Annotated in this window: 39 protein-coding genes (1 of these 39 only partly in view); 3 read left to right on the top strand and 36 right to left on the bottom strand. The window is 48.5% G+C overall.

What is annotated here, in order from left to right:
• Positions 1–515: 515 nt before the first annotated feature.
• Both EDM56_RS25595 and EDM56_RS25590 read right to left on the bottom strand, forming a co-directional pair.
• Complete coding sequence (locus tag EDM56_RS25595; RefSeq protein ID WP_122920776.1) at positions 516–1,487, bottom strand: acetyl-CoA carboxylase carboxyltransferase subunit alpha; 972 nt, start codon at positions 1,485–1,487, stop codon at positions 516–518.
• A 16-nt stretch (positions 1,488–1,503) separates the two neighbouring features.
• The gene (locus EDM56_RS25590) at positions 1,504–1,971 is read right to left on the bottom strand and encodes a MarR family winged helix-turn-helix transcriptional regulator (protein WP_122920775.1); all 468 of its coding nucleotides are present in this window, start codon (positions 1,969–1,971) and stop codon (positions 1,504–1,506) included.
• A 272-nt stretch (positions 1,972–2,243) separates the two neighbouring features.
• Here EDM56_RS25590 and EDM56_RS25585 point away from each other — a divergent pair, with 272 nt between their 5' ends.
• Positions 2,244–2,468 carry a DUF7677 family protein gene (locus EDM56_RS25585; RefSeq protein WP_183192586.1) on the top strand — a complete coding sequence of 75 codons (225 nt, stop codon included), beginning with the start codon at positions 2,244–2,246 and terminating at the stop codon, positions 2,466–2,468.
• Positions 2,469–2,575: 107 nt separating this feature from the next.
• Here the strand turns inward: EDM56_RS25585 and EDM56_RS25580 are convergent, their stop codons facing one another.
• From EDM56_RS25580 to EDM56_RS25525, 12 genes are all read right to left on the bottom strand, one after another.
• Positions 2,576–3,814, bottom strand: coding sequence for an ArgE/DapE family deacylase (locus EDM56_RS25580; protein WP_122920774.1), 1,239 nt, complete (start codon positions 3,812–3,814; stop codon positions 2,576–2,578).
• 19 nt (positions 3,815–3,833) lie between these two features.
• Positions 3,834–5,243 carry an allantoinase AllB gene (gene allB / locus EDM56_RS25575; RefSeq protein WP_122920773.1) on the bottom strand — a complete coding sequence of 470 codons (1,410 nt, stop codon included), beginning with the start codon at positions 5,241–5,243 and terminating at the stop codon, positions 3,834–3,836.
• 73 nt (positions 5,244–5,316) lie between these two features.
• On the bottom strand, positions 5,317–6,297 hold the full coding sequence (locus EDM56_RS25570) for an ABC transporter ATP-binding protein (RefSeq protein ID WP_122920772.1): 981 nt from the start codon (positions 6,295–6,297) through the stop codon (positions 5,317–5,319).
• The gene (locus tag EDM56_RS25565; RefSeq protein WP_122920771.1) at positions 6,287–7,303 is read right to left on the bottom strand and encodes an ABC transporter ATP-binding protein; all 1,017 of its coding nucleotides are present in this window, start codon (positions 7,301–7,303) and stop codon (positions 6,287–6,289) included. The genes EDM56_RS25570 and EDM56_RS25565 overlap by 11 nt, the downstream gene beginning before the upstream one ends.
• 9 nt (positions 7,304–7,312) lie before the next feature.
• A complete protein-coding gene (locus EDM56_RS25560) occupies positions 7,313–8,221 on the bottom strand; it encodes an ABC transporter permease (protein WP_122920770.1) in 909 nt (302 codons plus the stop codon).
• Positions 8,222–8,224: 3 nt separating this feature from the next.
• Positions 8,225–9,163, bottom strand: coding sequence for an ABC transporter permease (locus tag EDM56_RS25555; protein WP_122920769.1), 939 nt, complete (start codon positions 9,161–9,163; stop codon positions 8,225–8,227).
• Between the two features lie 108 nt (positions 9,164–9,271).
• Positions 9,272–10,798: an ABC transporter substrate-binding protein gene (locus tag EDM56_RS25550; RefSeq protein ID WP_122920768.1), complete on the bottom strand. Its 1,527-nt coding sequence runs from the start codon at positions 10,796–10,798 to the stop codon at positions 9,272–9,274.
• A 75-nt stretch (positions 10,799–10,873) separates the two neighbouring features.
• Positions 10,874–11,842: a sugar phosphate isomerase/epimerase family protein gene (locus EDM56_RS25545; protein WP_122920767.1), complete on the bottom strand. Its 969-nt coding sequence runs from the start codon at positions 11,840–11,842 to the stop codon at positions 10,874–10,876.
• The gene (locus EDM56_RS25540) at positions 11,835–12,914 is read right to left on the bottom strand and encodes a sugar phosphate isomerase/epimerase family protein (protein WP_122920766.1); all 1,080 of its coding nucleotides are present in this window, start codon (positions 12,912–12,914) and stop codon (positions 11,835–11,837) included. Before EDM56_RS25540 ends, EDM56_RS25545 begins: the two co-directional genes overlap by 8 nt.
• 231 nt (positions 12,915–13,145) lie before the next feature.
• Positions 13,146–14,384 carry an allantoate amidohydrolase gene (locus EDM56_RS25535; RefSeq protein WP_183192585.1) on the bottom strand — a complete coding sequence of 413 codons (1,239 nt, stop codon included), beginning with the start codon at positions 14,382–14,384 and terminating at the stop codon, positions 13,146–13,148.
• 47 nt (positions 14,385–14,431) lie between these two features.
• Positions 14,432–15,094 (bottom strand): GntR family transcriptional regulator, encoded by a 663-nt coding sequence (locus EDM56_RS25530; protein ID WP_122920765.1) that lies wholly within the window; start codon positions 15,092–15,094, stop codon positions 14,432–14,434.
• 154 nt (positions 15,095–15,248) lie between these two features.
• A complete protein-coding gene (locus EDM56_RS25525; RefSeq protein WP_122920764.1) occupies positions 15,249–16,157 on the bottom strand; it encodes a LysR family transcriptional regulator in 909 nt (302 codons plus the stop codon).
• Positions 16,158–16,323: 166 nt separating this feature from the next.
• Between EDM56_RS25525 and EDM56_RS25520 the strand changes: the two genes are divergently transcribed.
• A complete protein-coding gene (locus EDM56_RS25520; RefSeq protein WP_122920763.1) occupies positions 16,324–18,504 on the top strand; it encodes a malate synthase G in 2,181 nt (726 codons plus the stop codon).
• 103 nt (positions 18,505–18,607) lie between these two features.
• Here EDM56_RS25520 and EDM56_RS25515 read toward each other — a convergent pair whose 3' ends face one another.
• From EDM56_RS25515 to EDM56_RS25415, 20 genes are all read right to left on the bottom strand, one after another.
• Positions 18,608–23,179 (bottom strand): WIAG-tail domain, encoded by a 4,572-nt coding sequence (locus EDM56_RS25515; RefSeq protein ID WP_183192584.1) that lies wholly within the window; start codon positions 23,177–23,179, stop codon positions 18,608–18,610.
• A 233-nt stretch (positions 23,180–23,412) separates the two neighbouring features.
• Positions 23,413–24,915, bottom strand: coding sequence for an AAA family ATPase (locus tag EDM56_RS25505; RefSeq protein WP_122920760.1), 1,503 nt, complete (start codon positions 24,913–24,915; stop codon positions 23,413–23,415).
• Positions 24,908–25,438, bottom strand: coding sequence for a hypothetical protein (locus tag EDM56_RS25500; protein ID WP_148040416.1), 531 nt, complete (start codon positions 25,436–25,438; stop codon positions 24,908–24,910). The genes EDM56_RS25505 and EDM56_RS25500 overlap by 8 nt, the downstream gene beginning before the upstream one ends.
• A 203-nt stretch (positions 25,439–25,641) precedes the next feature.
• Positions 25,642–26,271, bottom strand: a complete 630-nt coding sequence (locus EDM56_RS25495; RefSeq protein WP_122920758.1) for a fumarylacetoacetate hydrolase family protein — start codon at positions 26,269–26,271, stop codon at positions 25,642–25,644.
• A 19-nt stretch (positions 26,272–26,290) separates the two neighbouring features.
• Positions 26,291–26,776, bottom strand: a complete 486-nt coding sequence (locus EDM56_RS25490; RefSeq protein ID WP_122920757.1) for a cell wall elongation regulator TseB-like domain-containing protein — start codon at positions 26,774–26,776, stop codon at positions 26,291–26,293.
• Positions 26,777–26,849: 73 nt separating this feature from the next.
• The gene (locus EDM56_RS25485; protein WP_122920756.1) at positions 26,850–27,554 is read right to left on the bottom strand and encodes a hypothetical protein; all 705 of its coding nucleotides are present in this window, start codon (positions 27,552–27,554) and stop codon (positions 26,850–26,852) included.
• 409 nt (positions 27,555–27,963) lie between these two features.
• A complete protein-coding gene (locus EDM56_RS25480) occupies positions 27,964–29,259 on the bottom strand; it encodes an amidohydrolase (RefSeq protein ID WP_122920755.1) in 1,296 nt (431 codons plus the stop codon).
• 18 nt (positions 29,260–29,277) lie between these two features.
• Positions 29,278–29,916, bottom strand: coding sequence for a redox-sensing transcriptional repressor Rex (locus tag EDM56_RS25475; RefSeq protein ID WP_122920754.1), 639 nt, complete (start codon positions 29,914–29,916; stop codon positions 29,278–29,280).
• 2 nt (positions 29,917–29,918) lie between these two features.
• Positions 29,919–30,839: a ComEC/Rec2 family competence protein gene (locus EDM56_RS25470; RefSeq protein WP_122920753.1), complete on the bottom strand. Its 921-nt coding sequence runs from the start codon at positions 30,837–30,839 to the stop codon at positions 29,919–29,921.
• Between the two features lie 81 nt (positions 30,840–30,920).
• The gene (dinG, locus tag EDM56_RS25465; protein ID WP_122920752.1) at positions 30,921–33,755 is read right to left on the bottom strand and encodes an ATP-dependent DNA helicase DinG; all 2,835 of its coding nucleotides are present in this window, start codon (positions 33,753–33,755) and stop codon (positions 30,921–30,923) included.
• Between the two features lie 24 nt (positions 33,756–33,779).
• Complete coding sequence (locus EDM56_RS25460) at positions 33,780–35,297, bottom strand: tetratricopeptide repeat protein (protein ID WP_122920751.1); 1,518 nt, start codon at positions 35,295–35,297, stop codon at positions 33,780–33,782.
• Between the two features lie 95 nt (positions 35,298–35,392).
• Positions 35,393–36,259 carry a pantoate--beta-alanine ligase gene (gene panC / locus EDM56_RS25455; protein ID WP_122920750.1) on the bottom strand — a complete coding sequence of 289 codons (867 nt, stop codon included), beginning with the start codon at positions 36,257–36,259 and terminating at the stop codon, positions 35,393–35,395.
• Positions 36,256–37,116 carry a 3-methyl-2-oxobutanoate hydroxymethyltransferase gene (gene panB, locus EDM56_RS25450; protein ID WP_122920749.1) on the bottom strand — a complete coding sequence of 287 codons (861 nt, stop codon included), beginning with the start codon at positions 37,114–37,116 and terminating at the stop codon, positions 36,256–36,258. Before panB ends, panC begins: the two co-directional genes overlap by 4 nt.
• 314 nt (positions 37,117–37,430) lie before the next feature.
• Positions 37,431–38,411 carry a biotin--[acetyl-CoA-carboxylase] ligase gene (locus EDM56_RS25445; RefSeq protein WP_122920748.1) on the bottom strand — a complete coding sequence of 327 codons (981 nt, stop codon included), beginning with the start codon at positions 38,409–38,411 and terminating at the stop codon, positions 37,431–37,433.
• A complete protein-coding gene (locus EDM56_RS25440; RefSeq protein WP_246009530.1) occupies positions 38,365–39,636 on the bottom strand; it encodes a CCA tRNA nucleotidyltransferase in 1,272 nt (423 codons plus the stop codon). Before EDM56_RS25440 ends, EDM56_RS25445 begins: the two co-directional genes overlap by 47 nt.
• 123 nt (positions 39,637–39,759) lie before the next feature.
• Positions 39,760–40,881, bottom strand: a complete 1,122-nt coding sequence (gene bshA / locus EDM56_RS25435; protein WP_122920747.1) for an N-acetyl-alpha-D-glucosaminyl L-malate synthase BshA — start codon at positions 40,879–40,881, stop codon at positions 39,760–39,762.
• A 78-nt stretch (positions 40,882–40,959) separates the two neighbouring features.
• Positions 40,960–41,658 (bottom strand): bacillithiol biosynthesis deacetylase BshB1, encoded by a 699-nt coding sequence (gene bshB1, locus EDM56_RS25430; RefSeq protein ID WP_122920746.1) that lies wholly within the window; start codon positions 41,656–41,658, stop codon positions 40,960–40,962.
• An 8-nt stretch (positions 41,659–41,666) separates the two neighbouring features.
• Positions 41,667–42,068 carry a methylglyoxal synthase gene (gene mgsA / locus EDM56_RS25425; protein ID WP_122920745.1) on the bottom strand — a complete coding sequence of 134 codons (402 nt, stop codon included), beginning with the start codon at positions 42,066–42,068 and terminating at the stop codon, positions 41,667–41,669.
• A 23-nt stretch (positions 42,069–42,091) separates the two neighbouring features.
• Positions 42,092–42,913: a 4-hydroxy-tetrahydrodipicolinate reductase gene (gene dapB, locus EDM56_RS25420; RefSeq protein ID WP_122920744.1), complete on the bottom strand. Its 822-nt coding sequence runs from the start codon at positions 42,911–42,913 to the stop codon at positions 42,092–42,094.
• A 6-nt stretch (positions 42,914–42,919) separates the two neighbouring features.
• Positions 42,920–43,252 (bottom strand): nucleotide pyrophosphohydrolase, encoded by a 333-nt coding sequence (locus tag EDM56_RS25415; RefSeq protein WP_122920743.1) that lies wholly within the window; start codon positions 43,250–43,252, stop codon positions 42,920–42,922.
• A gap of 169 nt (positions 43,253–43,421) precedes the next feature.
• Between EDM56_RS25415 and EDM56_RS25410 the strand changes: the two genes are divergently transcribed.
• Entirely contained in the window at positions 43,422–44,282 is an 861-nt protein-coding gene (locus EDM56_RS25410) for a YitT family protein (protein ID WP_122920742.1), read from the top strand.
• 117 nt (positions 44,283–44,399) lie between these two features.
• Here the strand turns inward: EDM56_RS25410 and EDM56_RS25405 are convergent, their stop codons facing one another.
• Positions 44,400–45,206, bottom strand: coding sequence for a sporulation protein YpjB (locus tag EDM56_RS25405; protein ID WP_122920741.1), 807 nt, complete (start codon positions 45,204–45,206; stop codon positions 44,400–44,402).
• A gap of 50 nt (positions 45,207–45,256) precedes the next feature.
• Positions 45,257–45,569: the 3' portion of a DUF1405 domain-containing protein gene (locus EDM56_RS25400; protein ID WP_122920740.1), read on the bottom strand. Its footprint extends 290 nt past the window's final position; only the last 313 of its 603 coding nucleotides appear in the window; the start codon falls outside the window, past its right edge; it ends in the stop codon at positions 45,257–45,259.

Here is a 45,569-nt window from a genome sequence, read left to right as displayed (position 1 = left end):
TAAAAAATCCCAACCTTTCTAATTTAATTGTAAATTAGGAGGTTGAGAGTTTACACAGAATATTTTACAGACTCGCTTGCGCCAACAAGCTTCTCCATCACATCTACTTTATCCTTAATAAAGACCAGCCCTACCAAGTCTAATACCATAATTATCCACTACCCTTCACGCCAATGAAGGATTATTCGTTTTGCTCAAAAAACAGTATACCAGCGCTTAAAACATTGTCTACACTGAAAAGCTTGACAAACATTAGCTGGTTTGGTTTTCACTGAACATTTAGCACAAGTGTTCTATAGTGTTTTCTAACTACTTCAACTACTGCATTCATTAACATTCGCCCAATTCCTATTCGGCGCACTTTTGATGAGAACTCAACAAATACATTAAGATCACTTTCCTCATTTACCTTTCCTTTAATTTGTGATCCAAAAATTCGTATATGATGAGCAAGTGACTCGTAGCTATCTGAAGGATTTGAGAGTCGTAATTGGATGAGCCGCTCTTGTTCTTCTCTATTTTTCCTCTTCAGTTCCGTTTATGATTTCAATTTTCCCCATCTCTCTATACTTTTCATATCGCTGTTGTGTAAGCTCTTCTGGAGACATTCGTACCAATTCTTTTAGAGATGATTCGATTACAAATTCAATCATTTCCGCCTGCCCTTTTATATCATTTTGTGCTCCACCTTTCACTTCAGGAATGATTTGATCAATAATTCCTAAGTGCTTCAAATCTTTTGCTGTAATTTTCATGTATTCAGCCGCTTTTGGAGCATACTTAGCATCTTTCCATAATATCGATGCCGCTCCTTCCGGAGAAATAACCGAGTACCACGAGTTATCTAGCATATGAATATGATTACCGATACTAATACCAAGGGCTCCACCACTTGATGCTTCTCCTATTACAATACAAACAATTGGTACTTTAAGTGTTGCCATTTCAAATAAATTACGAGCTATTGCCTCAGAAATTCCACGTTCTTCAGATTCTTCCCCAGGATAAGCACCTGATGTATCGATAAATGTAATAATTGGGCGAGAAAATTTTTCTGCTTGCTTCATAAGTCGTAAAGCTTTTCTATAACCTTCTGGGTGTGCCATTCCAAAATTTCTTTCTATACTTTCCTTTGTGTTTCTACCTCTTTGGTGACCAATAATTGTAACAGGCATGCCTTTAAATTTCGCAATTCCACCTATTATTGTTTTATCATCTCCATATAGTCGATCGCCATGAAGTTCGATAAAATCTGTAAACAATAATTGAATATAGTCCAATGTTGTAGGGCGGTTACGAAGCCTAGCAATTTGAACTCGCTGATATGGTGAAATGTTAGTATAAATTTCACCTTGCATTTTATTTAAACGTTCATTTAAGGCATGAATTTCTGAAGATAAATCAAGACCATTTTTTTCCATATACTTCTGTAATTCATCAATTTTTTCTTTTAATTCTATAATTGGGCCTTCAAAATCCAAACTCATTCATGGACTCCTTATATTACGATTTTCCATTCCTATTTATGGAGAATGATTTAGATATCGAATCGATTAATAGTTCAAATCCATTGACAACTATTTTTCGTTCTGATTCTGATAAATTATTGAGAATTCCTTGATAAAAACTTATCGATTGCTCCCGTAAAGAATTAACAGTTATTTGCCCTTTTTCTGTAAGATGCAGATAAAGCTCCCTTCTGTTATTTTCATTTACTTCACGGCAAATTAGCTCATTTTTTACCAACTTGTCTACTAATCTACTTACCGATGATTGTTCTAATTTAAGCTTGTTAGCTAATTCCCAAATAGTTAATTTCTCGAGCTCTAGTTCTTCTAACGCCATCATTTGAGAAACCGATAAAGGTTTTTCAAACAGATCTTTTGGAATTCTTTCTGGTTCGAGAATTCCAGTCAATCTTATAAATTTTTTAATATCTGTTCTTAGTTTCAAGGCATCTTCTCTATTCATAAGAAATTAATTTCTCCCCTAACTAATGTGTTATACATAATATGTACTATACATTAATTTCATTATACATGAAATTCAAATAATAACAAGTTACCGCCTTATTTCACATCCAAACATTTTGGATTACCAGTCGACCGTCATACTCCAAGCTAAAGAAATTAGTAGCCCTTTTTGGTCTTACCCCGTACTGACGGGCAGATTTCCACAATGCAATATATTAAAATATGGATGATGAAAGGCTGCTTAAAGGTAGATTCAATTTGGAGGTTACTATGCAAAAGTTAAGCAATTCCTTCAGTGGCGCACTTAGAGCTTTTTCCTTCTGGATAGCAAATGGTACTGTGGGACTGCCATTACTTGAAGGTATTGATTATTCTTGTATATTTAATGAACCGAGTGCATTAGAACAAGTTTATGCCATCTTTGCAAATGTGATCGAGATGGATGATCTAGGAATAGTTTGCAATGCCAAAGGGAATTATTTTGGAGTTAGCTGAGAAAATCAAACAATGACAACAGCCACTATTCCTTAGGAAAAAGTGGCTGTGAGGCACAAAGTGTCGGGTTCCGTGTTGCTTAGAGTATACGCTTATGGGAATGTCACCTATTTCTTTAACAAATCATACAGAGTTAACGCAACAATTTTCGTGGCCTTCACCAAGTCATCAATACGGACATGCTCATCGGCCCTGTGGCCGTTTGCTTCCAGCAAGGTTTTAGGCCCAGCTCCAAACATAACGGTCGGTACACCCGCTTCATAGAAATGTCTTGCATCGGCATAAAGTGGAATTCCATTTATCTCCAATCGCCCGTCCATGATTTCTTTCCAATTTGTTCCTAACGTCTGAATCAATTGTTCATCCTCGTGAACTGGTCCAAAGTTGTTTGCTAAAAGAATTCGCTCTACCTCTACTTCAATGCCTTCATAATCTCGAATCGCCTGCTCAACCACTTGCTGGATTTCCTGTTCCGCTTGCTCTCCGCTCTCCTCCGGAATCAGACGCCGATCCACACGAATCGTACACAAGTCAGGAACCACATTCGTATTAATTCCCCCAGAGATTAAACCTACTACCAACGTAGGTGATTCAATTCCCGGGACGGCTGATTTGATGTTGCCAAGTGACTCGCGATATACATACAAGGCGTGTAGCACCCCGCTCATTGCCTGTATGGCGTCAAAACCCGTATGCGGTGCCGCAGCATGAGCGGATTTCCCCTTCACTCGTATTTCTAGGTGCAAACATCCGTTATGGGCATTGACAATCGAATGTGTGAACCCTGCTACGATAGCCATATCAGGTTTGATATACCCCTTATCCATTAACCACTTTGGACCAATACCGCCACCTGTTTCTTCATCGAACGTAAACACCAACGATACTTTTCCATGCAATTGCTCCGACACGTTTCGAAGGGCCATCAGGGCATATGTATAGGTCGCGATATCAGACTTGGAAACAGCTGCTCCCCTTCCATACAGTTTCCCCTCTACAATTTCTCCCCCGTATGGATCATAGGTCCATCCCATTCCCGGGGCAACGACATCCCCATGAGCATTCAAGGAGATTTCCGGACCTTCCCCCTGCCCGAACGCGGTCGTTGAAAGGACATTCGCCACACGGATCATCCCGTTGGCCTTGACCTCCTGTTCATCCACTTCTAGCAATTGAATCGCTTCGAATTGAAAATCTTGCAACCGTTTATAAATATGTTCAGCTATCGCGTAACAATCTCCAGGTGGGTTATCGGACGGGATCGCAACAAGCTCTCGTAAAAATTGAATCAGTTGCTCCTGATTGTTTTCCACCCATTGCAAAATTTCTTTTTTGGCTTCGCTCATACTTGTTTCCCCTTTACATTCATTTTTCGTAACATCGTTGATTCAATTTTAAATAAACTGGATTTTTCTGAAATGGGATGAATTGTCCAATGGGCTGCCCGACAATCCCTTCATGTAAATCAAACACTACCTGCCCTCTCACGAATGTTTTTGTCACCCGGCAATGAATCGTTCTGTTTAGATACGGGCTATGCTTATGACGGTAATAGAGGTTTTCTTTTTTTACGACATAGGATTGATTCGGATCGATCAAGATCATATCCGCGTCTTTGTCGATCGCGATTTCACCTTTTGTTCGTAAGTGAAACCTTTCGGCCGGATTGGTTGAAATCATTTTGACAAATTCAGTCACCGGTACATTCCGCTTTTTCACTGCCTCATCAAACATGAGGTCAACATTGTTTTGGCAGCCTGTAATTCCGCCCCAAACTTCAAACATATTATTGGTTTCGCTTTGCTTCATTTCTGGCGGACAAGGGGAATGGTCCGAGGTTAACATATCAATTTGGCCTCGTTGTAATGCTTCCCATAGCTTCGCTTGCTCCCAATCATCCCGCAATGGGGGCGAACATTTGGCTGCTGAGCCTATTTCTTCAAACTGACTAGTCGTAATCGTAAAGTAGTGCGGACATGATTCCAGTGTTACATCCAGTCCTTCATTTCGTGCTTTCCAAATTACTTCTACCGAATCCGCACTGCTTATATGAACAAAGTGCAGCTTGCAACCCGTCTCTTTTGCGAAAAATAATGCGCGCTTGACGGCATCTACTTCGGTAAAAATAGGACGAGATGCCACATAATCGGAAGCCGTTACCTTTCCTTGTTTGATCTTTTCCTCGGCGAAACGGTCCGTGATCTCGGCATTTTCAGCATGAATCGATAAGAGATGGCCAAGCTCGGCTATTTTTTTCATTCCAGTATAAAGGGTATAGTCATTCACATTTTTAAAATCATCCGGCAAGTCGCTTCCGCATGTAGCCATGAAACATTTGTAAGCAACTACACCTGCATCAGATAACTCTTGCAAATGTTCAAGATTGCCCGGAACCAAACCACCATAAAAAGCATAATCGACGTAATTTTTCCCTTCGGCAGCTGCAAGCTTTGCATCAAATGCCTCTTTTGTCGTTGTTGCAGGCAATGCGTTCAAAGGCATATCCACGTAGGATGTGGTCCCTCCAGCCGCGAGTGCTTTTGTCCCGCTTTCAAACCCTTCCCATTCCGTGCGCCCTGGTTCACAGATATGAACATGCGTATCGATCATCCCCGGCATCACAAATTGACCTGCCGCATCAACCACTTGGTCTGCTGTTTCATCGATTCTGTCAGCAATCGCAACAATCTTACCGCTTTGAATGGCTAGATCCACCTTTTTGACTTCATCCCTGAAAACGACGTTACCATCCCTTATAAGTAAGTCATACTTCATGGCGGGCTCCCCTCTATCATTCTCATTTTGTAAGTGTCGTTACTTGCTTACCCGATTTTTCATTGTTTAGTTTTCAAATGGTGCTTTGCTCCACATGCAGTAACTCTTCGGCTCGGAAACATGAGCAGAAATGGCTATTTCCAAAATCCTTGAGATCTGGATCTTGCCCGACACATTTTGCCTGACTATACAAGCATCGTTTCGCAAATCGGCAACCAAGCTCAGGATCAATGGGGCTAGTAAGCTCTCCGATCAGTTTGACCCGCTGCATCTTTTGGCGAATGTTAGGGACGGGTATGGCAGAAAGCAATGCTTGTGCATAAGGGTGAATCGTCTTTTTAAACAATTCATCGGCCTCTGCGATTTCAACAAGCTGACCAAGATACATGACCGCGATCTTGTTAGAAAAATATTTGACGACAGATAAGTCATGGGTGATAAAAAGATAAGTCAGACCGTATTCAGCCTGCAGATCCTTAAGCAAATTCAAAACCTGGGCCTGAATCGAAACATCCAAAGAAGATACGGGTTCATCACAAACAATGAATTGTGGAGTCAAGGAAAGCGCTCTTGCGATTCCAACGCGCTGTCGCCGTCCCCCATCGAGTTCGTGGGGATAGGAATTGACAAGTCTTTCACTCAATCCAACCACATCCATTAAGCGCCTGACTTCGGCATCAAGCTCTGCTCGATGCTTTACTTTTTTATGGATCAAAAGCGGTTCGCCAATAATTTCACTAACGGACATCCGCGGATTCAGAGAGGAAAACGGATCTTGAAAAATGATTTGAAGATCTTTTCGCAAATCATGAATCTGCGCCTTATTCATCTTGCAGATGTCTTGCCCATTGAAGAGAATTTCCCCACTTGTCGCCTGATGAAGTCCTAATATTAATCGGCCTATCGTTGACTTGCCACAACCGGATTCTCCTACAAGTCCCAACGTTTCCCCCCGCTTAATACTGAAAGAGACATCATCAACAGCATGGAGAGTTCCGTTTTTCGATTTAAAATGTTTTTTAAGGTTTCGAACCTCTAAAATATTATCCGCCATGGTTGATTTCCTCCTTCATAAACGTAGGGGACTCAAACTTGCCCTCGTGAATCAGACATTTCACGAAATGAGTTCCTGCCACATTCGTCATCTCCGGTTTGAAAATCGAACAGGGTTCACTCCGATACGGGCAACGCGGATGGAATGAACAGCCTGACGGCAAGTTGGTAGGGTCTGGCATCTGCCCTGTGATCGGCTTTAGCTTATCAACTTTATCATCAAGCGTAGGAATGGATGTAAAAAGACCGATCGTATACGGGTGATGTGGATGTTCAAAAATCTCCTCGATCGTTCCGGTTTCCACAATCTCACCCGCATACATGATGGCAACCCTGTCACAAACTTGAGCAACAACACCAAGATCATGAGTAATGAGCAGTAGCGAAGTGTTGAATTTCACTTTCAAATCATTCATTAACTCTAGCACTTGGGCTTGAATCGTTACGTCAAGCGCTGTCGTTGGCTCATCTGCCAAGATCAGTTTTGGCGAACAGGCGATACTCATGGCGATGACAACACGCTGCTTCATTCCGCCTGAAAATTGATGGGGATACTCATCATACCGATCTTTCGGAATCCCGACCATTTCCAACATTTCTCCAGCCTTTTGTTCCGCCTCGGCTTTGCTGCAATTCTCATGGAGATGAATCACTTCCGCAATTTGGTCGCCAACTGAATAAACCGGATTAAGGCTCGTCATGGGATCTTGAAAAATCATCGATATTTTATTTCCTCGGATGTGACGCAGCATATCTGTTTTTGCTTGGAGAAGATCTTCCCCCTCATAAAAAATTTCGCCGCTCGTGATCTTGCCTGGAGGGTTTGCCACAAGCTGCAAAATGCTGAGCGCTGTTGTTGTTTTCCCTGCACCCGTCTCACCCACCAGCCCGAGGCTTTCTCCAGAACCCAAACTCAAATCAAGAGAGTTCACAGCATGAACGATTTCATCATCTGTTCGATACTCAACCGTAAGATTCTTAATTTCCAGCAGTTTTCTTCCAGTCATAGCTGCCTCCTAATTCTTCAATTTAGGGTCCAATGCATCACGCAGCCCATCCCCGAGCAGATTGAGTGAAAGAATGGTTAGCATAATCGCGATACCGGGGAAAGCGCACACCCACCATGCATATCGTATATACTGCCGCCCACCACTGAGCATGGCACCCCATTCAGGAGCTGGAGGCTGAATACCTAGACCGATGAAGCTTAAGCTGGCAATGGAAAGAATCGAACCGGCGATACATAACGTTGCCTGGACGATGACGGGAGCCATGGAATTGGGAATGATGTGGCGAAAAATAATTCTGAAATCACTGGCACCAATCGCTCGGGCCGCTTCAATATACTCTTCGTTGCGGATTGCCATAACGGATGCCCTTACGATGCGAGCAAATGGCGGAATATTCGAAATGCTAATCGCAAACAACAGATTACCCATGCTCGGTCCAAGCGCAGATACGATGGCAATGGATAACAAAATACTTGGGATGGCAAGAAAAATATCCATGATCCGCATAATCGCGTTGTCGACTGCTTTGGTTCCATAACCGGCAATTGCTCCAAGTACACCACCTACAACTGCAGCAATGAGAATGGTCACAAACGAGATCGGAAGTGAAACTCTGGCGCCATGAACAATTCGTGCAAGAATATCTCTTCCTAATTCATCCGTCCCAAGCCAATGGCTGACTGACGGTGGTTTCAGGCGTAATGCGGCACTTTGTTGAATGACCACTGTGTTGTAATCAAACAAGAAATTTGCAAAAATAGCCAAAAGACTGATGATCGTTACTATGGCTAAGCCAGCAATGGCCATTTTATTCTTTTTTAACCGTTTCCAGATCGAAACCCACTGCGACTTTTTTTTCTTTCGCAAGATGATTTCCGTATTTTTGTTCTTGCTCGGTATGATTGTTGTATTCATCCTCTACACCTTCTTCATCTTGTACTGTGCTCTTATACGCGGATCAAAATAGGCGTACATGATATCAGTGATAAGATTAATAACCGTAAACATGGTTGCCATGACGAGGACAATGGCTAATACAACAGGTGTATCTTTTAATTTGATGGTTTCAACAAGAAGCCTGCCGATGCCGGGCCACGAAAAAACGGTCTCGACAAGCACTGCACCGCCAATTGAAAATCCGAACTGCAAACCCGCCACGGTAATAATGGGGATCATCGCATTACGAAGCGCATGTTTTATAATGACTTTAAACTCCTTGACTCCTTTCGCTCGTGCTGTTCGGATGTAGTCTTGTCGTATGGTTTCTAGCATGGAAGAGCGTGTCATTCGCGTAATGATGGCAAGTGAGTTCGCACTTAACGTAATGGCAGGAAGGACTAACGACTTTGCTCCATCGAAGTTAGCCGATGGAAACCACCCTAAATTAGCCGCTAGTATGAGAATGAGCATGAGCCCTAACCAAAAGTTTGGCATGGAAACGCCGATTAGCGCTGCAAACATCGAAACCGAATCAATGGCGGAATATTGCTTTGCTGCTGAAATCGTCCCCAGCGGAATCCCTAGCACGATCGCAAAAATGAGCGCAGAGATGGCTAGAATGATGGTACTTGGAAATCTTGCTTCAATTTCCGCAGAAACGGCTTGTTTTGTTGAATAAGAAATCCCAAAATCGCCTTGAATCACATGTCCAATATAGTTGATATACCGAACAAAAAATGGCTTATCAAGACCAAGCTCCTTCGTCATAGTAGCATGTGCCTCAGCGGTGTAGTTATCACCTAGATACATTTCAACAGGATCACCAGGAGTAAGATCCATAATGGTAAAAACAATAAAGCTTACCCCCAATAATACGGGAATCAACATGGCCAACCTACGTAGTATAAATTTATACATCTGACAACCTCCAAACTTCTAATTGACTCTTCAATCGGTTTTTGCCAGACCATCGGTTTATTTTAAGTTACATGCCGATAAGAATCGGCATGTAACTTGGATCAAACACTATTTTTCAAAATACGTGCCGTAAATGAAATGCGTTTTTCCTGGATATAGGTTGAAGCCCTTGACCGTCGCCTGCATGCCGGCATTTAAATGCTCGATTCCGATTGGGACAAGCGGAAGTTGCTCAGCAACAATTTTTTGTACGTCTGCATAAAGTTTCTTCGCCTCATTAGGATCAGTTGTCTCGCTGGCTTTGTCTAATTTTTCATCTACTTCTTTCGTTGACCAGAACGAACGGTTGCCCGAAAGTCCAAATGCTTGCGTATGATACATGGCTCTTAGCATACTATCAGGGTCGATCGATGTTTTTGACATGAAGAACAGGTCATGTTCCCCTTTTCCGGTAGCTGAATAGTATTTTCCTTGCTCCATGGTCTTGACTTCAACATCAATCCCTATTGCTCTCAGTTGGCCCTGAATGACGACTGCAGCATCTCTTGGAATCTGGCTATCCGGAACCCAAAGCGTCGTCTTGAAGCCATTCGGGTGTCCAGCTTCTGCAAGCAAGCTCTTCGCCTTGTCAAGATTGAAATCATACGTAACGGAATCCGGCACAAAACCAACTACGTCTGGCGGAAGCATCGTGTTGTGAGCTGGCGTTGCTACACCGTTAAAGACGATATCGATAATGTCCTTCGTGTTAAGGGCATATGCGATGGCTTGCCTTACACGAACATCATCAAAGTACTGCTTTTTGGTGTTGAACCCGAGATACCAAACCGTTGTGCTCGTTACTTCTTCCAGTTTCAGTTTTTGATTGCTCTTCACTTTATCCAAATCCGTTCTGGCCAAATCATAAGCTAAGCCAATTTCGCCTGTTTCGAGACCAACAGTTCGGTTGAGCGCTTCAGGAATCTGTCTGAAAATCAATTTCTTGACTTTCGGTTCGCCCCGGTAATAATCAGGAAATGCTTCCAGAACGACATCGCCGCCGAGATCCCATGAAACGAACTTGTATGGACCAGCGCCGACGGGGTGTGCATTAAAATCTTTATCACTCGAAGCTGCTTTTTTGCTGAGGATTGATGCTGCATCAAGTGTAAGCCGATACAAGAGAGCATTAAATGGTTGTGATGTCACAATTTTCACTGTGTAATCATCGACAATAACGATGTCTTTAATGATGAGGTAGTTGTAATTGACGCCATCGTTTTTTATCGCTCGTTCAAGACTAAATTTCACATCTTCCGCTTTCATTTCTTCCCCATTGTGGAACTTGACACCCTTGCGAAGATGGAAAACGGTCGTCGTGTCATTTTCTACTTCCCACGATTCTGCAAGTGCAGGAACCAGCTTCATTTTGCTATCAAGTGCGACAAGCCTGTCAAAAATCTGCGTTGTCACTCGGTAGGATGCAACCGACGCCTGGATTTGAGGGTCCATATAAACTGGCGCGTCTGGAATCCCAACAATGAGAGTATCCTCTGTCCCACCACTCGTACCGTTTGCAGATTGACTTGAGCACCCGGCAATCACACTGCCAATCAGAAGAAATACGATGACGAAAACTGAAATTTTCCTCCCCATTTTGTCACACCCCTCACTTTTTATTCAGAATATTCAGTCTACAAATAGAGGACTTGTAGGCTAGTAACCTCATCCTTACACAACTTGTCGTGTAAGAAACGAGGTAACTTCCCGTATTCGTTCTTCTACATCTCCCACTAGTGGTTGCCGTGACTCCGAAAGTGGTTCTCCCATCGAGATCCATGTTGCCAACTCCGCAATACCGTTATCGGGATGCATCTCAAACCAACCTTCCGTCCGAAACGGTGTTTCAAGTTCAGCTCGGTGAATCTCTCCCCAATACCAAGCATCTGGATCACTTTCGCTAATTTTACTGATCAGGGCCGGCCAGTCGATGCATCCTTTCCCAACCGGGCAGAGCAATCGGGCATAGCCTTGACCGCTCCACAAGAGGCGTCCATCGTCAACCATGACTTGCCCAATGCGACCGGCAAGACGGTTTGCTGCTGCAATCGGATCCTCCATGCGTACGATTAGGTTCACAGGATCGAAGGCAACGCCGAAAAGATCGGGTTCGAGTACTTCGAGCAGTCGACGAACCTCCCAAGACGTGATCTCCTCGTGTGTCTTGATGAGCACCCGCGATCCGAGCGAACGAAGATCGGGTTCAAGTCGTTTCAAGAAAGAGGAAACCTCTTCCAACTGATCGGACCAACCCACCGAACGATCAAAGCGGTCCTCTTCCTTCCCAACAACTAGCATCACATCGGATTGTCCGAGCAAAAGAGCTGCCTCTGTCAGCTTACACACCCCTTTTGCCAGGTCTCCATTTCCGACTTTTAATGCTTCAGAGGAGCGCTCAGGCCGGTAAGGATTCAGCATCCCTATCCCGAGCCCAAGTGTAATGCCCGATTCCTGTGCGACTTGCCGAATGTCTTCCAATTCCCACTGATCCAACGTCGGGCTGGCATTGAGAGCGGTTCCAATAAAAGAGCCTTTTAGCCCATACTGTAGCGCCTTTTGAACCGAATCGCGCACATCAAAGGATGGACCGCACAGATCTTTTGCGAAAATTCCGATATTTACAGGCATCTTGTCAAGCATGAGCACCAGTTCCTCTCTTGATGCCAAGTTCCTTACAAATCCCTTCAATATGCTGTTTGGAGAACGCGATAGCTTGAATCGCTTCAGGGTACTCAAAGTTCTCTGCGTGTAGCTTCTGCCAGCTCTTGACCATTCCTTTGTGGATCCGATCCGTGTAGTCACGAGCGAGTTCAAAATAAGCTGCAAATTCTTCTCGTGAGAGATCGGGATGTCCCGCGATCCAATCCGGGTTATAAATTTCAAGAAAGTGTGGCTCACCTTTCAGAGCTCCCAGTCGGGGAGTATCACATTCAATTGTGATGGTAAGGTCAGGATTATACTTGTTCAATTCAGTAAACACCGCTTTAAAATCGACAACACCTGATCCGCACATACGTTGCTGGTAATAGGCACCCTCATCAATTAGTTCAACATAACCGTCCTTCAGGTGTGTTTGACGTACGTATGGAGCAATCCGCTTAGCGGCATAGACCGGATGCTCCCCTCGAATCAGTATGTTACCTGTATCAAAGACGATACCTACAACATCCTCACCGACAGCCTCGATCAGACGAAGAATTTCAAAAGTGGTAATCTCCTCGTGTGTTTCAAGATTCATATGAATCCCGAGGTCCAAAGCAATGGGCTTAAGCTTCATCATGAAGCGCCGTGTGGCCTCCAACTGGTCTTCCCAGGCAACATCGGTTCGGAAGCGGTCAGTCGTGAATCGTCCTCTGTACGGTTTGATTCCTGCCGTGGAAATCCACAGTTCTCGAATATCAAATTCTGCACAGGCTTCCATCATTTTTCGAAATCCAAGCAGCGTATCCCCATCACCAATTTGTCGGATCTCTGGTGTTTCAGGAAGTGCAAAAGGATTTACCTTTCCAAGACCTGCTTCAAGATAGAGCCCGAGCTCGTCGGCTCGCTGACGGACTTCACGGAGTACTGCTCTATCAAGGTTTGGACTTACATCGAGGATGGTTCGAAAAAACACACCTTCCATTCCAAGACTTTTTGCATGATCGAGAGTGCCTACCGGACCTCTCGCTTTAGCCTCCGGTATTTTTCTACCGTCAATTCCAATACGCATCGATACAACTTCCTTTCCAAGTTGATTTTTATTAAAATCATTCAGTATTGACTGAACAATTTATGTAGAACGTTGAGAACCTTTGCTCCATCTCCAACCGCTGCTACGTCAACTAGGGAAATTTGTCTTGAAATGACCTCCGGCACTTTCGTAAGAATGGCTCTTTGCGTGAAGGAACATTTGCAGCCCCTTACATTCTGAAACGAAAGCAGTAGGCAATGCTGTCCGATTTTATGTGGTCAGGTGAAGCGCGACATTCAGGAGCACCGATGCACCCTCTAGAATGTCTTCGGGCGAGGCATATTCATCCGGATGATGGCTCAATCCTTCTCTACACCTTACAAAGATCATCCCGATATTCGTAATTGGGGCTACAGCCATGGCGTCATGCCCCGCTCCACTTACCAGGCGTAACGGCTTCATTCCTAGCTCCACCAATGCCGCTTCAATGGTCTCTACGAACTGTGGTGTGCATATGACAGCCGGAGACTCCATTACACTTCGGAAGTGACAGACCAATCCGCGTCGTTTGGCGATTCGGTGGAATTCCTCGATCATGGCAAACAAAACCCTTTGCTTCGTACCATCATGGAGACTGCGTACATCCAACGTCCCCTCCACCATACCAGGGATTACATTGCTGGCTCCCGGATGAACCACCAGCTTCCCTACAGTGGCAACCACGATTTCATTCTCCAGAGAAATCCTTTCGACAGCTTGAATCATTTCAGCAGCCCCGACCAAGGGATCTCTTCTTATCCTCACAGGAACGGTTCCGGCATGGCCCGCTTGACCTTCTACCCTGAATTCATAACGCGACTGTCCAACTATCCCGGTTACTGCTCCGCAAGATTGATCGAATTCCTCCAGAACCGGTCCCTGTTCAATATGCAGTTCCAAATATCCAAGGATCGATTGCGGATTACGGGCCGCCTGCCGAAAGTGATCAGGTTCCATGCCCATCGCCTGCATGGCCTCCGCTACTGTTACGCCCTCTTGATCGCGAGCCTGTAAATCTTCTTCACGCAAAGCCCCAGCAATCGCCCTGCTACCCAGGAGTGTGGTATGGAAACGAGTTCCTTCCTCATCGCAAAACCCGATCACTTCAATAGGGTTTTTTGGGACGATCCCGCTCTCATGCATTGCATGTACCACTTCAATCCCTGCGATCACCCCAAGAATTCCATCATACTTTCCAGCTTCGGCAACCGAATCAAGATGTGATCCGATCAGGAGGACCCGAGCATCCGGGTCCGTTCCCTCATATCGTCCGATGATATTACTCAACGCATCCCATCGAACCTGCATTCCCGCTTCCTGCATCCAACCAGCAACCAAACGGTTAGCCTGTTCGCTTTCTTCTGTAAAGGAAAGGCGGGTCACGCCTCTCATCGATCGGCTGCATTTAGCCAATTTCTCGATACGTCCAATCATTCTTTCGACATTCATACATTTTTGCAAGGTCTTCAATCCTTCCTCACCTCCATCTGAATCAGAATTGTTTTCGTTTGATGTTATTATGATAAAATTTTGTTTATCGAAAGAATATTTAGGTGAGAATCACGCGCATGCTTTGTCACGATACTTTTGGCTACTTGTTCATTCTTCATTTCAATGGCTTCCACAATTTGCAAATGTTCCTCTACCATTGTTTTTAGGCTTGATTCCTTTAAGGCCTGGAACAATCCGCGCTGCAATTTATGAATGGTATTTTCGAGGATGGCTGCTAACTGCTTATTGCCGCTGACTTCCCCCAGATACGAATGAAACCCGATGTTTACCTTCATAAATTCTTTTCTAGCCTCCACGGAATCCACATCAAATTCCCGAAGAGCCAGCTCTTTAAACCGTTCCAGTTGAATTTTTGTGATGTTCTGAATCGCCAATTCGACGCAAGCCTTTTCGAGAATGATCCGAAGTTCAAATAAATCCTTTAGCTCTTGAAAGGAAAATTGCGAAACGATGTACCCTTTATACGGAATTACTTCAACCAATCCTTCAAACTTCAATCCATTTAAAGCTTCTCTTACTGGGGTTTTGCTGACCTCCAACTCGGCAGCCAATTCACCTTCGCGGAGAAAAGTTCCTGGAGAGAGTTCATCATAAATAATTTTTTGCTTTAAATACTGGTATACACTTTCTGCTCTTGATTTTTGCTTATCCTCTAAAATGGTAATCACTCCTATGGTTCAACAATCATATCTCCAAAATATACCAGTGATATATCTCTAATGTATCAGCCTGTTTTTCGTTTTGTCAATATTTAAATTTTTAGAAAAATTCGACATAAAAAAAGAGAGCTCCAACTTATAGCCCCCTATTCTTTTCCAGCTCTTATCCTTCATCCACCTTAACCGGATTAAGGATCATCTGCTGAGTAATTTCAATAAACTTACGGACGCAATACGGCACGTACTTCTCTTTCTTCCAAATCAGCCCCAGCTCCAGGCAAATGTCGGCATCATGCAAAGGACGTGCTACAACTGCGGGATGGGCCAGTTCGCTGCAGATTTTGCTCGGCAGAAAGGTAATCCCTAGCTTCGCTTCCACCAGCTCGACCAAAAAGTCTTTTTGGGAACTCTCACAGACGATTTTCGGAGCGAATCCGTGCCTGTCGAACTCTTCTAAAATACGGTCGTGCAGCGAAAAGTCTTTCCGATACAGGATCAGCGGCTCACCTACGATTTCCGACATGCGGATATACGGTTGGGCAGCCAGCCTGTTATCCTTGTGAACCACGAGCATCAACGGATCCTTTAATAATTTCATCCCTTCAAAATCGTCGTTCTGCAGTGGATAACTGCAGACCAATCCAACATCGAGCGAGCCCTCCTCAATTCCCTGTTTGATCATTTTCGTGCCTACTTCGGTCAAACGGATATCAATATCGGGATACATCGCTTTGAACTGGATGATGATTTTTGAATAAAAGGCCGCTCCTACGATGGGAGGGATTCCGATCCGAATTTCGCCCTTTTTGATTTCCATCACATCGTTTAATTCCGACGTAAGGTTATGAAACGATTCCAGGACGTTTTTGGCGTTCGTCAACACCGCTCTACCCGCGTCCGTTAGCTCCAGCTGTTTCGTCGAGCGATAAAACAGCGGGACACCTAGATCAGCTTCCAGACTCTTGATCGCTTTGCTGATGGAGGGCTGTGATACGTACAAGGCTGCAGCTGCTTTGGAAAAGCTCAAATGCTTGGCCACCTCTGAAAAATACGCCAGATGACGAATGTCCACGTTGAGTCACCCCACTCTTTATAACTAAAATGCATAAAGAATTTTCCGAATATATATTATTGCCATAATGACCATTATTGTACAATACATACAAGTCAGTTGCATGGGTTTTGTGAATCCCCCTTGCACGGTGTTACGTTTTTATGAGAATGAGGAGGAGATGTAGATGGAGCAATACATTGAGATCGGAAACCTGCGTGTTTCCAGCATTCTGCATACGTTCATCCAAAATGAGGCATTGCCAGGCACCGGGGTATCCAGTGAACAGTTCTGGTCCGGCTTTGACAAATTGATCCACGACTTCACACCCCAAAATAAGGCGCTTCTTGCCAAGCGCGACCACCTGCAGCAGCAAATTGACAACTGGCACAAGGAACATAAGAACTCGTTTTCTCCCCCAGCGTACAAGGCGTTTTTACAAAATATTGGCTATTTGGAGCCAGATGTAGAGGATTTCGAAATTGATACGTCGGGAATAGACGATACCATCACCTTACAGGCCGGCCCGCAGCTCGTAGTTCCAGTAAATAACGCCCGCTATGCGATAAATGCTGCAAACGCTCGCTGGGGAAGTCTTTATGACGCGCTGTATGGCACCGATGCGATCGAGGAGGATGGCGGTGCCGAGCGTGGCAGTAGTTACAACCCAGTGCGCGGTAAGAGAGTCATTGCCTTTGCCAAACAGTTCCTCGATCAATCCACGCCGTTGCAAGGGGCATCCCATACCGAAGCCGTACGGTATTCCATCATCGATGGGAAGCTTTCTGTTGAACTCAGCAACGGGCAGACGACAACCCTGGCTGATGCTTCTCAATTCGCCGGTTATTCAGGTGATCCAACGAACCCTACCGCTGTCCTGCTAAAAAATCACGGACTGCACTTGGAAATCCAAATCAACCGCGACAATCCGATCGGAAATACGGATGCCGCGGGAGTAAAAGACATCCTGATGGAGTCAGCCCTGACCACTATCGAGGACTGCGAAGACTCTGTTACTGCTGTTGATGCAGAAGATAAGGTGCTTGTGTACCGCAACTGGCTTGGTCTGATGAAAGGCGACTTGTCGGCTGACTTCCATAACGGTACGAAGACGATCACCAGAACCTTGAACCCAGACCGTTCTTACATGTCACCTACTGGAGAAGCGTTTACCCTGCCTGGCCGCTCTCTTCTCCTGGTTCGAAACGTCGGTCACCTAATGACAAACGGAGCCATTTTGGATAAAGACGGACAGGAAGTGCCGGAAGGAATCATGGATGCAGTCGTAACCAGTCTGATCGCCAAGCACGATCTGCTGCGTAACGGTTCCTTTGTCAATTCCACCAAAGGCTCTGTTTACATCGTTAAGCCAAAAATGCACGGTTCTGAAGAAGTAGCTTTTGCCAACGAACTGTTTAACCGGGTGGAAGACTTGCTGGGACTACAGCGTCATCAGCTTAAAATCGGTGTCATGGATGAAGAGCGCCGCACTTCCCTCAACTTGAAAGCTTGCCTCTATCATGTGAGAAACCGGATCGTATTTATCAACACCGGATTCCTTGATCGGACAGGTGACGAAATCCACACTTCCATGGAAGCCGGACCAATGATCCGCAAGAATGAGATGAAGAGCACACACTGGCTGCAAAGCTATGAGCGGTCTAATGTAAGTATCGGACTTGCTTGCGGCTTAAAAGGTCGCGCCCAGATCGGAAAAGGTATGTGGGCCATGCCTGATCTCATGAAAGAAATGTTGAAGCAAAAAAGCGGCCATCTGCTAGCAGGAGGGAATACCGCCTGGGTTCCTTCTCCGACGGCAGCGACACTTCACGCCATACACTATCATCAAATTAACGTCAACGAGGTGCAAAACACGTTGAAAGAAGACATCCGCGATTACCGAGATGACATCTTGGAAATCCCTGTGGCAACCAACTCAAAGTGGACGCAGGAAGAAATTCAACAGGAATTGAACAACAACATCCAAGGCATCCTCGGTTATGTCGTGCGTTGGGTAGAACAAGGCATAGGCTGCTCCAAAGTTCCGGACATCAACAACATCGGGCTGATGGAAGACCTCGCTACCCTGCGCATTTCCAGCCAGCATGTTGCCAACTGGCTTCGCCATGGCGTGGTCAGTGAAGAGCAGGTCCTCACCACGATGAAAATCATGGCGAAAGTCGTGGATCAGCAAAACGTTGACGACCCGGCGTATAAACCCATGGCTGACGACTTTGACAACTCTGTCGCCTTCCAGGCAGCAGTAGAGCTGGTCATAAAAGGGTGCGAGCAGCCAAACGGATACACCGATCCGATCCTGCATCGTAAGCGCTTGGAGTTTAAAGCCAAAATGGCAAGTAAGGTGTAACCAATTCAATCCGCTCTCACAAAAAAACCAGCGTATTTGCGAGTGATCGCAAGCACGTTGGTTTTTTGTCGATTGGACTCGGGGGACTTGTGAAAAACTGAAATTACGATTCGCCTAATTTAGTAGGAGTTGGATCGCTCGACTCGCCCCATTGGTCTAAACCGCCATCCTCTTCTTCAAGCAATCTCTCCAAGTCTCTTTCAAGTTCCGCCTCATCCAGTTCTTCCCCAATCAAATCATCTTCATCGAGTTCCTCATCCCAATACTGATCTTCCTGTTCGCTTGAAAACATAGCCGAGTCGATAGTTGTTGACTCTTCTTCCTGCATGATCACAATTCCCATCTCGGCTGTATGGGCAGTTTCTGCCGATTCCACTGATTCCGCTGATTCCACTGATTCCGCTGATTCCGCTGATTCCGCCGATTCGGCATCGGTTAACTCATTTTCAGCTTCCGCCTCTTTAGCTGCCGTTGATTCCTCCGGCTGGGGCTGTTCCATGCCTTCAATTACATTCTCATGCTCGCTCCAGTCTGCATCCGGTTCGATTACTTCCTGCTCATCCACAGGTTCGTGCCACTGTGTCTCGACAATCGCCTCCACCTCATCGGCTTGTGAGATTGGCTCAGCCTGGTCGTTTTGCAGTTCCGCCGTCTCTTCCTCAACCACTTGGACTTCCGTTTTTTCCACGACTTCTGCCGCACGTTCCGTCGGTTGCTCTGTTCCGATTGCGATCCAATACAACAAACCTTGCATGCTCCATCCTGAATCACGACGGACGACATACAATCTCGCTTCTCGATTGCTCACGATTTTCAGCGTTGTATAGCAGGTCGGTTGATTGGTCATTCCTACGATGACGACCTCGTCATTTTGATATTTCGTCGGAAAAGAAATCGTCACTTCTGCCATCACTTCGTCAGTATCCAGTGTAAACGGCACGATTCCGAACTGCTGGAATGTCACACCTTCCGCCTTATTCGTCTGTACCGGCTGGAAGGCGAGCTTTTCCGGTGTAACCGATTGATCCGCGATATGCTTTGTGGTTACAGCAGCCTGCGCAAGTTGCTCGCCAGTAACCGCCCCTGCTTGCAAGTGCTGTGTACCGACAGTCCCCATTCCGAGATGCCGGGACTCCACCGCGCCAAGACCCAAATGTCTGCTTGTAACCGCGTTTGCTGCGAGTTTATCGCTATTTACGGCGCCGTCACGGAGCTTCAGGCTGGTGACCGACCAATCTTGGAGCTTGTCGCTGGTTACCGCTTGCATCTGCAGCTTGTTTGTCGATATGCTGCCATCTTGCAATTTATCGCCACTGACCGCTTGGTTGGCCAGTTTCTCGGTCGTTACTGCCGAATCGAGCAGTTTTTTCGACGAAACAGACGCATCCCGCAGCTTTTCTTCCGTGATCGATTGATCATGCAGCTTCTCCGCGGTCACTGCCCGATCCTGGATGTTAGGCGTGGTGACTGCCTGCTCGGCGAGCTTGCTAGTCGTGATCGCTTGATCCTTCACCTTCTCCGTCGTCACTGCGTGGTCTTGCAGTTTACGCGTCGCAACGACCTTATCCTGCAATTTGTCAAGGGAGATGGCGCCATCGCGAATTTTCCAATTGCTCACTGCCCAATCCTGCAATTTTTCCGTCGTGACAACTTGGTTTTGCAGCTTGCTAGCCGAAACGCTGCCGTCCTGCAATTTATCAGCGCTGACCGCGTTGTCGGCCAATTTCTCCTTTGTCACCGCAAAATCTTGCAGCTTCTCCGTCCCAACTGCTTGATGCTGCAGCTTCTCCGTTGTCACGGCTTGATCCTGCAATTTTTCGGTACTGACCGTGTTATCAGCGAGCTTTTCCGTGGTCACCGCACGTTCTTTCAGCTTTTCCGTTCCTACCGCTTGATTCTGCAGCTTCGCCGTAGTCACAGCTTCATCCTGTAACTTTTCAGCCGTCACCGCCTGGTCTTTGATGGCAGAACCTGAGACAGCCTGCTCGCCGATCTTGCTTTCAGTGATGGCATAATCCTGAATTTTCGCGCTGGTCACCGCATCGTCTTGCAGTTTGCTTGTCGCCACACTTCTGTCTTGCAGCTTCTCCACGCTGACGGCCTGGTTGGCGAGCTTTTCGTTCGTCACCGCATGTTCTTGCAGTTTCTCCGTTCCAACCGCCTGATTCTGCAGTTTTTCGGCAGTCACGGCTTCATCCTGCAGCTTCTCCGTACTGATCACGTTATCCGCCAGCTTTTCCGTGGTGACTGCGTTTTGCTGCAGCTTTTCCGTTCCAACCGATTGGTTTTGCAGCTTATTGGCTGTGACCGCATCATTCTGCAATTTGTCGGCCGTCACAGATTGATCTTGGATGGCGGCTGCAGAAACGGCCATGGGACCGAGCTTGCTTGCCGTGATGGAATGATCTTGGATCTTCTCACTTGTCACCGCATAGTCTTTCAATTTGTTCGTGCCCACGCTACCGTCTTTGAGCTTCTCTGCTCCAACAGTGTGATCAGCGAGTTTTTCTGTCGTTACCGCCCGGTCTTGCAGTTTTGCTGTACCGACCGCCAAGTCTTGCAGCTTATCTGAACTCACCGCCTGATCCTGCAGCTTCTCTGCTGTCACCGCTTTTTTGCTGATATGCTTGGTGCCGATCAAGTACGGGTTCAAGTGGTTGGTATGGATCGACTCTGCCGCAATTTTCTCATGTGTGACGGCCCCATCCACGAGATGGTTGGTATCGACCGAGTGTGACATGATTTTGTTACTGTCGATGCTTTGTTCCGCTATTTTTGCGGATGTCACAGATCCATCAAGCAATTTCTCTGTCGTGACCGCTTGATTCGCCAGTTTATCACTCGTTACGGCATCGGTACGCAAATGCTCGGTCTCGACCGCACCCATTGTCAAATGCTCAGGCAAGATCGATTGGAAATCAATCTTCTCGGCAGTAATCGCCCCATTGATGACATGATCGGTATCGATCGAATGGGTTGCGATTTTGCTACTATCGATGCTTTGCTCGGCAAGTTTTTCCCGCGTTACGGCATGATCCTGCAATTTTTCCGTGCGCACCGCTTTATCGCGCAAATGCTCGGAGTTGATCTCATAAAACCCGATGTGTCCGCCCGTGATTGCCTGCCTCGCAATGTGCTCCGCTTTGATCAAGGCTTTCGCCAGGTGTTTGCTACTGATCGATTCGTCCGCAAGCTTTTGTCCTGTTACGGAATGATCCAGCAGTTTTTCTCCTGTCACGCTGCCATCTGCAATCTTATTGACCGTTATGGAATTGTTGGCGATTTTGTTCTCTGTCACGGAATGATCCGTCAGCTTGCTGGCTGTGACGGAATTGTCGACAAGATGCTGTGTTTCAATGATGCGATCACACAAATGGGAAGCAACGATCGAGCGCCCGCCGATTTTTTCCTTTGTGACCGACCCTTCCTGCAAATGCTCGGTTTGGATTGTTTCCGAATTGAGATGAAATCCATATATATTGCCAGGAGCAATTTTTTCGGCTGTGACCGCATGCTCCGCTAATTTTCTCGTCGTAACTTGCTGATCGCCCAGCTTTTTCTGGGTAACAGCCCCATCGACCAGATTGCGCGTCTGAATCGTATTGGATTGGATGTGGAACTCGCTCACAGCCTCTGGTGCAAGCTTGGCGCCGTTGACCGCATTGTCGGCAATCTGCAGGCCCGTGATGGCTTGTTTGGCGATTTTCTCCGTTGTAACCGATTCTTTCGCAAGCTGCTCCGAGTGGATGCTGTTGACCGCGATGTTCTCCTGCTGGACGACGTATTCACCCAAATGACGGTGGAGTACCGATTGCGCACGGAGATGGTAGCTGTCGATGCTGTCTTCCTCGAGTTTCTCCGAGGTAATGGCCCCATTAGCCAGCTTGTCGGCCGTTACTGCTCCATCTTCGAGCTTTGCACTGTCAACCGCCCCGTTCGCCAAGTTTGCCGTTTGGATCGAGCCGATTCTGATTTTGCTTGAGGTAATGGACTGATCCTGGATCAAATCCGTCGTGATCGCTTGTGGATGTAAATGCTTCGCTTCGATCGATTGTTCGGCGATTTTCATCGCGTCGATCGTTTTGTCAGCCAGCTTGTCGCTGGTAATGCTGTTATTCATCAATTTGTCGCCAGAAATGGAGCGATCCAGCAGTTTTTTCCCCGAAATCGCATTGTCTGCGACATGGAACTCCTCGATCACATGCGGACTCAGCTTACTGGACGTGACACTGTAGTTGGCCAGTTTTGAACTGTCCACCGCATAGTCCTTCAACAAATTGGTGCCAATGCTGCCCGGCTTGATCTTGCTTTCATCGATCGACCGGTTGGAAATTTTCTCCGTCGTGATGATGTTATCGGAGAGATCATCCGTATACACGACCGGATGCTGTTTTTCTGTTTTGCGCTCTTTCAAAACAGATGAAAATGTTTTCTGGTTGGAGGAAATCGTCCCTTTTGGCACCATTTGCAAAGGAGGGAAAGGGGCTACATTCTTCGCAACCGTCTTGTCCTCAGTTTTTGGGCGTGGCGGGGGCGTTTCCTTTCGTTCCACCGGTTTCTCTGGTTCAGGCAGTTCGCTCAACCAATCAAATTCCAGTTCATTATCCAATAAAAACAGGGGCTCCTGCTGTGGCTTTTTTGGTTTCGCGTTTTTTTTGGGAGGTTGTTTCGCCATTTTTGTCCCTTCCTTCATCGTTGTTGCTCTCGCCTATGTCATGCCTAGAATATGCAACGATCATGATGAAGGACACCGCCGGACAGACCAAATGGAAGAAAACGTTGAAAAAAACCTCCTCGGTCATATACATAGGCTTAGATGTAAAAAAAGCGGCCCTAACGAAGGACGGACCCGCTTTAAAATCGCTTGAAAAAACAAACCGCATTTTTTGCATAAAAAAAGATGGGCGTTTAGCCCACCAATTCTTGAACCGGTACCATTGACTCTAACATAACTCGGAACTGGTCACCATGCACGACTTCCTGATCCAGCAGCTGTTGTAAGCTTTGCTGGAAAACCTCGTCGTGCTTACCGAGCAGCTCACGTGTTTTGTCTACCAGACGGCTCAAAATGCTGTTTACCTCATCATGCACCTTGCTTTTGTCTACATACTGCGGATGGATGATGCCCATCGAGGACATTCCGCTATTGACAATCTCCTGGGCCATGCCCAGTGCTTGTTCAAAGTCGTTTTTCGAGCCTGTGCTGCGGCCGCCATAATAAATCTCTTCCGCGACGGCGCCGCCCAAGCAAACCATAATCTGTTGTTCAAGCGCATCTTTGGTATAGAGATAACGGTCTTCCATCGGATTTTGGCGCACATACCCAAGCGCCTGTCCGCGCGGGCTAAGCGTCACCTGAGACACAGAGCCAGGGCGCACACGTTCGCTGACGATCGCATGGCCGAGCTCATGCAGTGCGACCCGCTTTTTCTCTTCAGTAGACGCTTCGCGGTCCACTTTTTCACCCATCATAACTTTATCGACTGCGTACGAAAAATGGCGCATCTCAATTTTTTCGCATTCATCGCGCATCGCGTAAATAGCTGCTTCGTTCGCGACGCTTTCCAGCTGCGCTCCGGAAAACCCGAATGTTTCCTGTGCGACGCGTTCGAGATCAACATCGGACGCCAACGGCTTTTTCGCCGTATGAATGGTCATAATCTGTTCGCGCGCGCCTTTGTCCGGCAAGTCAACCGTAATGTGTCGGTCAAAACGACCTGGACGCAGAAGGGCAGAATCGAGCATGTCTTTGCGGTTGGTCGCAGCGATCACCAAAATACGCGGCTTATCCTTTGTCGCAATGCCGTCCATTTCGGTCAAGAGCTGGTTCAGCGTCTGATCGTATTCGCGCTGCTGCTGGCCATCGCGCTTTCCACCGATGACGTCGATCTCATCAATGAAGATGATCCCGCTATCTTGCCCGTTCTTCTCCGCAAGCTGGCGCACTTCTTTAAATAAATCGCGCAGGCGCTGCGCACCGACCCCGACGTACATCTCGACAAACGATGCACCGGACGCTGCTACGAACGCAGAATTGGTGTAGTTGGCAGCTGCTTTCGCCATCAACGTTTTCCCGGTTCCGGGCGGTCCAGTGAGCAGCACGCCTTTGATCGGACGAATGCCATACTGTTCAATTTTATCTTTGTAGATCAAAAAATCGAGCGCTTCCTTTAGCTCCGTTTTCGCCCGCTGCTGCCCGCCGATGTCGACAAACTGGATGCTCGACTTCGGCACTGCATGCGCGCCTGCCTTCGCTTTATTGCCAAAGCCCATGTTGCCTTGGCGCTTCATCACAAAGAACAACCCAGCTAATACGGCGCCAAACAATAAAAACGGTGTAATGTTAACACCAAGGAAAACCAGAAAAATCAACAGCGCCGGAATCACGCCATAGAGCATTTCTTTAGACATGAAGCGTCACCTCCCCAGTAGTTGCGGTGCGCGGCAGCATCGCGTAAAAGTCTTGCTTGCCGTTCTTCATGTAAATGTAAATCGTCGAATCATCCATTTTGGCAACCGCAGAATCAAGCTTGTACGTCTGCTTCCACTCTGCTACAAGCTGCGGGATCTTGCTGTATTCATGCAGCTCGATCGCCTCATTGATGGCAAACTGGCCATCCGTCCAAATCTTTTTCAACTGCTCGCCTTGGTTGGTCACCTCAACGTCGATCTCACGGCCATTGCTGTATGCTTGCAATTCTTTTTGCAATTGGCGATATTCTTGCGGAAACGTGTCCGGATTGGTCACGTGTAATTTAACAATCACTTGATCTTTTGCAACTTTCAGGTCTGTCAGCGTTGCGGAGGTCATCTGCTGCACTTCAGTTTTCAGCGGTTCTTTAACCTCCATTTGCTGATAAAGATACCAGCCGCCAAACAACAAGACCATTGTCACAAGAAAGGAAAGCATGATCGGTAATCTACGTAATGTCAACACTTACTCCCCCTTTGCTGCTACAGCTATTTGCTATCTGTCATGAGGAAAGTATAGCATGTCGACCTAGCAAAAATGAAAGGTAGTTGTTGACATGGAAAAGCTGGGTGGCACATCCTTAGAAAACCTGGCTACGCCATACTTTTTGGCGGAGCCGCAAAAAACTCGCAGGGTTTCCCCCACGAGTCTTTTCATTCGTGCCTCTAGTTTTCCATGTGAAGCGTGCATTCACCCAGCAGCTCATCGCCCCAGAACAGCTGCATCCGGTCGCCGTGTGCAGAAGCCCCGACGCCTGCCGGTGTTCCAGTATAGATGAGGTCGCCTTCACCAATACCATAATGAGTCGCTGCAAAATCCAAAATCGTCTGCAAATCAAAAATCATCTCGCGGATCGTTGCATGCTGAACGCGCTCGCCATTGATTAACAGAGAAAATTCAGTTCGCTCACATACGTCCATTCCAGGAAACGGCAGCATCCGCGTAATTACCGCTGAGTTAGGGAAGCCTTTGGCCAACAACCACGGATGTCCCTTCTTCTTCAATTCGCTTTGCACATCGCGCAACGTAAAATCAATGCCCAACCCGATCGCATCGATGACATCCTCTGCCTTCATCCCCACGGCATACGGCTTGCCAATACGGATCACGAATTCGGCTTCATAATGAACGTCGCCGCGATTGCCTGGCAGCGAGATGGCTTGTCCAGTCGCTTCGACGAGCGCATGCGTCGGCTTGGAAAAAAACATCGGTGACGTCGGTACGTCATTCCCCAATTCCGCTGCATGCTGAGAATAGTTTCGGCCTACGCAATAGATGTTTCGAATGATCGACAATCTGCTCTCCCCCTGTATTCTATGTTTTTGCTGGCGGATGGATGGTAAATGATTTAGTCACTTGGCCGGTCGAAAAATCATAGTACAGATAGGAGTAATCACCGTTCGGGTTTTTCAGGACAGCTTCCCAAAACGGCTTTTTGTCCTCAATGCCAGGCACAATGTGCACGACCTGGTCGTTTGGGAAATGCTTCGTCACTGCTTCCGCAACGCTTTCCTTCGTCAATTTGCCATCCATCGTATCAAAAAACGTGGAATCCTTCGTTTTCCAGGCGATCGCCTGGGTGCCTTGCTGATTTTTTCCGATCACGACGGTACATGTTGTCGTGCCTCTATATTCATACACTTCTTCTACTTGCGTAATCGATGTATTGGCTAATGCCCAATCGCGTGCTGCTTGCTCGAAATCGCGCTTTTCCGCCACCACGCTGTATAACAAGTGTGAAGAAAAACCGCCGATCAGCACAATCACGGCGACGACAATCAATAGGATGCGTACATACACGAGCTGCTACTCCTTTACATAAAATCATAAATCGGGCAAGAACAGGTAAGAGCACCCAATAAGTACTACCGATTCAGAAGCGGAATGTCACCTGCTCCTTTTTCGAATGGCTTCCTTGTTGTTCATTCGGACCAATGATCGCCATAGTAAACTGTTTCAGCTTCTTCTGCGTTGGTTCATACCACAGTTCATAGACGATCTTTGTCTGCTTGAGCGCGTCGGCAATTTCCGCCTCCGTAAAAGTCGGACCTAACCAAGCGGACATTTCTTTTTTCAGCTCGTCGGCAGACATCGCCAACTGATAGCCCTTCCAGCCTGAAGCTGCGTCTGAGAGCTGTTTGGGCACCAGGCCGTTTAACTCTTTATCCAGCAGCCGGGCATGCTCAAATGGCGTAAATAGCGAGTACGGCAGCGCTTGCGCATCCTGTGTCTGCCCATCTACCTGAAAATGAAACGCTCCGTCCGCCCGCAGCATCACCAGCTTTTTCCCATCCTGTTTGGTTGAAATCTCGATGCTGTCCTTCTGAAAATGGCCGGTCCACAACAGCCCGTCCGTTTCTACGGAAAGCGGTGACTGCTTGTCCGGCGTCAGTTGCGCCAACAGCTGTCTCGTCAACTCACGCTGCATATGTAAGTCACTCGGCGCAACCTCGCGCGCAGCGATCGTCGGCGTCGTCGATTTTTTACCTTCCTGGAGCTTGGCAATACTGCCGCCCAATAAGAAGAGGGCGATCAATATCGGCAATGTCCACCATAATTCTTCCCGCTTGATGTACATACTTGTCCCACCCCGCCGTTTTTCCTACATCGTATGTTATACGGGAAGGTTTTAGAACGGGGTGGAAAAGTTACTAAACATAGTGGATCAAGCCGTGGTCATACTACATGTACACCCCCCAAGGAGGTGAGCGCGTGAACCACGTAAGTACTCCGACTTCACCAGACGCTTTGGAGCTACTGATAAAGGAGTACCGCGTCTCCTGGGCTGGATTGTCTTCACCGCTTAGGCAGGTTTCCAGAGAGACCGCGTTCTCCTTCCGCCATACCCCACTCACGGAAATATGGCCCCAAGAAGAACTGTCTCACGTCGCTTGCGCTTGTGTATCTCAAAATACCTCTACCTAACCCTACACTCCAACCCTTGACGCTCCTGACGTTCTCGTAAAACGCCAGGAGTCTTTTTTTTCTTATCGCTTCAGCAGATTGAACATCCGGTTCGCTTCAAAAATCGCTCGCTCTTCGTCGATTGTCAAAAGCTCGCGGTTTCTCATCAAAAATTTACCCGCTACGACCGTATCAGTCACGTCGCGCCCATTGCCGGCATAGACGACGTGCGAAATCGGATTGTGTGCAGGATGATAATGCGCCTGATTGGCATCAAGCATGATGAAGTCAGCAGCCTTACCCACCTCAAGCGAGCCGAGCTGATCTTTTTGGAACACACCGTCCGCTCCATTGATGGTTGCCATGCGCAGCGCTACTTCTGCCGGTACGACGATCGGATCGAACGTCACTCCTTTGTGGAGAATGGCAGCCAGCTTCAGCTCCTCGAACAAATTCAGATTGTTATTGCTCGCTGTGCTGTCGGTTCCAAGCGAGACGCTTACCCCTTTTTCCAGCATTTTCGGGACCGGTGCGACACCGCTCGCCAGCTTCAGGTTGCTGACGATATTGTGCGATACCTTCACATCATATTTTGCCAAGATGTCGATCTCTTCATCCGTCAAATGAACCGCATGCGCCACCAATGTCGGACGGTTGAATACACCGAGGTTTTCCAGGTGGGCAACCGGGCGAACGCCATAATCTTGCACGTTTTGCGCCACTTCCCATTGGGTTTCGGACATGTGGATATGCATCGGCAAGTTCAGTTCTTCGGCTTTATCCAAAATTTGTTGAATGAATTCAGGCGAGCATGTATACGGTGCATGCGGAGCCATCATGACAGTGATGCGGCCATCCGCTTGATTGTGCCATTCACGCGAAAATGCGACGGAATCCGCCAGCTTTTGCTTGCGCTCTTCTTCCGAGCACAGACCGATCATCCCGCGGCAAAGAGCTGCACGCTGACCGGTCTCTACGACTAACTTCGCCACTTCATCCATATGGTCGTACATGTCCACGAATGTGGTTGTCCCTGTGCGAATCATTTCGATGATGGACAGGCTGGAGCCCCACTTCACGTGTTCCCCGGTAAACTGGCCTTCGAGCGGCCACATTTTTTCTTCCAGCCATTGCTGCAATGGAGTATCATCCGAATAACCGCGCAGAAGGGACATGCCCAAGTGACCGTGTGTATTCACCAAGCCCGGCATAATGTATTTACCTTTAGCATCGATGACTTCATCGTAGCTGCTTAGGTCAATAGGAGTCGGTCCTACATATGTCAGTTTGCCGTTTTCGTAGGCGATCGCCCCGTCGAAAATGACCTCGTTTTGTACATTAACCGTCAAAACGGTTCCATGGATGACAATTGTTTTCATAGCTGCAGCTCGCTCCTTCTATGTAATCTCTTTTTTTTCATTCAAATAAAAAGCCAGACTTTGCAGACTGGACGTTACGTCTGCATTGTAAATTTTGACATCGCGATCGGTGCGAATGCTGATCGGTGCAAAGTTAAGAATACCTTCGATTCCCGCGGCAATCAATTGGTCAGCGACTTTTTGTGCTGCAGGAGCGGGTACCGTAATAATGGCCAAGCGAATATTTCTGGTTGCGATCGTCTCACTCAATTCCTCCAGCGGTTGGATCGCAATCCCGGCGATCTGTGTGCCAAGCTTTGCCGGATCAGCATCAAAAATCGCGGCAATGCGCATATTATCTTTCAAATACGCGTTGTAATTGCTGATTGCATGCCCGAGATGGCCTGCCCCCACCAAAACAACGGCGATTTCTCGATCCAGCTTCAAAATATGGCGTATTTTCTCCACCAAATAATCTACATCATAGCCGATCCCTTTTTTTCCGAACTCACCAAAAGAGGCGAGATCTTTGCGTATTTGCGCCGGATTCAGGTCGAGCACCTTGCCGATATGCTGCGAGGAAACGGTATGAATCTGCATCTGCTGCATGTGGAGCAGATAACGCAAATAAATCGGGAGCCGTTTAACAACCGCTTCTGAGATTTTGGCTTGCTTCATGCCTACTCCCTCGTCCCCTTCCCTTTTTTGTCTCTCTTCACACGATAATCGTCTCCGCTAGAAAAGATCGTAATGGTCCCGTTTTGGCTTGTCAAATACGTTTCCGTCCATGACTCGTGCAAACGCTCGAGCGTCTCCGCTTCGTCATTTTTTATGTCAGACAGCGATTTACCCGTTTGGATCACCGCCACCTGCGGATCGACAGCCTGCAAAAACGGCTGTGAGGTACTTTGGTTGCTGCCCTGCTCCCCGACTTTTAAAATTTCGGAGGGCAGATGTTCCTTGTAACGGATGAGCAACTGTTCCTCCGCCGTTTGGCCGATGCCGCTTGTGAACAGAAAATGCATTTTTTTGTGCGTCAACTGGAACACCAGCGAGTTGTCCTGCGGGGCGAGATGCAAATTGTCGGTCGGATTGAGCACGAACAGGGATATCCCCTGATCCAGCGTCAGTGTATCGCCCGCCGCCAGCAAATGAATCTGCTTCACGTCCCCGAGCGGAACAGCGTGTTTGATCGTATAGGCGGTGAGCTTTGGCAGCAGCACGCTATCGATCTGGAGCGCCTTTGCAAGCTGCCCGTAGCCACCCGCATGGTTCGGCAAGTCATTTGTGATCACTACATAATCGATTCGGGTAATTTTGCGTGCAGCCAGTTCTTTGACGATTGTCGGCGCATCTTTTTCTGACCCCGTATCAATCAGCATGGTTTTGCCATTGGGGAGTCGGACGAGCGCGCTTTCGCCATCCGGCAGCTGAAAGAAATTGATGATGAGCCCGCGGAATTGCTCTTCGCTCTCACTCGCTTTCGGATCGTCAATTTTGATGGTTTTTTGCACGTGATGATCAATGTTGCAGCCTGTAGGGACAAGCAGCAGCAACAAGAGCACGGCCATTCGAAAGCCCGTCCTGTTAAACCACGCCATATATTGTATCACCTATTTCCATGCCAGACTATTACTTCATCTTATGTGTCCGGGATGGAATGAATGTCCAAACTTGTCACTCTAACTTTCGCCCGCGAGAAACGGCTCGATCCGCTCTCGCAATTGAATCCATGGACCCGATTCCTTCTGAAAAGGCGGGAGGGACTGCAGGAACGCACGCCCGTATCTCGCCTCGATCACGCGCGGATCAAACAGCACGATGACACCGCGGTCGCGATGATGGCGGATCAGCCTGCCTACGCCCTGCTTGAATCGAATGACTGCATGTGGCAAATGGAGCGACATGAACGCATTTTTTCCGGCATCTTTGAGCATTTCGGAACGCGCCTCGAGAATCGGGTGATTTGGCGGTACGAACGGGAGGCGGACAATGATCAGGCTGCTCAACGCATCTCCCGCAATATCGACTCCTTCCCAAAAGCTGCTTGTACCCAAAAGCACAGCTCGTTCGCTCTGCTTGAACTTTTTAATCAGCTTGCTGCGATTTGAGCTGTCGATGCCATGCCCAAGCAATGTAAATTGGTTTTCGTCGAGCAATTGCTTGAGTCCGTCGTACACTTGGCGCAGCATCGTATACGATGTGAACAAGATCATCGTCCGGCCTTGCGAGGCACGAATTACGTCTACACTTCCCTGGATGACCGCATCCAGATAAAGCGATTCCGTTTCCTTATTGAATGGGGGGAAGTCGGACGGGATCAGCACAAGCCCCTGATGTTCATAGTCGAACGGGGACGGTAGCGAAAGCGTACGCACTCGTTCCTTTGGCAGCTGTTGCAGGCCGTACCGTTCCTTCATGTAATCAAAGCTGTTTTTTACGGTCAGTGTTGCCGATGTGAGCGTCATACTACGTTTCCCGGCGAAAAGCTTTTCGCTAAGCGGAACGGACACGTCGAGCGGTGCCGCTGTGAAATACACATATTTGCGCGAAGTGCGTGATTCCAGCTCCATCCAGTAAACAAAGTCTTTGTCGTCGGCAAGAAACAGCGCGTGAATCAGCTCCGCCGCCTTTTTCAGATCATCCGACAGCCCTCGCGCGTCTGTCAGCAAGCTTTTAACCGCAAACGGAACTTGCTCCTCGCCCTGTATCATTTGCACTGCGGTTTCCTCAATCAGCTTCGCGTAATCGAGGGTTAGCGCAATGACTTTTTCAGCTGCAGGCAAAATTTTGGCTTGCTTGCCTTGAAACTTGCCTTTTTTGTAGCGGACGCTGATGCGCCCAATCTCGTTCATCTCTTTCGCCTGCTTTGCCGCGTAGTTATACGCATGCTGCGACCATTCTGTAACCGCTTCGCGCAGGTCAACCTGCAGTCGGTCAAATCGCCGTCCGAGCTCTACCGTGAGCGAGCGCTCCTCCTCTTTCCACTGGGCAAACTCGGTCAAGAGCTGTGACAACAGCCGTTCTGGTGCTTCGGCTCCCAGCCGATCGAGCAAAAATAGCATCTGCACGGTCGAATAATGAAACCCCATGTGTTGGGTCGCGGCATCTTCAAGCTGATGGGCCTCGTCAATGATCCCCACTTGATACGACGGTAAAATCCCGCTTTCGGTTTCAAGATCGCTTACGAGCAGCGCATGATTGACGATCACGATTTCCGCCTCACGGGCGCGCTCTTTGGCTTGAAAGTAATAGCAGCGGGAAAACCATGGGCATTTACGGTTCAAGCAGGAGTTGGTATCGCTTTTTACCTGCTGCCAAAATAGCTGCCCTGAAGGAGGCAGATGCAGCTCCTCCACATCGCCGGATTCCGTTTGCGTCAGCCACGTCACCATTTGCGCCTTGGCCAGCTGGATTTCATGCGAGTATTCCTGTGCGCCTTCATTAATATTTTGCTCGAATTTGCGCAGGCACAAATAGTTCCCACGGCCCTTCATCTGGGCAGCGGTAAACGAAAACGGAAGCGCCTTTTGCAAGGCGGGTATTTCCTTTTGAAATAGTTGCTCCTGCAGTGTGATCGTATGGGTGCTAACCAATACTTTTTCCTGGTTTTGCTTGGCCCAGACAATGCTTGGCAGCAAATACGCCAGCGATTTCCCTGTTCCGGTTCCAGCTTCCACCAACAGGTGGACACCATCTTCCATGGCAGACTGAATCGACTGAATCATCTCCTGCTGCGCATCACGCTGCTGATAATCCCCCAGCGAACCTGCCAGCACTTCCTCCAAGTTGTGAGTCATCCCAACTGCTCCGGAAGCAGGACTGGAAGTAAGTGGGAAACGCTTCTTCAATGCGAATTGTCGGTAAATGTCCCATTTCGGATCGGGAGCTTGCTCATCGGACAGATCTGCTAGCTTTTCCATCTCCACATATCGCAAAAGTGCCGTTATATCGCTGCGGAACGTGTGTACGAGCATTTGCAGGCGCTGGATGACCACCAGCGGCAGATCGTCAAGTATTTGCAGCAGATGCAAAAACAGCTGTGCCGTCGCCTGTGCATCGCTATCTGCCTGGTGCGGGTTATCGTGTGAAATTTCCAGATCGTCCGCGAGCTCTGTCAAACGGTAGCTTCCCTGAATCGGAAGCAGCATCCGTGCCAGCTCCACCGTATCGATCACGTTTCCGTCAAACGTATAATAGCCCTGACTCAGCAGGGCTTCTTGCAGAAATTGTAAATCAAATGAGGCATTATGTGCGACAAACACGCGCCCCTTCAATAACCGCAACAAACCGGGCAGCGCTTCATCCAGCGTCGGTGCATCGGCGACCATTTCATCCGTGATGCCGGTCAGCGATGTGATGAACGCAGGAATCGGCTGCTCCGGTTTGACGAACGTTGCATATCGGTTCGTAATTTGTCCGTGATCGATCGTCACGGCTCCAATTTGAATAATAGCGTCGCCCTGGCGCGGGCTTCCGCCGGTTGTCTCAAAATCAACAATACAAAACTGCTCCAATTCATCACCTTCTACAAAACCAATTCAGTGTATCGTCACATTCGGCATCGGAGCTTGATACTCCTGCTTGCTATTTGCCATGTCGCCTGCTTCCTGCATATTCCGGACGATTGTAAGGAACAGACTGGCTTCCGGTATTTCCAGAGCCTGGTCGAAATACGCTTCCGCATTGTTCCATTGCTCTTGAATGGCCGCGAGCCGCCCCAAGTGGTAATTGCCGAGAGCGCGCAAATACGCTTCATTGTGGCTGCGCAATGAGTCAGCGAGCATTTCAGCGAGCGGATAATCCCCGAGCCGTTCGCTCGCAACGATTAAGCCCGCTTTTGCCAGATGATTCGACACATCTTTTGTCAGCATGAACCGAAACGCACTTGCGGCCCGACTCTCTTCGCCATTAAACAGCAAGAGCCACCCATAGCTAAACAAATAGTCGAGCTTATGTGGGGCAAGCGAAATCACCTTTTTCAATAGCGGCAAGGCGCGTTCAGCCCCATGCAACAACCAAACGTTCCACGCCATCCCATGCCAGGCGACATCATCGGCGGGAAAACGCTCCGTCAAATGACGATAGCAATGATACGCACGCTGATTTTGCCCATTCGACTCAAAAAACAGTGCGATCTCATACAAAACGGAAGCATCAAGCTGACGGATCGGCAGCTGCAAGCCCGGCGGCGTCTCTTTGATCCACGCGGTTTCCTTGGCTGCGATACTCTTGGCAGCGTGCAACCATGCGACATGTGCCTCCCAGTCGTCCGGCATACTGCTCAAATACAGATCAAGGATTTCAATCGCTTCCTCCGGCTCATCGTCGCGCAAATGCGTAAGCGCCATGTTGTACATCGCCTGCGTATTTGCTGGCTGATGAGCCAATGTTTCACAAAACGCCTGGCGCGCTTCCAGCCACTTTTCCTCTTCAGCCAACATGCAGCCTATTGCATTGTAGCTGATCGCCGCCACGTTCTTTGATGCGGCCGTCTTGCCAATCAGCCTGAACTCACGCATTGCCTCCTCGCGATCTTCGCAAAACAACAGGCTATACGCGTAGTATAATCGACCCGTCTCCCAATCTGGCGCCTCTGCTACCAGTTCGCGAAAATATCCGCGCGCATTCTCATACAGGCGCAGGTGGAAAAACCCTTCTCCTTTGCGATAACGAATCATCGCATCTTCATCATCGGAACCGTCTTTGGCATTGCTGGCTGGGTCGGACTTGGCGCTTTTTTGGTTCAAGGCAAGCCCTGACGCGCCAGAAGCTTCTTTGCCCCCAGCCTTCAAGGTTCCTGTATAAGCGGACGTGGACTGTCCCCCCAACGAAGCCTGCAGCTGCTCAGCCGCAAGCTCCCCGGTGATATGCTTCATCACATGTGACAATTTTTCCTCATACTGCAGCCACAGGTCGACGACCGAATCGCTTGCGTTGCGCAGCTCCCACAGCTTGGACAGCAGCTCCTGCTTGCGGGTTTCCGTTGCTGTCTGCCACTCGTTCTCGATCGCCCTGATTCGCTGTGTCAAGGATTGAAACCACTCATCTATATACATAGGGAAACCACCCCCTCAAGAGCTACATGATACCATTCATTCTCTCTCAAGCAGGGTGGCTCTATTCATTTCACGTATTCCGGGCCCGTTTCCCGCTAGGAAATCCGCATAATCAGATTGTCCAGAAGGCGCGTTTTTCCGAATGCAACCGCAAGTGCGACGCAAATCCGCTGGCCGGATTCGAGCGTTTCGACCGTTTTCAACGCCGGGTATTCCATCACTTCCACGTAATCGATAACAGCTAGCGGCTTTGCTTCAATCATGCGGACAATCCCATCCCGTATCGTCGCTGCGCTCGTTTCGCCGATTTCGATCGCTTCCCGAGCCTTTTGCAGGCTTTGCGACAAAACAAGCGCTTGGTCCCGTTCTTCCGCCGACAAGTACACATTGCGCGAGCTCATGGCCAGTCCGTCCTGCTCCCGGACGATCGGACACGGCACAATCGTAACAGGCATGGACAAGTCCGTCACCATCTGCTCGATGACCGCCAGCTGCTGCGCGTCCTTCTCGCCGAAATAGGCAGCATCCGGGCCAACGATATGGAAGAGCTTGCTGACAACGGTCGCCACGCCATCAAAATGTCCAGGGCGGGACCTGCCGCACAATGGCTCCGTAACCTGTGCGACCGAGACGGTGGTCAATATTTTCTGAGGATACATTTCCTCCACCGATGGCGTAAACAAAACGGAAACGCCCGCTTGTGCCGCGATCTCTTTGTCACGCTGCAAATCCCGCGGATAGCGGCTGAAATCTTCATTGGGGCCGAATTGCAGCGGATTGACGAAAATGCTCAGGACCACGACATCGCACTCCTGTTTGGCCCGACTGACCAAGCTGGCATGTCCCGCATGCAAATAGCCCATCGTCGGTACAAACCCGATGCGCTTTCCCTCACGGCGCAAAGGCTGCAAATAATCGCGCAGCGATTGGATCGCATCACATTGGACAATTGTTTGATTCATGGCTTGGTCACCTCTCCGTAAAGTTGTGCGATGGTCTCTTCGCTCGCGTGAAATACATGTTCATCAGCAGGAAACGCCCTTGTCCTCACTTCGTTTACGTACTGGGCAACCGCTTGTTCGATCATGCTGCCGATGCTGGCATATTGCTTGACAAATTTGGGCGAAAGAGAAGATGCGAATTGCAGAATATCATGTAATACCAGCACCTGACCGTCACAGCCAGCACCTGCCCCGATACCGATCGTCGGTATTTCGATGCGATCGGTCACCATTTGGGCAACCTCCTGCGGCACGCACTCCAGTACAATTGCAAACGCCCCGGCATCTGCCAACGCTTGTGCATCGGTCAGCAATTTTTGTGCTTGCTCCCGATCCTTACCCTGTACCTTATATCCACCCAATTGATGGACCGACTGTGGTGTGAGGCCGATATGGCCCATCACAGGGATGCCTGCCTGTGTCAATCGTTGGACAAGCGGAGCAAGCTCCGCTCCCCCCTCCAGTTTCACCGCTTTTGCCAGCCCTTCCTGCATGAGTCGTCCTGCATTTTTCACCGCGTCATCAAGACTGCCGTGGTAGCTCAAGAACGGCATGTCCACTACAACCAATGCCCGTTTGGCAGCACGGGTGACCGCCTTGGCATGATGGAGCATGTCCTCCATTGTGACTGGAACGGTTGATTCGTACCCCAGCACCACCATGCCGAGAGAATCCCCTACCAAAATCACATCGACACCTGCCGCATCCACAATCTTCGCTGTCGGATAATCATACGCGGTCAAGACAGCGACCGGCTGCTTCTGCTGTTTACGTTTTTTCAGCTCTGTTGTGGTGATAGGTTGTGTTTGGGTTTGCAAACGAAAGCACCTCTTTCCCGTCTTGCCCAAAACCGCTCGTACGCGCCAAAACAAAAAGCCTTCCCACCCTAATAGGCATGAGAAGGCAGACTACACCCAGTGTAACTAACATTCAAATCGGGAGTCTCTCTGTCTCGGTCCTGATAGGCTCTGAGCAGAACTTTACTAGTATGTGAAATAAATAAAAAGAAAACCGAAGCGGAGTGCCGTTCACCTCAGTGATACAGCCTCGCTTGGGTTTGAGTATAACAGATGGTCCGTATTTGTGCACCAGATTTTCCACTGTTCTCATCCATCCATGAGCATAAGTGCTGTCAGGCGCGGTAATCGAGGTCTGCAGAATAGACCTGATGCTGATAGCCTTCGGCGTCTTCTACAAGCAGTGCCCCATCCAGACCAAGTCCGACCGCACGGCCTTCAATCTCGTTTTGCTGATTGTACACTTTTACGACCCGACCGAGCGTGTACGAATTGGCTTCCCATTCCTCGCGAATGCGCGCAAATCCGTTCTCCAGGTAAAACGCCAATTCCCGTTCAAAGGAGCGGCAGTATGCCTGTACTAATTCCGCACGCTGAATGGACGAGCCGCTTTCGATTCGCAGTGATGTCGCAATGCTGTGCAGTGATTCGGGAAAATCGGATAGCAGATGATTTACGTTGACTCCCGTCCCAATCACCAAGTAATTGACTCGATTTTCTTCTGCGTTCAATTCTGTCAAAATGCCGCAAATCTTTTTACCGTGTACGAAAAGGTCATTCGGCCATTTGATTTGCACCTTCACAGAGGGAACCACCATTTCAATCGCCTTGCTCATTGCGACTGCGGTCAACAATGTCAACTGAGGAGCATTGGCGAGCGGCATATCCGGGCGGATAATCAGACTCATAAAGATGCCTGCCCCTTTTGGCGAGTGCCAAGGGCGCCCCATTCGTCCCTTACCGCCGTTTTGCTGATCAGCGATAATAATCGTGCCTTCCTCGGCCCCTTGTGCAGCCGCTTCATGTGCAAGTCGCTGGGTCGTTTCGACCGTATCGTACGCGTAAATGTGCCGTCCGATTTTTTTTGTAGTTAAGCCCGATAAAATCTGTTCAGCGGAAATACTATCAGGGACGTTGAGCAGTCGATACCCCGACTTGCGCACCGCCTCGAACTGGTAGCCTTCTTCGCGCAGCTCTTCGATATGCTTCCAGACCGCGGTTCGGCTGCATCCGCAATTGCGACTTAGTTCTTCGCCTGAAATAAATTGGTCAGGATGTTCCCGAAACGCGTTCAGTATTGCCTGTTTGATGTTCATAGCGTTCTACCTCTTTCCGTCCTTCCGCAAGCAGCCATTCCGGCGTATTGGGCTTGTGGTAAAGTGCCACCTGCTCGAGCAAGTGCTGCAAGGTATGCGCAATCCACGGCCCTGCCGTCTTGTCCGTCGCCGTCAGCAAGTCCTTGCCTGTGACAGCCAGTTCTTTCAACGATTTCACTGGCAACCGTTCATATGTATCGATCACGCTTTGCGAATGCGAATCGGTCGCTTCATCTTGTTCCCACCAAATCGCTTGCAAAAGATGGTTTGCTTCCACACACGTCTCAGGCCCGTATCGCAGCAGCGCATGCTCCCAACCGATTGACTCAGATTCATCCCAACTCGGACGCATTTCCGTGACGATATGTAAAAGAAGCGCGATTTTGTCACGCTCTCGGTTCGACATGCGCAGCAATGCTACTAAAGACAAAGCGGCTTCATTCGTCGCCCCGGATGCATACAATAACAACGCCCACTTTTCCGCAAGAGAAGTCAACTTGCGTACCCTATGCATATAAGGTGCAGCCAGCTTGAACAACTGATCGAGCTCAGGATAAACGCGCAGCAGCTCAGCACGATTAATGATCGCAACGCCGTGCCATGGATAGTCGCTGCCAATCAGCTTGCACAGCTCCACACGCACGCGCTCAGGCGCAATATGACGCAACAGGTCCGCACAGTCTGCCAGAGCCTGCTCGGTTTTGCTATCCAGGTCAAACTGAAGCTGTGCCGCAAACCGGGCTGCTCGCAGCAGCCGCAGCGCGTCCTCTGTGAACCGCTCCTGCGCGCTGCCAACCGTTCGGACCAATCCGCTCAAAAGATCTGTTTGCCCGCTAAACGGGTCGCTCAGCCTTCCGTGCCGATCCATCGCCATCGCGTTGATCGTGAAATCCCTCCGCGCCAAATCTTCCCTAAGGTCGCTCACAAACCGCACTTCATCCGGGCGCCGATGATCGCTATACGCCGCTTCTGCGCGATAGGTCGTCACTTCAAAGATGGCTCCGTCATGCTTCACCGAAACCGTTCCATGCTGCAATCCCGTCGGAATATGATCGGGGAAAATCCGCATAATGTCGCAAGGCTGGGCGTTCGTGCATATATCAATATCATGAACGGGACGCTTGAGCAGCCAATCTCTGACACAGCCGCCGACAAAAAAGGCTTCATAGCCGTTCTCCTCCAGCTGTGCCAGCACGTAGAGTGCCTGTTCCTTCAACATCAGCATTCCACTCCTCTCCATTGCCGTTACTCGTCGAAACTACATCAGGAGGGTAATTATTATGACCAGAGCGCTGTTTGGTTTCATCATTTTCTTATCCAAGATCATGCAAACATTCAAAGCTCGTCATTAATGTTCGCCGAGCAGCTTTTCATAAAGCTCTTCGTACTGTGTCGTGATGGTTTCGTGGCAAAACGTTTTGCAAGACCGCTCTACGCCTGTGCGGGCAAAGCGTTCGTACAACGCTTCGTCCTTCAACAGCTTCACCGTTTTTTCTGCAAGTCCTTCGACATCGCCGAGCTCGCACAAAAAGCCGGTTTCCCCATCGACAATCACTTCCGGCAGACCGCCCACGTTTGTGGCAACCACTGGCACTCCGCACGCCATTGCTTCCAAGGCGACTAATCCGAAGCTTTCCTTTTCCGAAGGAAGCAGCATGACATCAGCCATGGACAGCACCTCAGCGACGTCCTCCTGTTTACCGAGAAAACAAGCCTCATTTTCAAGACCGTATTCTTTCAACATCTGCCGAGCAATTGCAGTATCCGGTCCTTCACCGATCAACAACAGCCTGGTTGGATGCTCGCGTTGCACAAGGCGGAACACATCAATCACATCGCGAATTCGTTTGACCGGCCGGAAATTAGAGATGTGCATGAGCAGCTTTTCGCCGTTTGGCGCGAACATTTTTTTGACCTCTGCCACATCTTTGCGAACATAACGCCGTTTGTCCACAAAATTGTAAATTCGCTCGATCGGCTTATCGACTTGCAGCGATTGGTACGTCTCATTGATCAAGTCTTGCGAGACAGCCGTTACCACATCACTTTTTTCGATACCAAAACGGATCAAGTCGCTGAGCGTCGGATCATAACCGAGCACGGTGATATCGGTTCCGTGCAACGTCGTGACAATCTTCAACTGATCTCCCACCATCTGTTTGGCCAAAAAAGCGCATAACGCATGGGGCACTGCGTAATGGACATGAAGAATGTCCAGTTTTTCCGTTTTCGCAACCTGTGCCATCCGATTGGCCAGCGTCAAATCATAGGGCGGATATTTGAACACGTCGTATTGGTTGACCTCCACCTCGTGGTAAAACACGTTCGGATGGAACTTGCCCATGCGAAAGGGCATGCTTGACGAGATGAAATGAACCTGATGGCCCCGTTCGGCAAGCAGCTTCCCTAGCTCTGTCGCCACCACCCCTGATCCGCCTAACGACGGGTAACAGGTTATGCCGATTTTCATTGGGTTTTCTCTCCTCTTTAACATAAAACGCCTCGGCGTTTTGCCTATATAGTATCGACGATAAAGCCTATTGTTCGTTTAAATCAATTCCGGAAGAACCACTGGCCCTCCGTTGATAAAGCCTTCTGCATACGTCACGCCTGCCTGCTGGCCGAACAATCGCTCACGATGCTCCACCAGTTCGATATAACCGTTGTTGAGCGGAGTCGGTACGCTGTTCTCTTCCGTTTCAAACTGGCTCCGGTACGAACGCAAAATCGCGAGTTTTTGTTCATAGACATCGCTGACATCGATGACAAATTGCGGCGCTGCCGTCGAATTGATCAAGTAATAATGAAACTTGGCCGGCCGATAGCCTGCCAAATCCTCATTGCCTCTGTAGCGATGAATGCCAGCGTTGAAAACAGCCTCTTTCACGATCCGGCTAACACTCTCGTGGTCCGGATGACGGTCCTGTCCATAGGGTGCGAGAACGAGCTTGGGACGAGTTGATCGAATCAAATCGACGATCCACTTGATCGCCTCATCTCGTATCGATTCTAGCCCCCGATCAGGGAATCCAAAATTGTAGCGTTCGGTTAGCTGTAGTAACTGAGATGCTTGCGCGGCTTCCTGTTGTCGGCGCTCGACCGTGCCGTTGGAGGAAAGCTCAGCGAAGGTAAGGTCGAGAATCCCCGTCTTCCATCCTTTTATAGCAGCCTTGTACAAGCTTGCGCCCGCGCCGATTTCCACATCGTCCGGATGTGCGCCAATCGCTAATATGTCAAGCTGTTTCATAGCTATCCTTACTCCTCGTGGACCAGATTGCGCCACGCGATCTGCCCATTTGCTAATGCCTTGAGCAACACTTCTGCCGTACCCAAGTTTGTCGCCAACGGAATTTTGTGTACATCACACAGACGGATCAGCGCGTTGATGTCCGGTTCATGCGGCTGTGCCGCTAATGGATCCCGCAGGAAGATGACCATGTCCATTTCGTTTTGCGCCACTTTTCCACCAATTTGCTGATCGCCCCCGAGAGGTCCGGAGAGGAACCGGGTAACTTCTAGCGATGTGTTTTCCATGATGCGTGTCCCGGTTGTGCCTGTTGCAAACAATTCATGCTGAGCCAAAATCGATTCGTAGGCTGTCGCCAATTGAACCATTTCTTCTTTTTTACGGTCGTGAGCTATGAGTGCAACTTTCATTTTATCTCTCCCTCTCCCCGATCTTAATCCAACAGGTTCTCCAATCCATACACAAGCGTATCCATGTTCATCGCAGCTTTGATCGCCATGTTGACGCCTGGCATGAACGATTCGCGGTTGATGCTGTCATGGCGGATCGAAAGCGTCTGGCCCGTAGCTCCGAACAACACTTCCTGATGCGCCACCATCCCCGGCAAGCGCACGCTGTGGATACGGAAGCCATGGTATTCAGCCCCACGCGCACCCGGGATGCTTTCTTCCTCCTGCGGATGACCTTGTGCGAGTTCTGCGCGGGATTTGGCGATCAGCTCTGCCGTTTTCAATGCGGTACCGCTCGGCGCATCCAGCTTGCGGTCATGATGCAGCTCGATAATTTCCACATGTGGCATATATTTGGCAGCCATCGCTGCGAATTTCATACACAGAATCGCCCCGATCGCAAAATTCGGCGCGATGATTCCGCCCAGCTTTGCTTCGGTATAACGGCGCGTCAAATCTTCCATTTGCTCTGTGGACAACCCGGTTGTGCCGATAACCGGCCGTACTTTATACTGTAGGGACAGCTCCATGTGCTGGAATACGGTTTGCGGCGTTGTGAAATCTACCAGCACGTCAGGCTGATACTTTTGGAACGCTTCTTCGACCGATTGGACGAACTGAACACCAAGCGTGCGTCCGCCGATCGCTTCGCCGACGTCTACACCGTGCAATTTCGAATCAACCGCAACTACGAATTCAAGCGTCGGGTCTTGGATCAGCATTTTGACGACTTCCTGCCCCATCCGCCCTTTCGCACCCGCTACAGCAACCTTAATGGTTTTCTCATTCCGCTCCAATGTTTCCATCTCTATCTACTCCTCTATTCTCGTCCAGCGATCTTTATCTCTGGTAGCAAATTTGTGCATAATACGATCAAAGGCTTCTTGCAAATCGATGCCAAGCGAATTGGCGAAACAAAGGACAATGAAAAATACGTCCCCCAGCTCGTCTTCGACAGTCTTCTGTTCTTCTTCCGCCTTTTTTGGTTTCTCGCCATAATAATGATTAATCTCCCTCGCAAGCTCGCCGACTTCCTCGGTCATGCGCGCCATCATGGCAAGTGGAGAAAAATAACCTTCTTTAAACTGCGATATGTATTTGTCCACTTCATCCTGAATGTCTTGTAAGGTTTTCCGCTCGGTCACACATAAGCTCCTTCCTTATCCATAAATGATTGCGTCTACTTCATCGTACCGCATGATAAAGGTTTTGCCAAATCTTTCGACTCGGATAGTGTATCATAGATGGACAATGGGAAAAAGCTCCGCTATAATGGCATACGAATTTGGTTATGTATGGGAGGAGGGCTGGTATATGAACATGCGTCTGAAAAGTCTTATTGCCATTGTCATCGGAACCGCCATCATCGGTTTCGGGATCAATACGTTCAACATTCCCAACGGTCTCGCCGAAGGCGGCGTGACGGGAATCAGCATCATCATCAAAATCTTGTTTCCAACAATTGACCAAGGTATCGTCTATTTCCTCTTAAACATTCCGCTCTTTATCATTGGTTGGAAAGTGTTAAGCCGTACGGAATTAGCCTATACGATCATCGGGACCATTCTCAGCTCAGCATTCTTTTCGTTGTTTGACTACGTGCTTACCCCTACGCCAATGAAAGATACGCTGCTTGCTGCTTTATTTGCAGGGGTTATGGTTGGGTTGGGTCTGGGTCTGATTTTCCGCTTTGGGGGCACCACCGGCGGCGTCGACATTATCGCAAGGATGTTTCAAAAGTATTTTGGCGTCAGCATGGGACGGACACTATTCATCTCCGATATCGTGGTCATCGGGATCTCTCTTGTGTACTTGAGCAAGGAAAGCGCCATGTACACGTTGGTCGCCGTCTTTATCGCAACGCGTGTCATCGATTTCATGCAGGAAGGTCTGAATGCAGGCAAAGCGCTGACGATCATTTCCGAGAATCCGCAAAAAATTGCCAAAGCAATTCTCGGTTTAGGACGTGGTGTAACCATCCTTACAGGCAGAGGCGCTTTTTCCGGTTCTGCAAAGGAAGTCATCTATGTCGTGGTTAGCCGCAATGAAGTCATCCGCTTCAAAAATGCGGTGCAGGAGATCGATCCTCACGCTTTCGTCATCGTTAATGATGTGCACGAAGTGCTGGGCGAAGGCTTTACCTTTGATGAGAATAAGCAACCTATTAATGACTAATGCGATCATGATATGCAAAACATCCCTCGTCGCTCCAAAGCGAGAGGGATGTTTTTTTCAGTCGTTCCAGGTATCTTGGTACGACATTTCTTTTTCACGTTATCAAACTTATCTAACCTACACGCTGGCAGCGTAATATTTACGCCATGCAACATAGGCGAGCGTAATGGATACGAGCGTTCCAATCGAAGTGCTAAGCATGACAAGAGAACGCGTGTCGAGCCAATCGCTGATCGCATGCCGGTCATCTCCTAAAAAAGCCGCCGAGATCGACGCATTTAAATCACGCAGTGTCTCGCGTACTACCTGCCAGTCAACCGTTTCATTGCGCACTTGCTTGACCAGCGCATCGTACGAAGCATTGATTTTTTCCATTTCCGGCTCAGACAGCTGAACGCTCATCGCCGGCTTGATCGCTAAAAACAGCCGATAATTTTCGGCGAACTGGTCGCGCAGCTCCTCTGCATCCCGCTCTACGGATGCCGACATCAAATTTTGCATTTGACTCGTAAAAGAAGTGTAATAATTGCGCCACATCGCCTGGTTTGGATGCGTGAGTGCGTCGATCGCAACACGCACCTGTGTCGCATGCCAAAGCAGTTTGTCATCGTCCGCTTTCCCTGCGGAAAACACATTGCGCGCGGCCAAAATGGATTGCGTGACCGCGTTCAAGCTTTCGATCTTTATCGATACGGGGAGCGTTTGGCTTGGAAAAATGTCGGCGAGGTTTTGAATTTTGATGCGCGCTTGCTCCATGTCCCCTTTTTTGGTCAACACAAGCAACTCTTCCGCCAATTTATCTACCCGTGAAAATTGCTGCTGCTCGTCTGACTTTTCCATGGAAGACAAGATGGTGTACATGGGCCAGGAAAGCGCTAATCCTGTAACGAGAAGCAGCAAAAGTATTTTTATGTTTTTTCGCAAAAGAAAAAACCTCCTTTCCCATACTACAGCCTATGGAAAGAAGGACAAGATTAGACCTCATTTTGTTGATTTTTTACGTTAATCGTCCAAATGACAGCGATTGAAATGATACTCAATGCTACGGTGCATAGCCCGACGATTCCGGAATAAGGATCGAGCACTTCAGGCAAGTACGGATGGAGATCCATGACATAGTCGACGAAATCGTTGTTCAGCGTCCAAAGGGAAGCGAAACCGACTACAAGCCAGCTCAATTTATAGAAACGGGCATAAAGCAAGGATTCGATTGCCATCCCCAAATGCGAGCAAACGAGCATGACTTGTTGCCATTGCAGCTCGTCTCCCAACGCCCATCCAGCAAAA

The organism is Brevibacillus fluminis, from assembly GCF_003710825.1.
GTDB classification, from domain to species: domain Bacteria; phylum Bacillota; class Bacilli; order Brevibacillales; family Brevibacillaceae; genus Brevibacillus_D; species Brevibacillus_D fluminis.
This window is presented reverse-complemented; position numbering and strand designations above follow the sequence as displayed.

Bases quoted from the DNA above. Each gene is read 5' to 3' on its own strand.
- EDM56_RS25595 (WP_122920776.1), bottom strand. From the start codon at position 1,487: ATGAGTTTGGATTTTGAAGGCCCAATTATAGAATTAAAAGAAAAAATT.
- EDM56_RS25590 (WP_122920775.1), bottom strand. From the start codon at position 1,971: ATGAATAGAGAAGATGCCTTGAAACTAAGAACAGATATTAAAAAATTT.
- EDM56_RS25585 (WP_183192586.1), top strand. From the start codon at position 2,244: ATGCAAAAGTTAAGCAATTCCTTCAGTGGCGCACTTAGAGCTTTTTCC.
- EDM56_RS25580 (WP_122920774.1), bottom strand. From the start codon at position 3,814: ATGAGCGAAGCCAAAAAAGAAATTTTGCAATGGGTGGAAAACAATCAG.
- allB (WP_122920773.1), bottom strand. From the start codon at position 5,243: ATGAAGTATGACTTACTTATAAGGGATGGTAACGTCGTTTTCAGGGAT.
- EDM56_RS25570 (WP_122920772.1), bottom strand. From the start codon at position 6,297: ATGGCGGATAATATTTTAGAGGTTCGAAACCTTAAAAAACATTTTAAA.
- EDM56_RS25565 (WP_122920771.1), bottom strand. From the start codon at position 7,303: ATGACTGGAAGAAAACTGCTGGAAATTAAGAATCTTACGGTTGAGTAT.
- EDM56_RS25560 (WP_122920770.1), bottom strand. From the start codon at position 8,221: ATGAATACAACAATCATACCGAGCAAGAACAAAAATACGGAAATCATC.
- EDM56_RS25555 (WP_122920769.1), bottom strand. From the start codon at position 9,163: ATGTATAAATTTATACTACGTAGGTTGGCCATGTTGATTCCCGTATTA.
- EDM56_RS25550 (WP_122920768.1), bottom strand. From the start codon at position 10,798: ATGGGGAGGAAAATTTCAGTTTTCGTCATCGTATTTCTTCTGATTGGC.
- EDM56_RS25545 (WP_122920767.1), bottom strand. From the start codon at position 11,842: ATGCTTGACAAGATGCCTGTAAATATCGGAATTTTCGCAAAAGATCTG.
- EDM56_RS25540 (WP_122920766.1), bottom strand. From the start codon at position 12,914: ATGCGTATTGGAATTGACGGTAGAAAAATACCGGAGGCTAAAGCGAGA.
- EDM56_RS25520 (WP_122920763.1), top strand. From the start codon at position 16,324: ATGGAGCAATACATTGAGATCGGAAACCTGCGTGTTTCCAGCATTCTG.
- EDM56_RS25515 (WP_183192584.1), bottom strand. From the start codon at position 23,179: ATGGCGAAACAACCTCCCAAAAAAAACGCGAAACCAAAAAAGCCACAG.
- EDM56_RS25505 (WP_122920760.1), bottom strand. From the start codon at position 24,915: ATGTCTAAAGAAATGCTCTATGGCGTGATTCCGGCGCTGTTGATTTTT.
- EDM56_RS25485 (WP_122920756.1), bottom strand. From the start codon at position 27,554: ATGTACATCAAGCGGGAAGAATTATGGTGGACATTGCCGATATTGATC.
- EDM56_RS25480 (WP_122920755.1), bottom strand. From the start codon at position 29,259: ATGAAAACAATTGTCATCCATGGAACCGTTTTGACGGTTAATGTACAA.
- EDM56_RS25475 (WP_122920754.1), bottom strand. From the start codon at position 29,916: ATGAAGCAAGCCAAAATCTCAGAAGCGGTTGTTAAACGGCTCCCGATT.
- EDM56_RS25470 (WP_122920753.1), bottom strand. From the start codon at position 30,839: ATGGCGTGGTTTAACAGGACGGGCTTTCGAATGGCCGTGCTCTTGTTG.
- EDM56_RS25460 (WP_122920751.1), bottom strand. From the start codon at position 35,297: ATGTATATAGATGAGTGGTTTCAATCCTTGACACAGCGAATCAGGGCG.
- panC (WP_122920750.1), bottom strand. From the start codon at position 36,259: ATGAATCAAACAATTGTCCAATGTGATGCGATCCAATCGCTGCGCGAT.
- EDM56_RS25445 (WP_122920748.1), bottom strand. From the start codon at position 38,411: ATGAACATCAAACAGGCAATACTGAACGCGTTTCGGGAACATCCTGAC.
- EDM56_RS25440 (WP_246009530.1), bottom strand. From the start codon at position 39,636: ATGCTGATGTTGAAGGAACAGGCACTCTACGTGCTGGCACAGCTGGAG.
- bshA (WP_122920747.1), bottom strand. From the start codon at position 40,881: ATGAAAATCGGCATAACCTGTTACCCGTCGTTAGGCGGATCAGGGGTG.
- bshB1 (WP_122920746.1), bottom strand. From the start codon at position 41,658: ATGAAACAGCTTGACATATTAGCGATTGGCGCACATCCGGACGATGTG.
- mgsA (WP_122920745.1), bottom strand. From the start codon at position 42,068: ATGAAAGTTGCACTCATAGCTCACGACCGTAAAAAAGAAGAAATGGTT.
- dapB (WP_122920744.1), bottom strand. From the start codon at position 42,913: ATGGAAACATTGGAGCGGAATGAGAAAACCATTAAGGTTGCTGTAGCG.
- EDM56_RS25410 (WP_122920742.1), top strand. From the start codon at position 43,422: ATGAACATGCGTCTGAAAAGTCTTATTGCCATTGTCATCGGAACCGCC.